This is a genomic window from Clostridium sp. AF32-12BH, from assembly GCF_003477935.1.
Classification (GTDB): Bacteria; Bacillota; Clostridia; order Lachnospirales; family Lachnospiraceae; genus Brotaphodocola.
On the sequence record NZ_QUEH01000012.1, the window covers coordinates 68,519 to 126,189 of the forward strand.

A 57,671-nucleotide genomic window follows, 5' to 3' on the forward strand; every position below is an offset into this window, starting at 1 on the left:
TACTGCTTAATTTATATTCTGCATTGTGGACTTTCATAGTTGAATATCCATAATCTGCCGTCGCCGCGTTATGATAATAAAGATATACATTATATCCACTAGTCGCCCCGAACGCGACTGTATTGGGTGTGTAAATCACTTTTTGATAAGTAGGAATAGACCCACTAATCAAAGAATCATAAGGATATAAATAATAATGTTTAAAGCTATCAATAGGTTTAATATTAAAATTAGAAGCATCAATATCAGTCAAGGAATATAACCGATAAAGTTGTCCCTCATATGCAAGCGCATTCATTGCATAAGCAAATGCGGCTTTATCTTTTTCTGTAAGACTAACTGAATAACCGCTTCCAGTTGATGAATTATCCAACTTATTTTTTAAAGAAACAAAATCCTGTTGAGTTAATTCGACTTCTTTTTTTGCGCTTCTATAAAGATAAGCAAATTTAACAGTAGAAAAGCTTGTTTTAAAAGTTTCAATCTGGTTTGTTATTACTTCTGCAAAACTTTCTGTAATATTAGAACCATAAATAGCCCATAAAATCATCATCGCGGCGCCCACGCAAGGAAGCACAGCACCTACAACATGCGCACTAACTTCACTGTCAGATTCCGTAATGACGTTTGCAAGGTTAGGGTCCTCTGGAACAGGTTCGGGATTGTATGCCGCTTCGACCTGTTCCGGGGTTAATGGCACAAGACTGTCTGGGTCGAAATCATCAATGCAGTTTGCGCCCGCACCAAGGATTGCGTCAATATCATCACTGTCAATTTTGATTTCATCCGGGATGGTGGATGTATCAACCACAGGGCGATAATAAGGATAGGTTGGTGTTGTACTGTCTATGCCGGGACCGTGGTCTGGGTCTTGATCGGGATTGGTTTCGAAATCTTCAACTCCGAAATCGGTATCAATATCGATGTTGGTATCTGTGCTTTCAATGCTTGCAGATGATTCTGGAATGTTACTGGGTGTTGCTTTTGTACTTGCATATGCTGAAAGGGGATTTTCTGTTAAAATACAAAAAACAAGCATGAGGGAGATAATCTGCTTGCTTTTTCTCTTTAAATGTTTGAATACGTTATCCATAGCATTTAGTTCCTTTCTGTAATTTTGTCCAGACGTATGGACATTTTTATTATGCCGTGTGAGCGTTGTCCACCACTACAGAGATGTACGCGGGTCGCAAGCGAGAGCCGACACCACAAGGCACTGTTTTTATCCAGACGTTTGGACATTTTAAGGAATGTTGATTTTCGGGTTCATTTTCTGCATGGATTTATTTCTTAATGGTTTTTCGGTTCATTTCTTAACACTGGGGCTTTTCTTTGCCAAAGGCAAAAGAAAAGCCCCCATGTGACCTCAAAAGAAAATGAAATCACAGATTTACAACTAATCCGTAATTGTCCCGGTAAAATTGCGATAGCTTATATTTCCAGTCTTTCATGCCCCAATCAAAGTCAAGCGGTATGAACTGCGTATCATAAAACACGTTCTCAAACAGCTTGTCATTGATTGGCACAGCATGAACAGAACTGGACATATCCGCAATATTTACTAACTTGTAGTAAAGATTCTTTTCGTTTTTCGATACGACCACAACTATCTGCGTCTGGTTTCTTAATCGGTTATAAACCATTTCGGCTTCAATCGTGGTGTAAACGAAAAGGCAGTTCTGCTTGCCTATGGTGTTGATGAAGATTGAGATTTCCTTTAGCTTCTTATAGTCTTGTGCGTCCAGTCCATTGTATATCTCGTCTATGAACAGGATTTTCGGGTTCAAGTCAAGCGGGAAATCTTCCAACGAGTTGATGTAATAGAAATCATCCCGAGGACTATAGATGTTTGTGTAAACTGGAACGTCAAAAACTTCGTGGAGCATCTTCACCAATTTATAAGCAAAGAGTGTTTTGCCGCTTCTCTGAGCGCCTAAACAGCCAATGATTGTTCCCGGCATTAATTACCACCGCCATTCTCATTGAGGGAAGTTACCTTAATGCCACGAACCAGTTCATTCTGCGTATATGCGGAGAGCAGTGCTTTCAAGTTCTGGGAACTAAAGAAATTGATGTTCTTGTTATGTTGTAACTGCACATCAATATCTTCAAATACCTTTCTCCATTCAGTGAGGTCATACTTCTCGATGAAGTACATAAGCTGAAACTTTAAGTGCATCTGCGTGGAATCCATGTAAGGGATAATGCCGTAAATGGATTTAATCGGGTCTCCAGTATCAACTGGGGCAGAAAAGCCGCTCATTAAAGACTGAAAGTCAACTTGCATTTCATCACCCCCCGATTCTTACGAACATAATGAACGTAAGGATAATGTTAATAATCATAAGGTTTCGTGGAAGTGAATCTTTCTTAAAGAAGTTTCCAAACATGATTGTGGAAAGCTTGCGCTTGTCCTGTACGAAATCAAGGTCTGCCGCCGTAAGGATAGCAATACTGTCACCACCAATCTGTTTAAATTCATCTTCTTCCATGAGACCATTCATGGAACGGTTAAGCATAGATAAGGTTTTTCCTATGTAAACATGGTTTTCTGTGATAGCAATATACATTTTCAATAATTCCTTTCTTAATCGTGAGCGCAAATATCTGCGACATGGAGCATCTGCAAAATAACATAGAGACCGATAATCAGTCCGAATACATAGTCATAGGGGAAATCCATTAGCGTTTCACCCCCCGACCGTCATTGATAGACTTATAGACTCTTACAAGTCCAGAAACAACAAAACCGCCAATATTGATAAAGGCACAGACAATAACAAAATAAGTAAAATACTGTAAGGTTTCCATAGACTACTCCTTTTTTAAGGTATGGAACAAAACGAGAATAGCGCAACAGGCTGTGATAATGGAGCAGGTAAGAATATTATCTAAACGATTGACAACAACCTCTTGATATGCACCGCTTGCGTTAGAATCACTGGCAAGCGTATAAACCTCTAAAGAACCGTCATAAGACTGACCGTGAATATCATCAGTAAGGTCAACTTCTTCCTCGTAGGCTTCGCCGTCCTCGTCTGTTTTGTCAACCGCTTCGCTTGTTTCCATTACGGCTTCGCTTTCCGCTTCGCTATTTGCAAGTTCCGTTTTAATAGCTTCAATTAGTTCAGTAAAAGCGGAAGATGATTCTTCCGAAGTGGTTTTTTCTGGAACAGTTTCTTCGGGTTCTGTTACCAGAACATTCTCCTCAGTTTCCGCTTCAAAGCTTTCATGGGGTGGAGCAGACTCCACAGAGTCCGCTTCGCTCTGGAATAACACGTTATCCTCATTCACGAATTACACCTCGCATTCTTCATTAGTAGCGAGAGTATCACGAACTAAAATCAGTTCGTTCTTCGCGAACTGCCACATTTCCACCTTATCTTTCTGTGCCGCACTTCTGCCACAAGTTTCGATAAGTACATCTAAATCGTGGATACGGGTTTCAATAACATTTAATACTTCTTCTTTCTTCATGCTCCATTTCTCCTTTCATTTTGTCCAGACATCTGGACATTTTGAGCGTTTTTACGCTTCATTACTTCTATATAAAAATTTGTCCACACGTTTGGACAAATTGACTTCGCTTTATGAATCTCTTGCCAAGGTTCAAAACCCCGGGTAAACAAGGCGGGTAGCGGAAAATCTGCTACCGCCCGGATAGCAGTGTGGGGCGCGTTCTCGCTTGTCAAGGGTAAACGCGGGGCGCGGAATAACCGCCCTTGACATACGGAACGCGCCACCTACTGCATACCGCCGCGCTATCATACCGCTAGGCTGAATCGGGCTAGGGGAAACCCGAAAACCGGGAAAACCCCGGACAAGCCGGAGATACCGGGATAGCCGGGGAACCGGGATAACCCGGGAAAATCGCACCCGGTCGGAACGGGGAGGGTAACCAGACCGGGCGCGTTTACTTGTCAATGTGCAAAATGATTACCGTAACGCATTAAGACGCGGGCACTTTAAACAGTTAAGGTGTTATGGCTCTTATGAGTTAAACGCAAAACAGGGGCGGGGAATAAATCCCGCGCCCCCGAACGAGTGCCCCATAATGGGAAAAGCCTACTTGAATGCGTTTTTGAGGGAATTGATGATAAGGAAACCAATTCCAAGACCTGCTGTGATGTAGACAACAGGCATCAGCGCTTCAATGATGATGTTTGCAAACTGAAACATCTGCTTGATATCGAAGTTGATAGCAATACCAGATGCGTCAGTCACGCCATCAGCCGCCCAAGCCGGAACTGCGCAAGCGGCAGACATTACAGCCACCATAGCGCCGGTTTTCGCCTTAGTGCTAAGACTTAAAGCCTTAGAGCGAACTTTCGTAACTAACTCTTTCATAGGTACGTCCTTTCCGTCTCAATGAGACTATTTTATTTATTTCAGCTACCACCCCGGGGAAATCCATTAAAACCCAGGTGTGGTAGGAGAAACCAGTTTAGATTTTCTCTTTCTTACGGTTCATTCTGTCTACCATATAGAGACAGGATGATACAAAGCTAAAGAGAATCATGGCAAGTAAAACAAGGCTCATTTTTACTCCTTTCTTTTGTCCAGACGTCTGGACAAATTCGGCTTGTCCGACTCCACATCTTCATCGAATTTGTGGAAGTACAGGCAGTAGCAGTAATCTAACAGGTCATACAGAATAAGAGCGCCGCCGAGAATGATACCGATAGCGGCAACCTCTTGACCGGGATTAAACATAGTCCTTTCCTTTCTTCGGGTTGACCCCGGCGGGAAAATGTACACGAAAACCGCCGGGGCGAATGTATGTCAAACGCAAACGCGTTATGACCTTATTTAGTTACCGGAGCAGTAGAACCCGGCTTCATGTTCTGGAACTGTTTCAGTTCCACGATACGGAAATCAGCGCGATCACCATACTCCGCATAGGTGCAGACGAAAGTAGCCACATCGCCGCGGCAAACTGCGTCATAGACGTTCTGCGGGCAACGGATTGTTGCTACATCAATACCGTCATTCTGTGCAACATTCAGTCTGAAAGACTTCATGTTCTGACCCTCAGAATTTTTCCAATCACGCGGCTCCGGCTTTCCAATTACTTCTAATTTTGCTTCAATATTTAACATAGTCGTTTCTCCTTTTCTTTGTCGCACCCCGGAATCCCCCGGGGCGGTAATAGTTTATGATTAATGGTACATTTTTCGCTTATAAGTTACATTGCGGATTCATCCGGGTAGATGATGTTAATTTCAATCTTATATTGCTTGCCGTCCTTAGCGCGGCGCTCATCATTCAGATAATGCTCACAGATTTTCTTAACTTTCTCGTTTACGACATCTTCCCAAGTGAGACCTGTTGCCATTCTAAGACGCATATCCGGGATATTAGTATCGCGGACATTCTTCTTTTCTTTCTTGTCCTTATCCTTTGTGGTCTCTGGTTCGCCACTTGCAGCATCTTCTTCGGTCGCAATTTCTTCGGCGGTCTGCGAAGTAGCAAGTTTCTTGATTTCTTTGATTGTGGAACTAGGGTCAACCTGCGCAATGGCTTCATCGTTCAATTTCAACATCGCAACCAACTGAGAACAGGTGAATTTCCGATAATCCTTTTTCAGAAGTTTGGTCGGGAGTCCGGCATCATCATGGATACTATACTTGTTGCACACGTTGATAAAGTTGTACGCTGAAGAACGGGAAAAGCCATACTGGCCTTTAACAAATTCCTCAAAAGTCTTAAAGCCTAACTCCTTATAGAGTTTCTTCTGCTGAAACTGAAGCAGTTCAAAACCGATTTTGACGAAATTCGTTGCAAGGTCTCTAACAAGACCATCAAGAATCTTAATGCGGTCAGTCGTTTCTTGCGAAACCACATCGACCTCTGTTTTTGTTGCCGGGGGATTCATTGCGGTGAAGCCCTCTGGAACTTCATTTGATTCTGTTGCGGATGCGTCAGCGCCGCCAACAAACTCGTTTTCTGCTTTCTTTAATTCTTTTTTATCCATAACATTTACCTCACTTGAACGGATTGTAAACCTCTTTGTTTTCGGCAGATTCTTCACAGAACTTTCTTGCTAATGTTTCAAAGTCGATAGCATTAAGCATTGCCGTTCTCATTTCAACATAAAGGGGATTTGCAGAACCCGTCATAAGGTTCATTGCGATATATCCCTTTAACAGATACGCATTTCCTTTCACGAACTCGTCCTTGCTAAAGCCCGCTTTGTTGGCTACGATAGCGTTGCCGGGAGCAAGGATTTCAGACGCGACTCCGTGTAACTCCGGGTCGCTTCCCATGTAAGTCCAGATAAGGCTTGCAAGGGTTTCTTCCAAAGGTTCTTTGATAACTTCCATAAACATTTTCCTTTCTGCTTTTTGTCCAGATGTTTGGACAATTTGCACAACCCATATAAAAAAATTAGTAGTATGAAGAACTGCTGTTCTTATACTACTAATTATAAAACTCACAAAGAGTAACAAAAATTCCACAGGCTCTTGCAAGCGGGACGGTTTAGTGTTAAAATAGAAAAGATGTTTTTTACGCGACGCGGAGAGCGTGCCTGCTTATCGCGTCGGCGAATGAGGACGAAAAGAGAAAAAGGATAAGGAGCTGTGATTTTATGTCAGGACATTCTAAATTTGCCAATATCAAGCACAAAAAAGAGAAAAATGATGCCGCAAAGGGAAAAATCTTTACCGTGATCGGTCGTGAGCTTGCCGTAGCAGTAAAAGAGGGTGGCCCGGATCCGGCAAACAACAGCAAGCTTCGCGATGTCATCGCAAAAGCAAAAGCAAACAACATGCCGAACGATACCATCGACCGTGGTATCAAGAAAGCAGCAGGTGATGCAAACTCTGTAAACTATGAAGTACTGACCTACGAGGGTTATGGTCCGAGCGGTGTTGCAGTGATCGTTGACACACTGACGGATAATAAGAACCGTACCGCTGCAAATGTCAGAAGTGCGTTCACCAAGGGCAACGGTAACATTGGTACCCAGGGAAGCGTATCTTTCATGTTCGACAAGAAAGGTCAGATCATCATCGATAAGGAAGAGTGCGATCTCGACGCAGACGAACTGATGATGATGGCATTAGACGCAGGTGCAGAGGATTTCTCCGAGGAGGAGGACAGCTTTGAGGTGATCACCGATCCGGATGATTTCAGTGCCGTACGTGAGTCTCTTGAGAAAGAGGGCATTCCGATGCTGGAAGCAGACGTAACCATGATCCCGCAGACCTGGGTTGAGCTGACGGACGAGAACGACATTAAGTACATGAACCGTCTGTTAGACCTTCTCGATGACGATGATGATGTACAGGCCGTATATCACAACTGGGATACCGACGAGAGATAAAAACAGAATCAGGAACATCGTAATGATAAATGATGTTAGAAAAGGCCCGGAGCATTTCGCTCCGGGCCTTTTCGCTGCATATCAGGGAGGCGCAGACGCGCCTTATGCGGATTTTATTTTACTGGTAAACTAAGTTTACATTTTTGAAGGTGACATCTGCGCTGCGTGCCACGAACATACCAACATACACATGGTCGGAATCGATTGCAGTCAGCGGGAAGTCAAAGCCTGCAGATACCGGGGCATTGTCGCCGAAGACGCAGGTGTATCCATCTGGTCCTTTCCGGATCTCAACGTGAACGGTTTCACCTGCTTTGTACACACGGGAAGCGGTGCCGCCGGAAGTGAGCTGCCCGTTCTTTCTTGCAAAACAGTTCCATGGGGATGCAGAGGAGAGCTGAAGCTGTCCGGCTGCAACATAGTCGCCCAGGGTATCGTTGACAACGGTGTCGAGGTAGATATCATCGCGAACCATCAGTCCGAACGAATTTAAAACAGAGGCATTGTAAGCGTTGATGGTAACATCGGCAGAGAGAATAAAGTTTGCGGAAGCCGGAACTTCACGGTAATACATCGCAATTCCATCGCTTCCCTGGTCAAGACCGCCAACCTGCTGCGTTCTGGTAGCGCCGGAGTTGGTTCCAACTGCCATATGAATGGAGTTGTCAGAGTTCCCCTGCAGACAGAAATACATGTTATTTAAGTACTCATAACCGTCGATATTACCGAATACGGTTGGCTTCCAGTCTCCAACCGTCGAAAAGATGCTGCTTACACCGGCAGGCACGGTAAAACTCTGTGCATGATAGTTCGCATTGATGGAATTGCTGTCATACTGCGGAACCTGCGGATTGGAAACAACATAATTTTTGAGTCCGGAGTTTGACTTTAACAGTTCATCGGCAATGAACCAGGCATTGCACTGGGCACCGTAGAGATTGGTGTGTGTGTTGTCGATGCTGACATCGCGGTTGGAAGTCTGTGCATGGCGGTTTTTGACCCCGTCTGCGCCGAGACGTTCATATACATCTTTGGTGCGGGCAGTCAGATCCAGAACCGGAACGCTTTTGCCTACACCCAACTGGCGGATTGCTTTTGCATAATCGCCGCCCTGGAAAGTACCTTCCTCATTCTTTTTACTGCTGGTGATGTGTCCGTCCTCGCCGGTGTAGTTGTTTGCGACATTGCGGCGTACGATCGGAGTTACCAGAATCGGATTAGCCTGTTTGTTTTTTACGGGTTTGATGTACTTTTCGTAGAGATTATACTGAAAAGAACCGCTGGTAGAGACCGATCCGGTCGGATTGGAGTAACGTCCCTGCTCGGTACGTTCATCGTTATGGCCGAAACCGATCAGTACATAGTCACCGGCCTGTACACCCTGAAGCAGCCGCTGATACTGCTCGGTATCGGAGTAGGATTTGGAACTGGTTCCGGATACGGCAAGGTTCTGAATGCTGACGCCCTGCAGATAAAGGCCAAGCTGGGTTCCCCAGCCATAGCGCGGAGAGTAGTAGGTGGTATCGTTAAATGCAGCTGCTGTAGAGTCGCCCACGATCCACACGGTTGGCGGTGCAGACGGCTTGTCTACTGAAACTCCGCCGGTCTGCTGCTCGGTATAGGTTCCGGGAGCGGCAGTGAGTGCTGGATCATTTGTGGCTGAAGAAGCGCCTGCAACAACCGTGGCGGCAGAGACCGGAACGGCAGACAGTGCTGTCGTTACTGCACAGATGCAGCCAAGAAGCAGGGCTTTTATACGTGATGCGTTTTTTTTCATGGGTCAGATTCTCCTAAGTTAAAAATTTGAGGGCCTTTCTGCAAGGCAGAAATGACCCGATGGTGTCCATTATAGACCATGAAAAAAAACTTGCCAATACTTTTGGGGGAAGATTTGGGAGATTGGAAGAATGTTGTAAGAGAATCTTAAAAAACGGGATGCCCGAAACCGGACACCCCGTGAAAAGACAGATATACGGTAATCAGTTGTTATGCCTGATTGCTGCAAATAAAAGAGAATGCCTGGCATATTACCGGGTCAATCTGGCAAGATCCTGATAAAATCCCGGGTAGGAGATATTCACACATTCTGCACCGAGAATTTCTGTTTCGCCCTCTGCCATACCGGCGGTCACGGCAAAGGTCATGGCAATGCGGTGATCCAGATGGCTGTCGATCACAGCGCCGTGGAGTGGTTTCCCACCGTGAATGATCATTCCGTCTTCGGTCTCCTCTACGTCAGCTCCCATTGCACGTAAGCTTTCTACCATAACGGCAATGCGGTTGGATTCTTTTACTTTCAGCTCTGCTGCGTCACGGATGATGGTATCGCCGCTGGCAAAGCATGCCATAGCTGCAATCATGGGAAGTTCATCGATCAGGGTTGGAATGATTTCCCCGTGAATATCCATGCCGTGTAAGGAAGAGGAGCGTACGAGAATATCAGCAACCGGTTCACCGGTCTCTTTCCGGTTTAAGAGGGTAAGGTCACCGTCCATGGCCTGGCATACACGGATCATGCCGTCGCGGGTCGGATTGATTCCGACATTTTTGATGAGAAGCTCCGATCCCGGAACGATCAATCCTGCAGCAAGGAAAAATGCTGCAGAAGAAATATCTCCAGGAACCTGGATCTCTTTTGCGAAAAGTTCTCTGGCGGGCTGAATGATGGCAGTTGTGCCTTCTGTCCGGACATCGGCTCCGAATTCGCTTAACATCAGTTCGGTATGGTTGCGGGAGAGCAAAGGCTCGGTCACCCTGGTTTCTCCGTCTGCGTAAAGGCCTGCAAGGAGAATGGAAGATTTGACCTGTGCGGAAGCAACCGGAGACTGATAGTGGATTCCGTGCAGCGGCTTTCCCTGGATGGCGAGCGGTGCACAGCCGTTTCCATGGATGCTTTTGATATCAGCACCCATCTGGCTTAAGGGATCCATGATCCGTTTCATAGGACGTTTCTGGATGGAGGCATCGCCGGTAAGTGTTACGGAAAAGTCCTGTGCGCAGAGAATGCCGGAGATCAGCCGGGTTGTGGTACCGCTGTTGCCGCAGTCGAGAACCTCATCTGGCTTTTTTAAACCGTGCAGTCCATTGCCGTGAACCAGAACGGTATCGCCGGTATTTTCGATGGAAACGCCCATCTTCTGGAAGCATGATATAGTGGACAGGCAGTCTGCACCCTGCAGAAAGCCGGTGATCTTTGTGGTACCTTTTGCAAGGGAGCCGAACATGACACTGCGGTGGGAGATGGATTTATCTCCCGGAATGGTCACTTCGCCCTTCAGACTATTACATCTTGAAAATTTCATAAGAGTTTCCCCATTTCCCTGATTGCAGCTTAGTGTTTCGGAATCAGTTCGTAATTATATTTTTTCAGCTGTTCCCACGCCCGATGCATGGATTCTTCATCGTAAAAGACAATCTTTAAGGCACCATCGCCCTGTTCCCGGTTGTGGTTGATGCCGATGTTACCGATGCTGATGCCGCGTGCACTTAAAATGCAGGATAAGGTGGAAATCGCACCTGGTTCATCCACAATATCCACGGTAAAGGAGTATTCCGGAGTGACAGAGCCGCGGCGTGTTTCCGAGATGGAATTGCGGTAAGTACGTGATGTGTCAAAGAGCTGGTAAATATCGTTCCCATTCCGGTTCTTTAAGGAAGCAAGAATCTGGTTTAAGGAAGCGATGTAATCTTCCAGCATGGTTATGATATTGCCGGTGTTCGTCATGCAGATCTGTTCCCACATTTCCGGGGAAGAGGATGCAATACGGGTAATGTCTTTAAATCCGCCTGCGGCAAGGCGTTTCATCAGTTCTTCTTTGTTGTCACAGTCGCGGACCAGGTTTACCAGGCTGGAAGCAACCAGATGCGGAAGATGGCTGATGGCAGCCACGATCCGGTCATGTTCATGATAGTCCAGTACGATCGGAATGGCATCGATCAGATTGGCCACTGCAACAATGCGGTCGGTATCCTCTTTGGAAGAATGTGCAGTTGGTGTTACGATATAGTAGGCATTTTCCAGAAGATGATCTGTAGAATTCTCATAGCCTGTTTTTTCGGAGCCTGCCATAGGATGCCCGCCGACAAAAACGTCCTCCATACCCAGTTTCGTGACAACCTGATGGATATCCTGTTTTGTGGAACCAACGTCGGAAATCAGAGCACCAGGCTTTAAGAATGGACGGATCAAAGACAGATACTGTGCATTGTATTCTACTGGTGTACACAGGAAAATGATGTCGCATTCCCTTAACGGTTCCCCTATGCCGTCGAGGATGACGTCCACGATGCCGTCGGCTTTCGCCTGCTCCAGTTTTGCGCGGGTACGCATGTATGCCATGATCCGGGCTGTCGGGCAGGCGCGTTTGATGCCTCTGGCGATCGAACCGCCAATCAGTCCCAGACCGATAAAGCCAAATGTTGTGTCTTTCATGTCGAAATCTCCTAATGGTATATTTGTGTATATCAGTTTCTAATAAGAACACTAATATAAATACTAAATGCTATTCTATGATAATCTGAAAATGTTGTCAATGCTTTATTGCTTTAAACTGCAATAGTAAAAAGCGAAAAGAACTTTGAACGATAGAGATGTATCAGACGATAAGAAAAAATTTTGAAAAATAATTTGTGCAAATCGTATATTCTACTTGAAATTTTCAAACTTTTTTAGTAGAATATCCTCATAGACTAAATTTGGTGTACAGGAGGGAATTATATGAACGTTTATGGTACAAAACAGATCCGAAACGTCGTTTTACTTGGTCACGGCGGGGCCGGCAAGACGACGGTTGCAGAAGCACTTGCCCTGGTAACCGGAGTCACCAAGCGCATGGGCAAGGTTGTTGACGGTAACACCATCAGCGACTACGACAAGGAAGAAATCAAACGTCAGTTTTCCATCTCCACGTCTCTGATCCCGATCGAGTATCAGGGCGATGAAGGCATGATGAAGATCAATATTCTGGATACCCCGGGTTATTTTGACTTTGTCGGCGAAGTAGAAGAAGCAGTCAGTGTGGCAGATGCGGCGATCATCGTTGTGAACTGCAAGGCTGGCATCGAGGTTGGTACGGAAAAAGCATGGGAGCTGTGCGATAAGCTCAAACTGCCTCGTATTATTTTTGTCACCAACATGGACGACGATCATGCAAGCTTCCGTGAACTTGTCCTGAAATTAGAGAGAAGGTTCGGCAGAAGCATTGCTCCGTTCCAGCTCCCGATCCGTGAAAATGAAAAGTTTGTCGGATATGTAAACGTTGTAAAAATGGCCGGCAGACGCTTTACCAATTTAAGTGATTACGAAGAATGCGAGATTCCTGATTACTCCCAGAAGAACCTCGGTATTGCCAGAGATGCGCTCTTAGAGGCAGTGGCAGAGACCAGTGAGGAGTATATGGAGCGCTACTTCTCCGGTGAAGAATTTACACTGGAAGAAATTCAGGGCGCCCTTCGGGAACATGTGATAGATGGCTCTATCGTTCCGGTGCTTATGGGTTCCGGCGTAAACTGCCAGGGATTTAAGACCCTCTTACAGGTCATTGACCGTTACCTTCCGACCCCGGACAAATTCGAGTGTATCGGTGTTGATGTTTCCACTGGTGAGCGTTTTACCGCAAAGTACAACGATCAGGTTTCTTTATCTGCAAGAGTATTTAAGACCATTGTAGACCCGTTCATCGGCAAATATTCCCTGATGAAAGTCTGTACCGGTATCTTAAAACCGGACAGCACGATTTACAATGTAAATAAGGATACCGAGGAAAAAGTCGGCAAGCTGTACCTGCTCCGTGGTAAAGACACTATTGAAGTTCCGGAGCTGCGCGCAGGTGATATCGGTGCCGTGGCAAAACTTGGTGTGACCCAGACCGGCGATACCATTGCTCTTCGCTCTGCACCGATCGTATATCACAAACCGCAGACTTCCACACCGTATACATATATGCGTTATAAGACCGTGACCAAGGGTGACGAGGACAAAGTTTCCAGCGCACTGGCAAAACTGATGGAAGAGGATCTGACCTTAAAGTCTGTGAACGATAAAGAAAACCGCCAGCTTCTTTTATACGGCATTGGTGATCAGCAGCTGGAAGTGGTTGTCAGCAAACTGTTAGGCCGCTACAAGGTTGAGATCGAACTGAGCAAGCCGAAATTTGCATTCCGCGAGACCTTAAGAAAGAAAGTCGAAGTTCAGGGCAAATATAAGAAACAGTCCGGCGGACATGGTCAGTATGGTGATGTTAAGATGATATTCGAGCCGTCCGGCGATCTGGAAAAGCCTTATGTATTTGAAGAGAAGGTCTTCGGCGGTGCAGTTCCGAAGAACTACTTCCCGGCAGTTGAAAAGGGTGTTGCAGAAAGCTGCGTAAAGGGACCTCTGGCTGCATACCCGGTAGTTGGTGTAAAGGCAACTCTGGTAGATGGTTCCTACCATCCGGTAGATTCTTCGGAGATGGCATTTAAGACCGCTGCCATGATGGCATTCAAGAAAGGCTTCATGGAGGCAAATCCGGTTCTCTTAGAGCCAATTGCATCCCTGAAAGTAACGGTTCCGGATAAATTCACCGGTGACGTTATGGGTGACTTAAACCGCAGAAGAGGACGTGTCCTTGGTATGAATTCCGATCACCACGGCAAACAGGTGATCGAGGCAGACATCCCGATGTCCGAACTGTTTGGCTATAACACAGACTTGCGCTCCATGACTGGCGGTATCGGCTTATATGAGTACGAATTCAGCCGTTATGAGCAGGCACCTGGCGACATCCAGAAGAAGGAAGTAGAAGCCAGAGCTGCAAAGGTCGACAAACTGGATGTATAATTCTATGAATACCAGAAGACAGATATCCAGAATATGCTGGATTTATACAGCATTTCTCGCGGTTTCTACAGCAGTGCAGCTCTTCCTTGGTGCGCTGCTGGAACCGTTTGTTCTGATCTTTGGACAGAGCCGTGCGTTTACGCGTGCGGCTCTTCTGGTGTCAGAATTTGCCATGTACGGAATTGGATTTCCGTTGTTTGCCTGGCTCATGGGAAGAATCCCGTCCTGTGAAATGCAAGAAAAAAAGAAGATCAGTCTGAGTCAGTTTTTGGGTTTGCTGGTGTTGTGTTATGGTTTTACGTATCTGGGAAACCTGCTTGGAGGCATTCTGATGGAAGCGGCAGGTACCCTGAGAGGCATGGATTACAGCAATCCTGTCGCTGATCTTGTAGATCAGATGGATCTGGAGATGCTTGTTCTCACGACGGTGATCATTGCTCCGGTTATGGAAGAACTGATGTTTCGAAAGTACCTGGTAGAGCGGCTGGTGCCTTATGGACAGAAAACAGCAGTATTGTTTTCAGGACTCCTATTTGGTCTGTTCCATGGAAACTTTTATCAGTTTTTTTATGCCGCAATCCTTGGTGCTGTTTTTGCGTGGATCTACAGCAGTACAGGAAGACTCCGTTATAATATCGCGCTTCATATGTGTATTAATTTCCTTGGAGGAGTGCTGCCCGTGGTTTTATCACGTGCAGCAGACAGCGGAAATCTGTTTGCATATCTGGGATATGGAGCTTTGAATCTATTTGCATATGTCGCCATGGTGATTGCAGTGATTCTGTTTGTCTCCCATTACAAACGGATTTCCTGGTTTTCCGGCTGGGTATATCAGGAAGAACCAATGGGCATCACTTGCCTGAAGTCGCCTGGATTCTGGGTATTTCTTGCAGGATGTATCTTGTTATTTTTGTTTGGATGATGGATGTAACCATACAGATGAAATTTTTAAAAGCTTAATTTCTTAAATTTTTTTGTTGACAAGTGAAACATAAGAGGGTATGATACAAAATAAGATTAAGTGATGAGAGCGAAGGCGTTCGGACAGAGGTTCGGGCGCCTTTTCTTTTTTTCAAGCTCACTTGTGGCTGTCTGGCAGTTTATCAGCTACGTTCATTTTATCAATGAGGAGGAGAAGAAACCATTATGGATGATATCGACAGAAAAATATTAAAAATTTTACAGGACAATGCCAGGGCTTCCCTGAAAACCATAGCAGAGAATACATTCCTTTCTTCACCGGCGGTATCTGCACGGATAGAAAAACTGGAAAAAGACGGTGTGATTGCCGGATATCATGCGATGGTAGATCCAATCCGGCTTGGATATCACATCATTGCGTTTATTAACCTGGATGTAACTCCGGAGGATAAACCCAAATTTTATTCCTATGCCGAGAGTATTCCAAATGTGCTGGAATGCAACTGTGTGACAGGGGAATATTCCATGCTGTTAAAAGTGGCATTTCAGAGTACGATGGAACTGGATATTTTTATTGGTCAACTCCAGAAATTTGGAAAAACCAGTACTCAGATCGTATTTTCCACGCATGTCGGACCACGGGGTGTGGACGTAGAAGAATAATGCTGAACCAGGAATCCTTTCTTTTCATATTGTAGTAAGAGGGCAATATGGAAAGGAAGGATTTATTTTGCAGGAAACAAAAAAAGTGATTTTGGATGCCGGTCATGGTGGGGCGGATCCAGGAGCTGTTTATCAGGGACGGCGGGAGAAAAACGATAATTTACGCATAGCGCTTGCGGTTGGCCAGATCTTAAGCGAAAATGGTGTGGATGTGGGGTATACGAGAGTGCAGGATGTCTATCAGAGTCCGCTTCAGAAAGCACAGATGGCGAATAACTGGGATGCAGATTATTTTGTGTCATTTCACCGGAATGCCATGCCGGTTCCCGGGACCGCGTCTGGAACGGAAGGTCTGGTTTTTGCAAAAGAAAGCGAGGCCGGGCGGCTGGCGGCAAACATCAACACCGAACTTCGGCAGTCTGGCTGGAATGACCTTGGAATCATAGAACGTCCGGGGCTGATCGTGCTCAGAAAAACGGAAATGCCGGCTGTTTTAGTGGAAGTTGGATTTTTAGACAATGAGGCGGATAACCAGCGCTTTGATGATCAGTTTGAGCGTACTGCTTCCGCCATTGCAAATGGAATCCTCATGACATTAAAGAGTCCGGAGGGGCAGCAGGAATATTATCAGATCCAGGTTGGTGCATATTCCGACAAGGATCTTGCGGACAGACTGCTGGGACAGCTGCAGGCAGCCGGATATCCGGCATTTCTGGTGGCTCAGAATGGTTTGTATAAGGTGCGGGTAGGAGCCTATCTCAATCTGGACAATGCTGCCTGGATGGAAAAAACACTAAGAACAGCCGGGTATCCTACGCTTTTGGTGCAGGAGCCGGCTGTTTACTAAAAGAGTGAAGAAAGCGGGAAAATGCAGAAAACGGGAGGAGTGCAAAAAACAGGAAATCTGGTAGCTGAGGATGCTTTTGGGGGTTATAAGCCTTCTAAGTCAAATGCGGGCGTATATTCTTCTTTGGCACTGCTTTTTTCCTGCATAAATCCCATGGTAAGACCAAGATCTAAAGCAGCGTCAACGACCTTCTGGTATTCGTAGCTGGTAATGCGCCGGTTTAGTTCCGGATACATGGAATTTTTTTCATAAGGTGTATACTGGCTCATGAGGCTGATGTAAAAACTGTCTTTGGGCAGATTTTGGGCGATCCAGTGGAGAATCCGGATGGAGTCATCTTTTTGCCCGGGGAGAACCAGGTGCCGGATGATGACACCACGGTCCATGACGGGACCGGATTCTCCTGGAATGCTGCAAACATGTGGTGCTCCGGTCTGCCGGATCATCTGCTGTATGGCTTTTGCAGCAGTCTGGAAATAGAACGGTGCCTGGGAATAGCGGGCAGACAATTCCGAATTTTCGTATTTGAAATCCGGAAGCCAGATATCCACATAATCTTTTAAAGCCAGAATGGTTTCGATGCGTTCATATCCGCCGCAGTTGTAAACAACGGGAATATGAAGCTGCTTTTTCGCCAGATCAAGTGCAGGAATGATCCAGGGAAGAAAATGGGTTGCTGTTACCAGACTGATATTGTTTGCGCCCTGTTCTTGGAGGCGCAGAAAAACATCAGCCAGTTCCGCTGTTGTCAGAGTTTTCCCGTACATCTCGCGGCTGATTTTATAGTTTTGGCAGAAACAGCAGCGCAGGGTGCAGCCACTGAAAAATACGGTACCGCTTCCGCGTGTTCCGCTGATGCATGGTTCTTCCCAGAAATGCAGGGCAGCACGGGCAGCAACAGCACCGGCAGGTGCCTGGCAAAATCCTGTTTGTGCAGTACGGTCGATGCTACACATCCGCGGACAGAGCTGGCAGTGATGAATCTGTTCCTGAAAATAAGATAAAGTCTGTTCAGACATGATGATACTCCAATCGGTCAGGCTGCAGGCAGCATGTTTGGTGACGCTTCATAAATGTCTGCAACGCTGTTTTTTTTCTTCGTTTTTCAGTATACAAAAACAAAGAAAGAAAAGCAAGACAGACAGCAGCGTAACGACAGATATGGAAATGGATCTGGAAAGTCGTGGATGTTTTGAAAAGGAACTTGAAAAAGAAGAGTACTTGTTGTATAATCAGTTCAGAGCAAACGAAGAAAGTAATTCCTGAAGTGTTCGACAACCTTACCCATTTTGAACCTACATTACTGACTAAGGGATTCCTATATCTGCAGGCGGATGTCAGGCCTCCACTGAGTGGAAGGCAGAAGCCGGCGTGCGGTTGCCCACCTAGCGTTGCTAGGCGTCAATAAGTAAGAACGGCACATTCGGGATTACAAAAGAGAAAAGAGCAGCGAGAGATCGCTGCTTTTATTTTATTTTATCTTAACTTTATCTTTACATCGTTGTGTGATACACTATAAACATTGGATAAGAAAGGAAAAATCGCATGAAGAATGAAAAGTATCGCACATATATATATTGGGGTGTCACAGCCCTGGTCGTGCTTTTGCTTCTGGTAGCTGCAATTTTTGTAGTGATCCGGTGGTCACTGGTGGCTGGTCTGGCAAAAAAAATCGCCAAGATCCTGGCGCCGGTTATTTACGGGGCAGTTTTTGCGTATCTTCTTACACCGGTTTACAACTGGGTTCAGAACGCAGTCATGAAATGGACAAAGAAGGTTATCCCATCAGAAAAAAGCAGAAAAAGTCTTGGCGCGTTTTTGGGGACTGCAGCCAGTCTGGTGCTTTTGGTAGCAGTCGTGGTCGGACTTATTTCCATGCTGATCCCGGAACTGATCAACAGCATCCGCGGGGTTTTGGAAACCATGCCATCCAGCATTGCCAATCTGGAAATCTGGCTGGAAAAAGTACTGGCAGACAACCCGGATCTGGAACAACAGGTCATGGAGCATTACGGAGCGGCTGCAGATTATCTTCAAAACTGGCTGACCAATGTGGTAGCACCGAATATCTACCGGATCATTGGCGGTGTGTCCAGCGGTGTGGTATTGATCGTAAATGCAGTCTTTGATGTTTTGATCGGGCTGATCGTTATGATCTATCTCCTGAATATGAAAGAAAAACTCCGCGCCCAGATCAAAATGATCATTTACGGGGTATTTCCATTAAAGATTGCGAATAAAGTGATAGAGGAAGCAAGGTATGTGAATCAGGTATTTGGCGGATTCATCATTGGAAAACTGCTGGATTCGCTGATCATTGGTCTGATCTGTTTTGTCCTTTTGGGATTTGCGAATATGCCATACGTCCTGTTAGTCAGTGTCATTGTCGGCGTAACCAATGTAGTTCCGTTTTTTGGTCCGTTTATCGGTGCGATCCCAAGTGCAGTCCTGATTCTTCTGGCAGATCCGATCAAGTGCATTTATTTCCTGATCTTTATCCTGCTTCTGCAGCAGTTTGACGGCAATATCCTGGGACCCAAGATCCTTGGCGATTCTACGGGACTTTCCAGTTTCTGGGTGCTGTTTTCCATTCTGCTATTTGGTGGCCTGATGGGATTTGTGGGAATGATCATTGCAGTGCCGACCTTTGCGGTCATTTACCGTCTGGTGACAGAATTCACGACATGGATGCTTCATAAAAAGACATTGTCCGGTGATATTACTGCATATGACGGGCTTGACCATATCGACGAAACCGAGCAGACTTATATTAAAAAATAAGAGGCATTTATGAAAAAACCTAACATGATCCGGTGGATTCTTGGAATTCCGGTGATCGTCCTGATCTTAATCCTGGTAATCTTAATTTGTGAACCGGAAAAATCAGGAATTACCAGGGCGGCGGCTGCAAAGTCAGTCGCCCTTGCTCTTTTATCACCGGAAGAGTTGGACGCATGGAAAAAAGAATACGGGGCATCGCATTTCCCGGCAGATGAAATAGGAGAATGGTATGTTCCTTATCTGGATTATCTGTATGAGAAAGGCTTCCTGAATGAAGAAGAAACTCCGGCAGACCAAAGTCATGCGGAAGGCATGCTGACTTATGGCGAGGCAGCACAGATCCTGGGCGGACTATCGGAAAACCGAAACAGACTGGTACCGGTAAATGGGCGTAACCGAAACAAAGCATATCCGGAGGAAAACTGGTGGCTTCTTTATGATTCTATTTTGCAAGAAGCCGATGCAAAAGGGGCAGTAAAGACAGAAAACCTAAAAATTTATGGGACACCGGAAAATATTCAGGGCTGTCCGGCCTGGACGGCATATACCAGTATGGGCACGATCACGTTTTATGGGGTGTCACTGGACTCTTATGTAGATCATGAACTGACCGTATATATACGGGACGGCGAACTGATTCATATCCAAAAAGACGAGGGACAGAATACAATTTATCGGAATGTCTGGATTCTGGATGGGGACAAAAATGGGTTGATGGTCTACATTGGAGACATTCAGCGAAAAATCCCATTCCGGAAAACTTATAAAAAATTTGAAGAACTGGCAGGCAATCTGGCAGATCTGAGCATGGAACATGGGAAAATAACAAAAGTATCCGTAAAAAAAGAGCGGATCAAAGGGAAAATTCTTTCGGTACAGGATGACACTGTCGAATTAGAAGGTTATGGAACGGTGCCGTTGGATGAAGAATACAAAGTGTTGAAAACCTATGGTGATGTGAAACGGCAGAAACTTTCGGATATCCTGGTGGGCAGTGAAAACCAGGAATTTGTGGTTGCAAAAGGAAAAATCTGTGCGATTGTCAAAGAACGGGAAGATGCGGCAGACAAGATCCGTGTCCTGATCATGAGCGATGGATTCCGGAGCCGGTATCATGATCAGATTGAAATTCATTGTCCGGGAACCGTAAAAGAGACTCAGGGAGATTCTGAGAAAACGCTGGAACCAGACACGGTAATATCCGTAACAAGCGGAGACGGAAGCTGCAGTGGACAGCGCCTGATCCTGGAGCCGGAGGAAGGAACCGAGCTGACTGTGACCAGTTTAAACCGGGCACAGGGACAGCCGTCGTATGCAGGAAGGCTGGAACTGATCGATACCGCAGAAGGTCTCGTTCTTGTCAATGAACTGTATCTGGAAGATTATTTAAAAAAAGTTGTTCCGAGCGAGATGCCGTCCAGTTATGAAAAAGAAGCATTGAAAGCACAGGCTGTCTGTGCCCGGACCTACGCATTTATGCAGATGAAGAGCAACAGCTATAGCAGCTATGGAGCGCAGATTGATGACAGCACACAGTTTCAAGTCTATAATAATACAGAACCAGACGAAAAAACGGCTCAGGCAGTACAGGAAACGTATGGGAAAATGCTGTATTATGACGGAAAACCGATCACAGCCTATTATTTTTCGACATCCTGCGGTACTACGACCAACACAGTCATCTGGGACAGTGATCCGGAAAAAACACCATATCTGCGCTGCTTAAGCCTTCAGACAGCCAGAAGCCGTCTGAATTTTGAAAATGAGGCAGAATTTGCTGCGTTCATAAAAAAGAACGAATTTCCATCTTATGATTCATCATATCCGCTTTACCGGTGGAATGTAAAAACGAACGGGAATATCATTGCTTCCCATGTAAGCGGAGTTGGAACGGTAACCGGCGTGACTGTAACAAGCCGCGGACCTGGCGGAGTCGCGATGCAGCTTCTGGTAAAAGGAACAGACGGAGAAACGACGATATCCGGGCAGAATGCGATTCGCAGTGCCCTCGGCGATTCCTCACTGAGCATCAACCGCAGCGATGGGAAAACTTCAGAGGGCTGGGAACTGCTGCCCAGTGGATTTCTGATTGTGGAAGATGCCGGAACGGATGAAAACGGCGTCGCGCAGTTTCGTATTTATGGCGGTGGGTACGGACATGGAGTCGGCATGAGCCAGAATGGCGCGCAGGCTATGGCGAAGACCGGAATGGACTATGAAGAAATCCTGAACTATTTTTATGATGGGGTAACGATCGAAGAAAAAGAATCGACGGATGCGTCGTAGGCGACTTCCGCGATAGGTTGCGATAGATAACGCAATAAAATTTTTTATGGAATGTATAAAGAAGGAAGAGGAGGACATAATAGGAGTAGTACCAAAGAAAAGAGAAATACTTATCCTCCCCTTTTTATTAAGCTCCGGCATATTGGATGTGCCGGGGCTTAATTTTTGGCTTAAAGCTTGATATTGTTATCTTTTCTCTTGAAATGACTGTGAAATGACCGTATAATAAGAAAATACGTAAAATACCAGAAACTAGTTACAGATTAAGACGAAAACGAGGACAGAAATGAAAAATCTATTAGTTGGACAGTCTGGCGGTCCCACCGCTGTGATCAATGCAAGTCTTTACGGAGTTGTGAAGGAAGCGTTAAAAGCACCGGAGATTGCTCATGTTTATGGCATGATCAATGGAATCGAAGGATTGCTTAAGGATCATTATATGGATCTTGGTGCAGAACTTTCTGAGGAAGAACTGGAACTTTTGAAACTGACACCGGCAGCTTTTTTAGGTTCATGCCGCTATAAACTGCCAGAAAACCTGACCGATGCATTTTATGAAACGATTTTTGAAAAATTCCGCCAGATGGAGATCGGATATTTCCTTTATATTGGAGGGAATGATTCCATGGATACGGTCAGCAAGCTTTCCCGCTATGCAAAACATCATGGAAGTGATATCCGTTTTATTGGCATTCCCAAAACAATCGACAATGACCTGATCCAGACAGATCATACGCCGGGATACGGCAGCGCAGCCAAGTATGTAGCTGCATCCGTGCGGGAGATCGTGCTGGATGCTTCTGTCTACCAGCAGAAGGCAGTTACCATTATCGAGCTGATGGGACGTCATGCCGGATGGCTGACTGCGGCGAGTGCCCTCGCACGGAAATTTGAGGGCGATAACCCGGTCCTGATTTATCTGCCGGAAGCAGATTTTGAGTTAGAACAGTTTGCAAAGGATCTGAACGCAGCACTGGAGAAACAAAACAGTGTCGTTGTGTGTGTATCAGAGGGAATTTCCGATGCGTCCGGAACGTTTGTCTGCGAGTATGGGGACGAAGCTATGGTGGACAATTTTGGACATAAAATGTTGACTGGCTGCGGTAAGGTTTTGGAAAATTTTGTGCGGCATCGGTTTGGAGTAAAGGTTCGCTCTGTGGAATTGAATGTCAGCCAGCGCTGCAGCGGTATGATTGCATCTGAAACCGATATTGCAGAGGCAGCACAGGCTGGAAAAGAGGGCGTACGTGCTGCAGTTTCTGGAAAAACAGGAAGCATGGTTGCTTTTGAACGGGTGCAGCAGAGTCCATATAAGATGGAATGCAGACTGGTGGATGTGAATGAGGTCTGCAACCAGGAAAAGAAGGTTCCGCTTTCCTGGATTACCCGAAATGGAAGTGATATGGGACAGGAATTTCTGGATTATGCTTTGCCGCTGATCCAGGGAGAGCCAGATCGCCCTATGGAGCATGGAATTCCAAAATATCTTTACCGAAATGTGTGAAAGTGTTTATTGTGCACAGGAATCGATTCTTTAAACGGAAAAGAGATAAAAAATTCTGAAAATTCTGAACTGAAAATTCTGCATAAATGATTTGCAAAATACAGAGAAATGTTATATACTTATCGAGAATATGCACGTTGTCCTTAGCGTGCGAACAGGATTATCATAGAAAAAGGAAGGATATACAATATGGCAACCTTATTAGAAAACTGGAGAAACCTTGCCTATGGCAATGGTCTGGACGATAAACAGAGAGAGCAGCTGTGGACCGGTTATTTCACCATTGAGAAAGGCATTTACGAGCAGATCTTAAGCAACCCGGCAGAGGTTGTAGAGGGAACCGTAAAAGAACTGGCTGATAAGTATCAGACCGAGGTTTTGATCATGACTGGTTTCTTAGACGGTATTAACGAGAGCTTAAAGGGTTACGAGAACCCGATCGAGACCATGGATGAGAACACCCAGGTTAAGATTGAGATCGATCCGGAGAAGCTTTATTACAACATGGTAGAGGCAAAAGCAGAATGGCTGTATACTCTGCCGCAGTGGAACTCCATCTTAAGCGAAGAGAAGAGAAAAGAGCTCTATAAGCAGCAGAAGGCTTCCGGAACCATCCGCAAGGAGAAGAAAATTTTCCCGAACGATCCGTGTCCATGTGGAAGCGGCAAGAAGTACAAAAAGTGCTGCGGTAAGAACGCATAAGGAAACGATGAACGGTAAGCAGGAGTGTCTTTGGGACGTTCCTGCTTTTCTTTGCATTGGATATCAGGAAAGGAGGCACAGGAATGGAAGCATATACAGGTTTTGCGTCCGTGTATGATCTTTTCATGGACAATATTCCTTACGAAGACTGGTGTACTTACGTGACCGGGCTTCTGAAAGAGTATGGAGTAGAAGATGGTCTGCTTCTGGATCTTGGCTGTGGTACCGGAAAGCTGACGCGGCTTCTTGCTGAGGAAGGCTATGATATGATTGGTGTGGATCTTTCGGAGGAAATGCTGGAAGTGGCGCTCGAACATGAGATGGAAGATCCAAAGCAGATCTTATATCTGCAGCAGGATATGCGGGAATTTGAACTTTATGGTACGGTGCGTGCCATCGTCAGCATTTGTGATTCCATGAATTATCTTATGGAATATGAGGATCTGGTGCAGGTCTTGAAGCTTGCCAATAATTATCTGGATCCCAAGGGTGTATTTATTTTCGATATGAATACGGTTTACAAGTACCGGACACAGCTTGGCGAGCAGACCATTGCAGAAAACCGGGAAGAGAGCAGCTTTATCTGGGAAAACTATTTCGATGAAGAAGAAATGGTGAATGAATACGATCTGACCCTCTTTATCCGCGATGAGGACGGGCGTTACTCCAGGTATGAAGAGACGCATTATCAGAAAGCATTTGAAATCGAAGAAGTGCTGCAGGCCGTAAAAGAAGCCGGTATGGAACTGGTGGCTGTTTACGATGCTTTTACCAGAAAGCCGCCAAGAAAAGACAGTGACCGTGTGTATTTTGTTGTGCGGGAATGCGGGAAATAGAAACCGGGATGATATCAAACAGCTACACAGCAGAAGATAGAAGGAGAATTTGAATCATGTCAGATTATATGATCAGAGCAACTGCAGCAGAAGGACAAATCCGTGCCTTTGCTGCAACAACAAGAGAGTTGACAGAATTTGCGCGTCAGGCGCACAATACCAGTCCGGTAGCAACTGCAGCATTGGGACGTCTTCTGACTGCAGGCGCTATGATGGGCGTTATGATGAAAGGTGCAGACGATATTCTTACCATTAAGATCGAAGGAGATGGTCCGATCGGCGGACTGACCGTAACAGCGGATTCCAAAGGCGATGTAAAAGGATATGCGTACAACCCGGAGGTTATGCTGCCGCCAAACGAAAAAGGTAAGCTGGATGTGGGCGGTGCATTGGGGATCGGCGTTTTGAGCGTGATCAAAGATATCGGTTTAAAGGAGCCATATGTCGGACAGACCATTCTGGTGACAAGCGAGATTGCAGAGGACCTGACTTATTATTTTGCAACCTCCGAGCAGACGCCTTCCAGTGTGGCACTTGGTGTGCTGATGAATAAAGACAATACGGTGCGTCAGGCGGGCGGATTTATTCTGCAGCTGCTCCCGGGTGCTTCCGAGGAAGTGATTTCGACTCTGGAAAACCGTTTAAAAGAGATTACCTCTATCACATCCCTGCTGGATGCCGGCAATACGCCGGAGATGATCTTAGAGCATATTTTGGGAGATTTTGGACTGGAAATTCTCGATAAGATCCCAACCCAGTTTGCCTGCAACTGTTCCAGGGAACGCATCGAAAAGGCACTGATCAGCATCGGAAAAAAAGAACTTCAGGAAATGATCGATGAGGGAAAAACCATTGAGATGAACTGTCATTTCTGCAATAAGCATTATCCGGTAACGGTAGACGAACTGAAGGGATTGCTGGAAAAGGCAGTACGGTAAGCACAACGATTGTGTGGAGATAAAAAGGGTTACAGAGTTAGGAGGCAACGCGAAATGAAGCATAAAGCCTGGCATCATTTTCTTACGATCACCCGGCATAAGCTGCTGGTCATGGAGAATTGTTTTAAAGTAGGTCTTTTTAAGCAGGGGCTGCTTCACGACCTTTCGAAGTACAGTCCGGCGGAATTTCTCACAGGTGTTCATTATTACCAGGGAGACCGCAGTCCCAATGCCGCAGAGCGCGATGAAAAGGGATATTCTTCTGCCTGGCTTCATCATAAAGGCCGCAACAAACATCATTTTGAATACTGGATTGATTTTTCCAAAACCAGCCAGGGAATTGCCGGGGCTAAAATGCCGGTAAATTATCTGGTGGAGATGGTTATGGACCGCATTGCGGCATGCAAGGTATACCGTGGAAAAGATTACACCGATGCGTCTGCATGGGAATATTATCAGAGAGAACGCCCTTATCTGGACAGTGCGATGCACTCCCAGACAAAGGCAGAACTGGAAAAAATCCTTATGATCCTGAAACTGCGCGGAGAAAAAGCTGCGTTTTCCTATTTGAGAAAGTTATTGAAAAAAGGCTCCTATTAACCGTGAAATGCATCTGCCGGATAATGGTACACTTCCGCATAGGATTCGAGAACATCCTGGGAATCGGTTCCTGCCGGAATCAGGCCGGTGCAGTCTGTGACGGATGCAGCGCGGACATCGAAAACATCCGGGTCATCGGTCCCGTAAGGATCCTGTACCGGATGTTTGTCAGGGCGGTCAGTGCCCTGTTCCCGGATTCGCACGATTTCAAGATTTTGTAATACGTCATCTTTCATGAACATCATCTCCTTTGCGGACAGTATGCGTTGTTTGGGGGAAATTATGCGGTTTTATGTGAAAAGAAATGTGACTGGGAACAATTGGATTTGGACAGCCAGCGGTATGACAGATCAGAAAACAAATCAAAAAAAGCACTGAATTTTGGATGAAAATCGGAAATTCAGTGCTTTTTTCTGTTCGCATTGCATATCGCGGAGATGCCAGTGGCGACTCTGATGATTTTGTTATAATATAGAAAAAACGACAGATAAATTTTAAAACTTAGTTTCTGGAAGAACCAGCTACAATTACGTTCTGTTTGCCATTTTCTGCATCTGCATTGCTTTCCTGGGAAGCCTGCTGGTTCTGCTGGGAATTGCTGCTGCTCTCAGTTCCAGTGGTATGGGACGGAATACCGGACAGAGTAGTGGTGCAGGTTCCGTCTGCGTTAAAGGTATAGCTTACACCGCTGATGGTCTTTGTGGTACCTGCTACCATAACGCCGTTAGCCGGATCAAAGTAGTAGGTTGCACCATTTACATTGTGGAAGCCGGTCTGCATTTTACCGTCTTCACCAAACAGGAACCAGTTGCCATCGATCGGCATAGCGATATTCAGTGCGCATTTTCCGGAAGTCGGATCAAAGTAATATTTGGATCCGCTGATGGTTTTCCAACCGGTGCCAAGGGAACCATCGTCTTCCATATGATAATAGCTTCCGTCTAAGTTAAGCCAGCCGATGACAAGCGTACCATCGGACTGACCATAATAGTATTTGTCAGATGCCGCATCATGGATCAGACCAGTCTGCATGATGCCGTTGGAGCCGAAATAGTATAATTTATCGTTGATCTTTTTTAAACCGGTAGTCATTACACCAGTGGAAAGATCCATATAGTAGTAACCGTCGTTGGTCTGAACCCAGCCTTTGTGTAAGGTGCCGTTCTCATCATAATATACATAGGAATTTCCGTTCTGCACCCAGCCAGTGGCAGCCAGAGCAGTGATGCCGGTAGCAAGACTTACGGTACTTAATACACCTGCAGCCATAGCTGCAGCTACATAGCGCTTTATTTTCATAATCAACAAGTCCTTTCTTTGGTTATTGTGTAATTTTATTCTTTTTCATAAGCCAGTATAACCTTGGGAAAACATGGATTCAAGTGTTTTCCCGTATTTTTCAGAAAAATGTAAGATACCGTGGAGCTGTGTATCGATTCCTGTAATCAAAACAATGCCGCAGGGATCCGATCTGACCTCTGCGGCATAAGATTTAGTTCTGTGTTTCCTGATACTTTAAGGAAGCTTCGATGAAGCCCTTGAACAGCGGATGCGGGCGGTTCGGTCTGGATTTTAACTCCGGGTGTGCCTGGGTAGCTACAAACCATGGGTGATCCGGAAGTTCGATCATCTCGACAATACGGCCGTCCGGGGAAATACCGGAGAGCATCATGCCATGTTCCTGGAGCACGTTGCGGTAATCGTTGTTGACTTCATAACGATGCCGGTGACGTTCGTGAATGGTTTCCGTGCCATAGAGTGCATAGGCTTTGGAGTCTTTGTTCAGAACACACGGATAGGAACCGAGACGTAAGGTACCGCCGATGTCTTCGATGCCATCCTGATCCGGCATCAGGTGGATGACCGGATGAACGGTAGAAGGATCCAGTTCTGCACTGTGCGCATCGGTGTAGCCGATCACGTCACGGGCAAATTCCACGATGGAAAGCTGCATGCCAAGGCAGAGACCAAGGAATGGGACCTGATGCTCGCGTGCGTATTTGATGGCAAGGATTTTTCCTTCGATACCGCGGGAGCCAAAGCCGCCCGGTACCAGGATGCCGCTGACATCACCAAGAAGTTCGTCTACATTTTCCGGTGTGACGGTCTCCGAGTCGATCCATTTGATGTTGACACTGGTACGATTTGCCACGCCGCCGTGTTTTAAGGATTCCACAACGGAAATGTAGGCATCGTGAAGCTGGATATATTTGCCGACCAGGGCAACCGTAACTTCCTTTTCCGGGTGCTTCCAGGCATCGATCATGGCACGCCACTCAGCCAGATCCGGTTCTGGACATGGCAGATTTAAGCACTGGCAGGCAACTTCAGCCAGATGTTCTTCTTCCATGGCAAGAGGTGCTTCGTAGAGCACTTCCACGTCGAGGTTCTGGAGCACATGAGTTTTCGGTACATTGCAGAAGAGGGCAATTTTGCTGCGCAGACTGTCGTCAAGCGGATGCTCGCTGCGGCATACCAGAATGTCCGGCCAGATTCCCATGGCCTGCAGATCTTTGACACTGGCCTGGGTCGGCTTGGTTTTTAATTCACCGGAAGCTTTTAAATAAGGAATGAGGGTAACGTGGATCAGAATGGCATTTTCATGACCAACCTCATGCTGGAACTGACGGATTGCTTCCAAAAACGGTTGGCTTTCAATGTCTCCGACGGTACCGCCGACCTCGATGATGGCAATTTCTGTTTCTGTGGTTGAGAAGTTGCGGTGGAAGCGGCTTTTGATCTCGTTGGTAATGTGGGGAATTACCTGAACCGTGCCTCCTCCGAAATCACCGCGGCGCTCTTTCTGAAGAACACTCCAGTATACTTTACCGGTGGTGACGTTCGAGTTTTTGGTGAGGCTTTCATCGATGAAACGCTCATAATGACCTAAGTCCAGGTCTGTTTCAGCACCGTCATCGGTGACAAATACTTCACCGTGCTGGACCGGGTTCATGGTACCCGGATCAATGTTGATGTAAGGATCGAATTTCTGCATGGTTACTTTGTAACCACGTGCTTTCAGCAGGCGTCCTAAGGATGCTGCGGTGATACCTTTACCGAGGCCGGAAACAACGCCGCCGGTAACGAAGACATACTTTACTGGCATGGTAAAACCTCCTTATATATGTGGGATTATGAGGAATGTGTAACGCTTTCTCGAAAAAATAACTTCATCATTATACAACGTCAATATCTTAAAATCTAGGTGTTTTTGTAAAACTTTATTTTTTTAAGTGGAGTTTTCTTGATTTATGTGAAAACTACCTTTATAATGGTTCGTAAATGCAAAATGGCATTTTATTGCTTAAATAAAGAAACAGGAGAATGACCGTTTATGGATAATCAGCAGAATAAACAGCCGCAAAACGGCGACAACGGAAATAATGGCGGTAATGGCAAATTTCCAAAAAACCAGCTTCTCATTGTCCTGATCGCGGCTTTTATTACGTTTGCGATCGCAGGTTTTATGAGAGGGTATATGGCAGACAAGAGCCAGAAAGAAATCACGTACGACGAATTCATATCAGAAGTGGAGCATGGAGACGTCAAAGCCGTCACGATCAAAAACACCCAGATTGACATTCAGTATAAGGAAGATTCCAAGCAGTTCAATCCGATTTTAAAAACTTATACCGTGCCAGTTGAGCGGGATTACAGACTGGCAGACCGGTTGCTTGAAAGTGGGGTAGAAATCCGCAGGGAACGTCAGGACAGCATGGCGATGATGGAATCTCTGCTTAGTTTTGTGCTTCCATTTGTGCTGATCGTCATCATGATGAATTTCATGATGAAGCGTATGGGCGGTGTCGGAAAGAGTACCGCGAAAATGTATATGCAGAAAGAAACAGGTGTCACTTTTGCGGATGTAGCCGGAGAAGATGAGGCGAAAGAGTCCCTGGTGGAACTGGTCGACTTTCTTCACAATCCGGGCAAGTATACGCATATCGGTGCGAAACTGCCAAAGGGTGCGTTGCTTGTGGGACCTCCCGGAACCGGTAAAACCTTATTGGCGAAAGCTGTGGCGGGCGAGGCAGAAGTTCCGTTCTTCTTCCTTTCTGGTTCTGACTTTATGGAGATGTATGTTGGTGTCGGAGCGTCCCGTGTCCGCAGCCTGTTCAAACAGGCTCAGCAGAACTCCCCGTGCATTATCTTTATCGATGAGATTGATTCTATCGGCCGGAGCCGAAGCGGCGGAAGCGGCGGCGGAGAGTCGGAGCAGCAGCAGACTTTAAACCAGCTTCTTTCCGAGATGGATGGTATGGATACCTCGAAGGGACTTCTGATTCTGGCGGCAACCAACCGTCCGGAGGTTCTGGATCCGGCGCTTTTAAGACCGGGACGTTTTGACCGCCGTGTCATTGTGGACCGCCCGGATTTGAAAGGCCGTGTGGAGATTTTAAAGGTGCATGCCAAGAATGTGGCGCTGGATGAAACAGTAGATCTGCATGCGATTGCACTGGCAACTGCGGGTGCGGTAGGTTCTGATCTGGCGAACATGATCAATGAGGCAGCAATTCTGGCAGTCAAGAATGGCAGGTCAGCGGTATGCCAGAAAGATTTGTTTGAGGCAGTGGAAGTTGTCCTTGTGGGAAAAGAAAAGAAAGACCGGGTACTCAGCAAAGAGGAACGGAGTATTGTTTCCTATCATGAAGTTGGTCATGCTCTGGTCAGTGCTTTGCAGAAAGACGCAGAGCCGGTACAGAAGATCACTATTGTGCCGAGGACCATGGGAGCACTTGGCTATGTGCTGAATGTTCCGGAGGAAGAGAAGTATTTAAACAGCAAGAAAGAACTGCAGGCGCAGATCGTAGTATTTCTGGCAGGCCGTGCTGCAGAGGAAATCGTATTCCAGTCCGTGACAACCGGTGCCGCGAATGATATTGAGAAAGCAACCAGTATCGCGCGTGCCATGGTGACCCAGTACGGAATGTCCGAGAAATTTGGATTAATGGGAATCGCAAAACAGCAGGACCGTTATCTTTCCGGCCGTGCGGTTATGGACTGCGGCGAGGCAACCGCTGCAGCAGTTGATGATGAGGTAATGCGGATCTTAAAAGATTCTTATGAAGAAGCCAAGCGGCTGCTTCTGGAAAACCGTGAAGTACTGGATCAGATCGCAGCATTCCTGATCGAGAAAGAAACCATTACTGGAAAAGAGTTTATGCAGATTTTCCGTAAGTGCAAGGGAATTCCGGAGCCGGAAGAAAGCGCGGCAGAAGGAAGTATGGCAGAAACTTCGGAAGCGCATGCAGAAAGCAAAACGGAAGAAAGCGCGGCAGAAGCTTGCGAAGTGAATGCAGAAAGCAAAACGGAAGAAAGTACGGCAGAAGCTTGCGAAGTGAATGCGGAAAGCAAGACAGAAGAAAGTACAGCAGAAGTTTCGGAAGCGAATGCGGAAAACGAAGCAGAAGAAAATACGGACGCGAAAAACGAATAAAAGTCCGGTAAAGAAAACAGCGGACGTGTCATTGGCGTTTTCTGAAAGGGTATAAAAGCTGAGTACAGAGAGACCAGGTTCCTGGTCAGTCTCTGCACTCAGCTTTTTTCAGCGCCTTTTTTATGGTATTTAAAAGAACCTGGGAGGTGTAGCGGTTTTCTTCCGGGTAAGACAGGTTTTCCAAAGACTGGGATTCCAGAATCTGGCCGGTCAGATTGCTTAAGGACGGCTGCATCAGCGGATACATGGTTGTGACAGCCTCACTTAATGGTATCATGGTGATGGATGTGATCTGGTCTTTGTCGACAGCTACTTCGACATTGATTTCCTGTGATCCGAGTATAAGGGCAGAAGTGTAAACACCAGGTATGTACGGTGCACTTGCAGATGCCGGTGCAGTTTCTTTTTTCGGGCGGAACATGACGAGGAGCAGCAGGATCAGAAGGATCCCGAGGCCAATGAAAATCGCAGTGTAGATGATTTCCTTCATTCTCAGGACAACGATTTTGGTTTTGGAACTCATGGGAGACCTCCGGGAGTGTTTGGTATAATCTATTCTCATAGATTCGCTTTTATGATAGAATGGAGGAAACGTTATGGTATATGGCAGGAAATTTCTGAACGGAACTTCTGCACAATACAGTTGTTATAACAGGAAAGGATACACAACATGGCATTGCAGTTGATTTTGGGCGGTTCCGGATCCGGAAAAACCACCTATTTATATGATGAAATAATCCGTATGTCTATGGAGCATCCCGGGCAGCAGTTCTTTCTGATCGTGCCGGAGCAGTTCACCATGCAGACACAGAAGGATATTGTGACCAGACATCCAAACCATGGCACCATGAATATAGATATTGTCAGTTTTGCAAGACTGGCTTACCGGATTTTTGAAGAACTGGCAGTCGAAAATCTTTCTGTGCTGGATGACATGGGAAAATCCATGGTGCTTCGGAAAGTTGCGGCGGCGCAGAAACGGCAGCTGATCCTGTTTGGCGGGCAGTTAAACAAATCTGGTTTTGTGGGACAGTTAAAGTCCATGCTGTCGGAGTTTTACCAGTATGGAATTGCGCCGGATGCTTTGCGTGAGATGGCACCATCTGCAAAATCTCCGCTTTTAAGACAGAAGCTGGAAGACCTCGCACTGGTAGAGCAGAGCTTTCAGGAATATATTGAGGGGCATTACATTACCACGGAACAGGTTCTGGATGTGCTTTGCCGACTGTTACCGGAATCAAAACTGATCCGAAACAGTGTGATCGCGCTGGATGGTTATACCGGTTTTACCCCGGTCCAGTACCGTATCATGGAATTATTCCTGGTGTATGCAAAGCAGGTATTTGTAACGGTGACTGCAGATGAGCACGCAGCGGTTTATGGAAATGTTGGAATTCAGAATCTGTTTTATATGAGCCGCCAGATGGCGGTACGCTTATCGGAACTTGCGGAAAAAAATCAGATTTCCAAGCTGCCGGATATCGTGTTAAAAGAGCAAAAAAAAAGGCGTTTTGCAAAAAGTCCGGAGCTTGGTTGGATGGAAGAGCATCTGTTCCGGTATGGGAAAGAAAAACGGTATGAACCTTCTGTATGCAGACCGGAGAAAGAAGACAAAACCCCTTCTGGACAGACTGCCGGGAGCCTTTCGTTTTTTCAGGCATCCAATCCATCGGGAGAAGTCAGCCGGATCGTGCATCAGATCCAGAAACTGGTGCAGGAAGGCAGGGCACGTTACCGTGAGATAGCCGTGATCACGGGCGACCTTGCCGGATATGGAAAAGAGATTGCCCACCAGTTTACGCAAAACCAGATTCCACATTTCCTGGATGATAAAAAGAACGTTCTCGATAACAGTCTGGTTGAGCTGATCCGCGCGTCACTGGAAGCAGTACGGCAGGATTTTTCTTATGAGAGTGTCATGCGCTTTCTTCGCACGGGTCTGGTGAGCCAGGACCGCACGCGGATGGACCGGCTGGAAAACTATATTCTTGCGATGGGGATCCGGGGAGGAAAACGGTACCGGGAAACCTGGGAACAGACGTACCGTGGTTCCGGGGAATTGAATATTGTGGATTTAAATGCATATAAAGAGCAGGTACTCCTGCCGCTTTTTTCGATGCAGGATACATTCCGTCAGGAAAAGCTCAGTATTGCCGGCATGACGGAAGCGGTGCTTCAGCTTCTTGAAGACTGTCATGCAGAAGAAAAGTTAAAACGTTATCAGGAGTATTTTACGAAGATTGGAGAAGACCGGCTGGCGAAAGAATACAGTCAGGTTTATGGACTGGTAACCGATATGCTCAGGCGACTTTCGGATCTGCTTGGAGAAGAAATCGTGAGCCGGAAGGACTATCTGGAGATTCTGGATGCAGGATTTGCAGAACTGAAGGTGGGCGTGATCCCGGCAGTCGCAGACCGGGTTGTGGTAGGTGACATTACCAGAACACGTCTGGCCCATATTAAGGTATTGTTTTTTGCCGGTGTGAATGACGGAATTGTTCCATCCAGAAAAGAAAGCGGAAGCCTGCTTTCGGACCGGGACCGCGAATTTTTGGGGGCGCACCATATGGAACTGGCGCCGACTGCAAGAGAAGAGAGTTTTCAGCAGAGATTTTATCTGTATCTGATGATGACAAAGCCGTCGGACCAGCTGGTTGTGTCCTGGTCGCGGACGGGTGCGGATGGAAAGAGCCGACGCCCTTCATTTCTGGTAGGAGAACTGAGAAACATGTTCCCGGATGCGCTATGGGAAGATCAGGAGACGGCCAAAGACCAGGAAATTTATTCGGTTGCGGAGGCAAAACGAAAACTGGCAGATGGTCTGGCAGCGTACCGCGACAGGAGGTTTTGCGGGACGGGTCAGAACGAAGAAGCACAGAATTCGGAAGAGCAGCGACTGGAAAAGCAGCGACTGGAAAAGCAGAATGTGGAAGCACAGGATCAGGATGGAACAGCATCGTTTTCTGAATTTCTGGAGTTGTACCGCTGGTTTGCGGGTTCCGAAATTTATAAAGAAACTTTGCAGCATCTCATGGATGCGGCATTTTTCGTATATGAGAAACAGGGAATATCCCATGCGGTTGCAAAGGCTCTGTATGGGGAAATTTTAAATGGCAGTGTGACCCGTCTGGAACAATATGCGGCCTGTGCCTACGGTCATTTCCTCAAATATGGTCTGGAACTTTTGGAACGCAAGCGTTATGAACTGGCTTCCTCTGACATCGGAACGTTGTTCCACGAATCCATTGATCTGTGTTTTTGCCAGGCAAAAGAAAGAGGCTATGACTGGCACACCATGAGTGATGAAACGCGGGATGCGCTGGTAGAAGAATGTGTGTCTGTGGTTGCAGGTAATTATGGAAACACGGTTCTGAAAAGTTCTGCCCGGAATGAATATCTGATCCGGCGTGTCGGACAGATCACCCGGCGTACGGTGTGGGCGCTGCAGCAGCAGATCCAGAAGGGCGATTTTGTCCCGGCAGGATTTGAAGTGAGCTTTTCCGCTGCGGATAATTTGAAGGCGATGAAGATCGCCCTTTCCAGCCAGGAGGCACTTCACCTCCGTGGCCGGATCGACCGCATGGATGTCTGTGAAGACGGGGAAAAGGTATATGTCAAGATTATTGACTATAAGTCCGGCAGTACGTCCTTTGACCTTCTGGCGCTGTACTATGGTTTGCAGTTACAGCTGGTTGTTTATATGGATGCGGTGACAGAGCTGGCAGAAAAACGGTATCCGGGAAAAGAAATTGTTCCGGCGGGAATTCTCTATTATAATATTGCGGATCCGCTGGTCGATAAAAAAGGAGAACCGGATCCGGAACAGATTGATGCGGAAATCTTAAAGAAGCTTCGTATGAATGGTCTGGTGAACAGCGAACTGGAGGCCGTGCAGCATCTGGATCATACGATTCAGAAAGAGTCGGATGTGATTCCGGTCGTGTTAAAGGATGGGGAAATTCAAACATCCAAGTCATCCGTGGCAGATCGGAAACGTTTTGCACGACTGAGTCAGTTTGTACATCGGAAACTAAAAGAAGCCGGGAGGGAAATCCTGGATGGAGAAATCGGTGTGGAACCTTATAAGAACGGGCAGAGAACGGCCTGTGATTATTGTCCATACCATGCGGTATGCGGCTTTGACCGGAAAACATCCGGCTATGAATTTCATAAATGGAAAAATCGGAAAACAGAAGAAATCTGGGAGGAAATATGCAGGGAGCAGGAGTAAACTGGACCAGGGAGCAGAGTCAGGTTATAGAGTGTCGCGGCAGAAACCTGTTAGTCAGCGCGGCGGCCGGGAGCGGAAAAACGGCTGTGCTGGTAGAGCGTATCATACGCATGGTGACGGAAGGGGAAAACCCGCCGGATATTGATGAACTTCTGGTTATGACTTTCACCAATGCGGCTGCAGCAGAGATGCGGGAGAGAATTGCAGCGGCAATCGATGAAAAACTAAAAGAACATCCGGAAAATGAGCATCTCCAGATGCAGGCGACACTGGTTCATCACGCTCAGATCACCACGATCGACAGCTTTTGTCTGAATGTGATCCGGGAACATTTTAATCTGCTGGATCTAGATCCGGCATTCCGGATTGGGGATGAGGGAGAACTGCTTCTGATGCGCGCCGATGTGATGGAAACGCTTCTGGAGGATGCCTATGCTTCTGGTGACAGCCGGTTTGAACGGTTTGTAGAAACCTTTGCGCAGGGAAAGACCGATGCGGGGATTGAAGATTATATCATGCAGGTTTATAACTTTTCCCAGAGTAATCCATATCCCGAACAGTGGATCGCAGACTGCAGAAAAGAACTGGTCGATGAAGAATCCGGCAGGTGGATGGAATTTTTGATTGCCGATCTGAAACGTCAGGCTCTGGAACTGAAGGTTCAGATGGAAGATGCCCGTGACATTTGTCTGGAAGATGAATTTTTATGCGCCTATGAACCGGCATTTTCGGAAGACATTGCACTTTTGAAGCGGCTTTCTGAGACGGAAACATTTGCAGAAATGCATGAAAGCCTTTCCGGCGCTTCGTTTGGACGTCTGGCTACGGTGCGCAGCAAGGAGGTGGATCCGGAGAAAAAAGCTTATGTTACCGGATGCCGGGACCGCGTGAAAACCGCCGTGAAAAAGATGAAAGAGTTATACTGCTTTGCGCCGCTAAAGCTCATGTTTGCGGACCTGGATGGGACCAGGGAAGCAACTGGTGTGCTGCTGGATTTGGCAGAACTGTTTGCGAAGCGGTTTCAGGAGAAAAAACGGGATAAAAACCTGGTAGATTTCAATGATCTGGAGCATGAAGCACTAAAAGTCCTGATCCAAATCGAAGATGGAAAGAAGGTTTATACCGATGCAGCCAATGAACTGAGCATGCAGTACCGGGAAGTTCTGGTGGACGAATATCAGGACAGTAACCTGGTTCAGGAAGAACTGTTAAAGGCAGTCTCCAGGGAGCGTTTTGGCGAACATAATGTCTTTATGGTTGGCGATGTCAAGCAGAGTATTTACCGTTTCCGCCTGGCAAGACCGGAACTGTTTCTGGAAAAGTACAGTGCCTATCCACTGGAACCGGAAGAAGACGGACCAGACCAGAAAATTGAACTGCATCAGAATTTCCGGAGCCGGGAAACCGTCCTTACCGGAATCAATGACATCTTTTTTAAGATCATGACGCAAAACCTGGGAAACATCCGCTATACGGAGGAAACGGCCTTAAACCCCGGTGTTGTTTTTGCAGAAGCAGACGAACCACAACGGATCGGAACCATTCCGGAACTGCTTATGATCAATACAGGCTCAGAAGCTCTGTTGGAGCTGGATGAGGAGGCAGCGGATTATACGGCAAAGGAACTGGAGGCAAAACTGATTGCCTCAAAAATCCGGGAAATGACAGACCCGGAGCATGGTCTTCTTGTATGGGATAAAAAATTGTCCGGAAATGGCGGTTACCGCACGGCGCAGTACCGCGATATCGTAATTTTGCTGCGCAGTACGACCGGATGGACGGAAACGTTTTTGCAGGTTCTGATGAATGAAGGCATCCCGGCGTACGCGGAATCCCGCATGGGCTATTTTAATACGCTGGAAGTGGAGACCGTACTCAGTTTGCTGGCCGTGATCGACAACCCCATGCAGGACATTCCACTGGCAGCTGTATTAAAATCCCCGGTTGTGGGAATGGGAGATGAAGAACTTGCCCAAATGATGGCAGCGTATCAAAACAGTGCCGATAAGGGGGAAGACCGCGGCATTTATGCTGCAGCCATCCGGTGGGAAAATCTGACCACATTTTTTGAAAAACTGGAGCGCTTCCGTTTCCTGGCATCCTATCTTCCAATCCATGAACTGATCTATCAGATTTATGAGGAAACCGGATATTACGATTATGTATCGGCGATGCCTGCAGGAACGACCAGATGCGCCAATCTGGACATGCTGGTAGAAAAGGCAGCGGAATATGAGAAAACGAGCTATAAAGGTCTGTTCCATTTTATCCGTTATATTGAAAACTTAAAGAAATATAATTCAGATTTCGGGGAAGCTTCCACGATGGGAGAAGAAGACAATACCGTCCGGATCATGAGCATTCACAAAAGCAAGGGACTGGAATTTCCAGTTGTATTTCTTGCGGGAATGGGAAAGAAATTTAACCGGCAGGATGTATACGGAAAAGTACTGATTGACCCGGAACTTGGAATCGCGGCAGATTATCTGGATGTCGAGAACCGGGTAAAAACACATACCATCAAGAAAAATGTCCTGCGCAGAAAAATGGAATTAGACAGCCTCGGGGAAGAACTGCGCGTTCTTTATGTAGCGATGACCCGCGCAAAAGAACAGCTGATCATGACAGGTACGGACCGGTACCTGGAAAAAACACTGGAAAAATATGGTCAGGTACCACTGGCTGATGGACAAATTCCCTATACCATTCTTTCCGGGGCCGGGTCATATCTGGACTGGATCCTGATGTGTACTGGGCGCTATGGAAATGGCCTCAGAATCAATGTGAAAGAAGTTCCTCTTTCCGAATTCATTGGAGAAGAACTGAAACAGCAGATTCTGAAAAAAGACGCAAAGCAGCAGCTTTTGGAACTGGATCTGGAACAAACCTACGACGCAGGTTTTGGCAGACGTCTCGGATCGCATTTGGATTTTTCATACCCGTATGCCGCAGATGTGAAGCTTCATGTGAAGATGTCTGTGTCAGAACTCAAAAAAATGGGGCAGATGACGGATGAAGAGGAGACAGAGCAGCTTTTTACCCCTGCTTGCCTGTGGGATGAGGGCGATTTTTGTGAATCTGGAAAACCAGACAGAGAAAATGACGGGGAACAGTGGACTACAGAACAGAAAATACGAAAAGAACAGGAAACAGCTGCAGACGGGGCATCGCGCGGAACCGCATACCACCGGGCCCTGGAACTGCTTCCGTTCGATAAGATCAGCAGTCTGACGGATGTAGAAACCTGGCTTGACCGGTTTGTGTCGGAAAAACAGTATACACAGGAAAACAGAAACCGGATTGATGGTTCGGTGATCTGGAGATTTTTGCAGTCGGAAACAGGAAAGCGCATGGCGAAAGCGCAGGCAGAAGGTACCCTTCACAAGGAGCAGCAGTTTGTTATGGGAGTTCCTGCACGGGAGATCGGACCGGTAGACAGCGATGAACTTGTGGTGATCCAGGGAATCATAGATGCTTATTTTGAGGAAGACGGCAGGCTGGTCCTGGTTGATTACAAGACAGATCACACAAGAAGCCAAAAAATCCTTCTGGACCATTATAAGCGTCAGCTGGATTATTACGAACGTGCGCTGACCCAGATGACCGGGAAAACCGTGGGGGAAAAGTGGATCTATTCCCTGACCCTGCAGCAGGCAATTCCCTGTTAGACATGGGAACAAATGTTTAGCATGCATGCGCGTACCGTTATGGATTTGAAACGAGGATGATAAATGGGAAAAATCCGGATTGCATAATTTAGAAAAAAGTGGTAGCATTTTTAGGATGCGGAAATCTGTCTGTACAGCGAAGATATGCCGCAAAAGATTCTAAAGAATGTGAGGAACTTGAATTATGATGAAAGATCTGACAGAAGGGAATCCACAAAGTCTGCTATGGCGTTTTACGATTCCCATGTTTATCAGTGTGATTTTTCAGCAGCTCTACAATATCGCGGACAGTGTGATCGCAGGCCGTTTTGCCGGTGAGGATGCGCTGGCGGCAGTTGGGGCTTCTTATCCGATCACCATGATCTTTATGGCGATCGCAGTAGGCAGCAACATTGGATGTTCCGTAGTTATATCCCAGTTTTTCGGAGCAAAGCGGTATGAGCAGATGAAAACATCGGTATATACAACCCTGATCTCTGCTACCGTGCTTTCTGTCGTTCTGACGGTATTGGGACTTCTTGGTAGCCGTGCACTGATGCGCATGATCCAGACGCCGGAAAACATTTTCAGCCTTGGTGATCTGTATCTGCGGATTTATATTGGCGGTTTTGCATTTTTGTTTTTGTACAACGTGGCAACTGGCATCTTTACTTCCCTGGGAGATTCCAAAACTCCGCTTTATTTTCTGATTGGATCCTCTCTTGGAAACATTGTTCTGGATTACTGGTTTGTAGCCGGTCTGCACTGGGGCGTAGCCGGTGTGGCGTGGGCAACTTTTATTGCGCAGGGGATTGCCTGTGTTCTTGCGCTGTTTACGATGGCAGCCAGACTGAAACAGATTCAGACCGAAAAGAAGGCAGCTTACTTTTCTGCTGATATGTTAAAGCGGATTGCCCGGATTGCGGTTCCGAGTATCCTGCAGCAGAGCTTTGTGTCCGTTGGAAATATCTTTGTGCAGGGACTGATCAATTCCTTTGGTTCTTCTGTCATTGCCGGTTATTCCGCGGCAATTAAGTTAAATACCTTTACCATCACCAGTTTTACGACGCTTGGAAATGGCATTTCCAGTTTTACTGCCCAGAATATTGGAGCGGGCAAGGTTGACCGTGTGAAACAAGGCATGCGCGGCGGTGTCAGAATGGGACTTCTTCTGGCGGTTCCGTTTATTGTTGCGTTCTTTGGTTTTGGGCGTCTGATGATGTCTCTGTTTATGCAGGAAGACAGCGCAGTGGCCATGGAAACCGGTATTCAGTTTTTGCGGATCGTATCACCGTTTTATCTGGTGATTGCTTTAAAACTGGCATCAGATGGTATGCTCCGCGGGGCAGGCGCTATGAAAGAGTTTATGCTGGCTACGTTTTCAGATCTGATCCTCCGGGTAGTCCTTTCGTTCGTATTTGCCTCCTTCCTTGGCGTAACAGGGGTATGGCTTTCCTGGCCGTTTGGATGGAGCGTAGGAAGCATTTTGTCATTGTGGTGCAACCGCAGTGTAACAAAACGCATGGAAAAAAGTTTTGCAGGTTATTCTGGAAAGCCGGTGGGAAAGGAATAAACAAATATGAAAAAAAAGAAACAGCAGGGAAGCTGCGAAAGCTGTATGTATTATGAGTATGATGAAGATTACGAGTGTTACGTGTGCGAGGTGAATCTGGACGAAGATGAGATGGCACGTTTTATGGAGGATAAGTTTTATGACTGCCCGTATTACCGCCTTGGAGATGAGTATATGATCGTGCGCAAACAGATGTGATCGTGATTGCCTGGAACATAGGATAAAGGGGGACATACAATGAAAAACAAAAATTTATGGATTTTACTTTTGCTGCTTTTGGCTGGCATTGTACTTGGTGGCTTTTTAGGGGAAGCAACCAAGTCCATCAGCCTGCTTTCCTGGATGAATTTCGGACAATCCTTTGGGTTGGATACACCGTTGGTTTTAAATCTCGGGGTGCTGGTGATTACCTTTGGACTGACGATCCGCATTACGATGGCCAGTATCATTGGTGTAGCGATCGCACTTTTGATTTACCGTTACCTGTAAAACGGATTTGCAATATTGTATATTGAGGCGGCATCTGTGGCGTATATGCCGTTTGTATGAGAAAATTGGAGAAGAATGATGGAAGAGGAAGCAAAAAAGACGGGGAAAACCTATGAAATGGATATGTGCAGCGGATCGCTTTTCCCAAAGATCATCACATTTGCGGTGCCGCTGATCCTTTCCGGTATCCTGCAGCTGTTGTTCAATGCGGCAGATATTATTGTGGTGGGACATTTTGCAGGAAGGGAGTCTCTGGCAGCAGTTGGTTCGACAACAGCGCTGATCAATCTGCTGATCAATGTGTTTGTAGGGCTTTCCATAGGTGCCAATGTGTTGGTGGCCCAGTATTCCGGAGCACAAAAGTTCAAAGATCTGGAGGAAACCGTACATACGGCTATGATGATTGCCCTGGCAGGCGGAATCCTGCTGATTTTTGTTGGGGTGTGCTTTTCTGGTCCGATGCTGACACTGATGGGAACACCGGACGATGTGCTTATGCTTGCAGCCCTGTATTTAAAGATTTATTTTATCGGTATGCCGGCAAATCTGGTCTATAACTTTGGCAGTGCGATTTTAAGGGCAGTGGGGGATACAAAAAGACCGCTTTATTTTCTGTTGTTTGCAGGCGCGGTCAATGTGGTTTTAAATCTCTTTTTTGTGATTGCCTTATCGATGGGCGTGGCAGGAGTTGCGACAGCAACCGTTGTTTCAGAATGTATTTCTGCAGTGCTGATCGTGCGGTGCCTGGCGCATTCGGATGCTGCATACCGTCTTTCACGCAGCAAAATGAAACTGACCGAATCGAAAGTAAAACTGATCATGAAGATCGGGCTGCCCGCTGGTTTCCAGGGTGCAATTTTTTCCGTATCGAATGTACTTATTCAGTCTTCGATCAATTCGTTTGGTTCCATTGCCATGGCAGGAAGCACTGCATCGGCAAATGTAGAAGGTTTTGTATACAATGCCATGAATGCGGTTTACCAGACTGCGCTTAGTTTCACCAGTCAGAACTATGGTGCCGGAAAGATGAAACGCGTGACAAAAATCCTGTTGTATTGCCTTGGGGTAGTGATCGTGGTAGGAGTGGTAATGGGCGGAGGAGCCGTAATGATCGGACCGAAACTTCTGCAGATTTATTCCTCAGATCCGGAAGTGATTTCCTATGGAATGATGCGCATGCGGATCATCAACGGAACTTATTTCCTGTGTGGAATCATGGATACGATGGTAGGCGGTTTAAGAGGGCTCGGTTATTCCGTGATTCCTATGTTTGTGTCGCTGACCGGTGCCTGCCTGTTTCGGGTGTTCTGGATCTTTACGATATTTGCCATGCACCGGACACTGACAACACTCTATATCTCGTATCCGGTCAGCTGGATCATCACATTTACCGCACATATTATCTGTTATATCGTAATTCGCAGAAGGATGGCGGCAAAGCGAAAAAATCAGTAAGCATAGGACCAGTTATTCGTCGGCTGCTCTTGACAGAAACCAATGAGATAATCTGCGAAATATCAGGTGCAGTAAGGCAGCGCCGATGCAGATTGTGACCAGGTAAAGAAAATTGGCAGGCAGAATGCCGATATGCAAAGCAATCTCATGAAAAATCGGCTGAGTGCTGGGATAATACGGAGAAATGTAGAACATATCGGCCTGTCCATGACCCGGAGCCAGAATATTGATCAAAAAAGCAAGCACACAGCTTGCAAAAAAGATCGGAAGTGTCCGGGCATATCCTTTCCAGCTTAAATCAGAGCGGCCAATGATAAAAACAAAAATACCGATGCATACTAAAAGAAGATGCCATACGTAGCCGTGCAGCGTCAGGGTCCAGTGGATGCCGCGAAAACCTTCTGACACGATTAAAGCAGCCAGTCCGCCAAGCAGGTTAAAATCCTGCAGAAAGGTACAGATGGCTGTTTTTTTCGACCCTTTTTTCAAAAAAGGCAAAACCAGGCACAGATACATAGGAAGACTGCAGAGCTGGAAGGGAAAATACCACCAGTCGTAATGTCTGTGATCAATCATAAAATACAAAAAGAGTTGTTTGTACGCTTCTGTCAGAAGAAGAAAAAGACCGCAGAAACATAAAATCCGGTCATATGTCCTGTCCGAAAGAGCGTGAAAATGATATAATCGTTTCATAACAGGATTTAGTATAGCACGTTGGGGGAGAAAGAACAAGAATGGAGCAAAAACAGATGGCAGACCAGATGGCAGATACTGTCATGGCAGAGCGCTGGGAGCCAGAAACAGGAAAATTCAGAAAAACGGAAAACCTGCTTTCGGCATTTGGGTTTTCAGAATGGGAAACAATGCCGCGGGTCATTTCTTTTGTTGGGGCAGGCGGAAAGACCAGCACCATGTATGATCTGGCAAGGGAACTTGCAGCAAATGGTGCGCGGGTTCTGGTCACGACCAGTACCCATATTTTCAAGCCGGAACGGTATAACGTGGAAGTAGTTTCAAAACTTGCAGATCTTCCTGGGGAAAAATCCGGGTATTTTGGAGCAGACGCAGAGTCGGAATTGAAAAAAACAGAAATGACACGGCATGAATCAGAAAATCATGCAGCAGTTGGTAAAATCCTGGTTGCGGGAAAACAGGCGCAGGGAGCGGGAATGGAGGAAAAGCTTACCATGCCAGAGGACCTGGGAGATGAGTCTGTGATGAAACGTCTGCTGAGTCATTTTGATGTGATCCTGATCGAGGCAGATGGTTCCAAGCGGCTGCCATTTAAAATTCCATCGGAAACGGAGCCAGTTTTGATCCCGCAGACAGGTATGGTTGTGGCATGTGCCGGATTGAAAGCAGGAGGCAAAACGTTTGCGGATGTCTGCTTCCGTTTTGCTTCCCATGGAGCATGGCTGAAGCGAAAGGAAACCGATATTGTGACAGCAGAAGATATCGCCCTGGTTTTCATGGATGAGCGTGGAAGCCGAAAAGGTCTGGATGGGAGGTATTACCGAATCCTGTTGAACCAGTCCGATGGTGAAGCGGAGAAAAAGCTTTCCGAATCCATTGTTGCTGTTTTGCCGGAAAATCTGCAGAGAGTCTGCATTCGGACAACACGGATGGCGCAAGAAGAATAAAAACAGGTGTTATGAGGGGTTGTGCATGACCTGCACAAATTTGAAAGAATCATACAAGGAGAAGGAAATAAGATGAATACAATGAAAAAAACAGAAACGGCTGCAGAAACGACGAGAACTGCAGGCATGAGGAGGGTTCTGATCAAAGGTTCCGGCGATCTGGCCAGCGGCATTGCGCTGCGCCTTTACCGTGCCGGATTCCAGATCCTTATGACCGAGATTGCCGTGCCGACAACGGTGCGCCGCACAGTCGCTTTTTCTCCGGCTGTGTATCTGGGACGGATGCAGGTGGAAGATGTCACCGGAGTGCTGTGTGATTCGGTGGACATGGCAGAAAAAGAAATCGGGAATGGAAATATCGCAGTCATGGTAGATGAGCATGCAGACTGTATCCGGGAGTTTCAGCCGGATGTGCTGGTCGATGCCATTCTGGCAAAGCGAAATCTTGGAACGCACATGACAGATGCACCATTTGTGATCGGAGTAGGTCCTGGATTTACGGCTGGAGAGGACTGTCACTGCGTCGTAGAGACGAAGCGCGGGCACTACCTGGGGCGGTGCATCTGGTCTGGCAGTGCCATTCCCAATACCGGGATTCCGGGCCTGATCGGCGGATACGGGCTGGAGCGTCTGATCAAAGCACCTGCAGACGGAACATTCCGTGGATGCGTCGAAATTGGCGCAGAAGTGAAAGCTGGAGACATTGTCGGATATGTGGATGAAACACCGGTAAAGGTTCAGATCGACGGTGTGGTACGAGGATTATTGCAGGACGGAGTGAACGTGACGACCGGTATGAAATCTGGCGATGTCGATCCGCGGTGTGAAGTGAAGCATTGCTTTACCGTGTCCGACAAAGCCTCCGCAATCGGAGGCGGTGTGCTGGAGGCAATTTTGAACCATCAGTATCAGCCTTATGCGCATATGCCGGTTGCCATGGTGCTGCTTGCCGCAGGAGACAGCCGGAGATTTGGGGATGGAGATAACAAGCTTCTTACCATGGTGGGAGATAAACCGATGTACCGTCATGTGGCAGACGAGGTAAATATGGTCACGCCAGACTGTTTTGCAAAGAAAATCGTAGTCAGCCAGTATGATGAAATTTTACAAGATCTGAAACAGGACGGGTTTGAGGCAGTGAAAAATACCGAAAGCATTCTTGGAATTTCGCATTCCATCCATCTTGCGCTGGAGCAGATTCCGGAACATTATGCAGTCTGTTTCTCGGTCTGCGACCAGCCGTGGCTGACAGGGGAAACGATAAAGGGGCTGGTATCCGCGTTTCGCAAAAACAGAAAAGGCATTGCCTGTGTGACGTGGCAAGAACAAGACGGAAATCCGGTCTTGTTTGCACCGGAGTACCGGAATGAATTGTTAAAGCTGACGGGAGATGTGGGTGGTAAGAGGATCCTTCTGGTTCATCTGGAAGACGTGATCCGCTACCCGGCAAATAACAGCCGGGAACTGGCAGATGTTGACGAGAAATCCCAGCTTTGTTATAATCAAGAACGATTGAGTTGAAACCATAAGGAAGGAATAGAGAATGATTAAATTAGAACGTACCAGCGTCATGAATCTGGAAAATGCCATGCGTGGGGCACGCAATCCCATGAACAGCTGGGACCGGATGGACAGCTTCTATGACGAAGACGGAAATTATGTGCTGGGACCAAATGATCTGGGCTTGGCAAAGCGTCTGCGCCGTGCCGGAAGCGACCATCGCAAATATATTCGTCAGGTGTTCGTTTCGGTAGATATTACGGCACCGATGTACTGGTGGAAAGAGTACGATACTTATAAAGTGGCCACAGTAGCAAACTCGACCAGCACCATGCATAAGATCCACAGCAAGCCATTCGAACTGGATGATTTCAGCCACGATCATCTGACACCGGAGAGTGAAGCCTATATGCAGACCATCGTGGATCATCTGGAAACCATCCGTTTAAAGTATGTGGAAACAAAGGACAAGGCGTACTGGTATGATATGATCCAGCTTCTGCCGTCCAGCTATAACCAGATGCGGACCTGCACTTTAAACTATGAGACACTGATCAACATTTATTTTGCCAGAAAGAACCATAAACTGGATGAATGGCACACCTTCTGTGACTGGATCAGGACACTGCCTTACGCAAAAGAACTGATCCTGGCAGAGGAAGAGGAGGCTTAAGTGAAACTGATTGCAGCGGTAGATAAAAACTGGGCGATCGGAAATAAGGGGCAGCTCCTTGTATCCATTCCCCAGGATCAGAAAATGTTCCGGGATCAGACACTCGGAAAGGTCATCGTGATGGGGCGCAAAACCCTGGAAAGCCTGCCTGGCGGACAGCCGCTTTATGGCCGGACCAACATTGTGCTGAGCACAGATCCGGCATATCAGGTAAAAGGGGCAACGGTCTGTCATAGCCTTGAGGAAGTGCAGGACCTGCTTACAGCGTATCATTCTGACGATGTTTATATCATCGGTGGAGAAAGCATTTACCGTCAGTTCCTGCCTTTTTGCGAGGAAGCGCAGATCACCTGGATTGACTTTGCTTATGCGGCAGACACGCACTTCCCGAACTTAGATCAGGATAATTCGTGGGAACTGGCGGAGGAGAGCGACGAACAGACATATTTTGACCTTTGTTACGAATATCGACTGTACAAAAGGAAATAAATCTGTATAATATATGTTATGTTATTAACAATAATGTATTGCTATTCAAAACCAGACGTGCTAAAATACTTTTAGCACGTCTGAAAATAAGTTATATTCATGGATGGCATACAGAATTTGCAGATTGCAAAACAGGAGGAAGGAAATGTATAAGATTTTAAAAGCAGAAAAGCTTGCGGAGAAGATTTTCCTGATGGATGTGGAAGCTCCGAGAGTGGCAAGATCCTGTCAGCCGGGAGAATTTGTCATTGTAAAAATGGATGAGAAGGGAGAGCGTATCCCGCTTACCATTTGCGATTTCGACCGCGAGAAGGGCACCGTTACCATCGTGTTCCAGATCGTAGGTGCATCTACCTTAAAAATGTCTGAGTTAAAAGCAGGCGATGCATTCCAGGACTTTGTCGGACCGCTTGGTCAGCCGTCTGAGTTTGTCAAGGAAGATTTGGAAGAGGTAAAGAAACGCAAATACTTATTCGTTGCAGGCGGCGTTGGTACCGCACCGGTTTATCCGCAGGTAAAGTGGATGAAGCAGCACGGCATCGATGTCGATGTAATCGTAGGTGCAAAGAACAAAGATCTTCTGATCCTGGAAGACATGATGAAGGAGCAGGCTGGAAATCTTTACATTACCACCGATGACGGTTCCTATGTGCGCAAGGGCATGGTAACCGAAGTGATCAAAGACCTGGTAGAGAACCAGGGCAAGCAGTACGATGTATGCGTAGCCATCGGACCGATGATCATGATGAAATTCGTATGCAAACTGACCAAAGAACTGAATATCCCGACCATCGTCAGCATGAACCCGATCATGGTAGACGGAACCGGTATGTGCGGAGCATGCCGCTTAACCGTAGGTGATGAGGTGAAGTTCGCATGTGTAGACGGACCGGAGTTTGACGGTCATCTCGTGAACTTTGACGAGGCGATGAAGCGTCAGCAGATGTACAAGACCGAAGAGGGCAGAGCGATGTTAAAGGCTGTCGAGGGTGACACCCATCATGGCGGCTGCGGACAGTGCAACGGCTAATAGAAAAACGCTGAAAGCCGGAATAAGATACTGTTCACGCGTTGCGCAAACAGTGACGAAAAAGTCTGCAAACAGCTGCGGACAGGCCAAAGCAGATTCGGATTCATTAGGCAAGGCAGCAAAAAGCTGTCTGCGATCGGAGGATAAGAAATGGACGTATTAAAGAAAACTCCTGTCAGAGAGCAGGACGCAAAAGTGCGCGCTACCAACTTTGAGGAAGTGTGCTATGGATATAACAAAGAAGAGGCGATGGAAGAAGCTTCCAGATGCTTAAAGTGTAAGAACAACGCAAAGTGCATGGGCGGCTGCCCGGTTTCCATCAACATTCCTGGATTCATCAAAGAAGTAGAGGCTGGAAACTTCGAGGCTGCAGCGAATGTCATCGCTGAGTCTTCTGCACTTCCGGCAGTCTGCGGCCGTGTATGCCCGCAGGAAAGCCAGTGTGAGGGACAGTGCATCCGCGGCATCAAGGGCGAGCCGATCTCCATCGGTAAGCTGGAGCGTTTCGTGGCAGACTGGTCCAGAGAGAACGGCTTCGTTCCGAAAGCATCTGACGTAAAGAACGGCAAGAAGGTTGCAGTTGTTGGCTCCGGTCCTGCAGGTCTGACCTGTGCAGGGGATCTGGCAAAGCTTGGCTATGATGTTACGATCTTCGAGGCACTTCATGAGCCGGGCGGAGTATTGACCTATGGTATTCCGGAGTTCCGTCTCCCGAAAGAGACGGTTGTCCGCTCTGAGATTGAAAACGTAAAGAAGCTGGGCGTTAAGATCGAGACTGATGTCATCATCGGTAAGTCCGTTACCATCGACGAGCTGATGGATGAAGAGGGCTTTGAGGCAGTCTTCATTGGTTCTGGTGCAGGTCTTCCGAAATTCATGGGTATCCCAGGCGAGAACGCAAACGGCGTATTCTCCGCAAATGAGTACTTAACCAGAAACAACCTGATGAAAGCATTCCGTGAGGATTATGATACCCCGATCGTTGCAGGCAAGAAAGTAGCCGTTGTCGGCGGCGGAAACGTAGCCATGGATGCTGCAAGAACCGCACTGCGTCTCGGCGCTGAGGTACATATCGTATACCGCCGCAGCGAGGCAGAGCTTCCGGCGCGTGTAGAGGAAGTACACCATGCAAAAGAAGAGGGCGTTATTTTCGACCTGCTGACCAACCCGGTAGAGATTCTGACCGATGAGAACGACTGGGTAAAGGGCATCAAGGTTGTGAAAATGGAGCTTGGCGAGCCGGATGCATCCGGAAGACGCCGCCCGGTAGAAATCCCGGGTTCCGAGTATGTGATGGACGTTGATACCGTCATCATGTCTCTTGGTACCTCCCCGAACCCGCTCATTTCCTCCACCACCGAAGGACTTGAGATCAACAAGCGTAAATGTATCGTGGCGGAAGCTGCAAACGGACAGACCTCCCGTGAGGGTGTATTCGCAGGCGGCGATGCTGTAACCGGCGCAGCAACCGTAATCCTGGCTATGGAAGCAGGAAAGCACGGTGCAAAGGGCATTCACGAGTATTTAAGCAACAAATAAAAATAGAAATTCTGTGGCGTATAGGACAGGATAGCAAAGACAGGGGCATGTGAAAAAATTGTTTTTTCCATGCCCTTTTTGTGCGGAGATGGGAACGCTTTGCATGTATTCTGCAAAAAAATGGCAGACTGGATAAAAGTTGGGTGATTCTCTCATCAAATTTCTACAAAAAAATACTGGACTATTTGTCACTTTTATGAGAAAATATCATCAAGTATGGTGTGATGTTTTTGACAATCTCACAGAGCTGCCGGGTACAGGGCAGCAGCAGATTTTTGGAAACATCGTCTAGCACGTACTTTCAGGACATTACATAGTTGAAAGGAGTTTTAACATGATTTATTCACATGAAGTAGAAGAGATGTGCACAGTTGCACAGGGCGTTCATCATGGCGCTGCTCCGATCCCGGAAGAAGCAAAATGGGTACAGTCCAAACAGGTTTCCGATATTTCCGGTTTGACCCATGGTGTGGGCTGGTGTGCTCCGCAGCAGGGTGCCTGCAAGCTGACCCTGAACGTAAAAGAGGGTATTATCCAGGAGGCTCTGGTAGAGACCATTGGATGCTCCGGTATGACCCACTCCGCTGCAATGGCAGCTGAGATTCTTCCTGGCTTAACTGTTCTGGAAGCTCTGAACACCGACCTGGTATGTGACGCAATCAACACCGCTATGAGAGAGCTGTTCTTACAGATCGCATACGGCAGAACCCAGAGTGCATTCTCTGAGGATGGTCTGCCGATCGGCGCTGGCCTGGAGGACTTAGGTAAAGGTCTTCGTTCCCAGGTTGGTACCATGTACGGAACCTTAAAGAAAGGTCCTCGTTACCTGGAGATGGCTGAGGGCTATGTAACCGGTATCGCTCTGGATGCAGACGATCAGATCATTGGTTATCAGTTCGTAAGCCTTGGCAAGATGACTGACTTCATCAAGAAAGGTGACGATCCGAACACCGCTTGGGAAAAGGCAAAAGGTCAGTATGGCCGTGTTGCTGATGCAGTTAAGATCATCGACCCGAGACAGGCGTAAAGAAGGAGGACTATAATCATGGCATTATTTGAATCATATGAGAGACGTATCAAACAGATCAATGAAGCATTAAACAGCTATGGCATCGCTTCCATTGAAGAGGCAGAGAAGATCACCAAAGACGCAGGTCTTGACGTATACAAAATGATCGAGGGCATTCAGCCAATCTGCTTCGAGAACGCAAAATGGGCTTACACCGTAGGCGCAGCAATCGCAATCAAGAAAGGATGCAGAAAAGCATCTGAGGCAGCAGCAGCAATCGGCGAGGGCCTTCAGGCATTCTGTATCCCGGGTTCCGTTGCAGATACCCGTAAAGTAGGTCTTGGCCATGGTAACCTGGGCAAGATGCTTCTGGAAGAGGAGACCGAGTGCTTCGCATTCCTGGCAGGCCACGAGTCCTTCGCAGCAGCAGAGGGTGCAATCGGTATTGCTGAGAAAGCAAACAAAGTTCGTCAGAAACCGCTTCGCGTTATCTTAAACGGTCTTGGAAAAGATGCAGCTCAGATCATCGCACGTATCAACGGCTTCACCTACATCGAGACTGAGTACAACCCATACACCAACGAGGTTAAGGAAGTATTCCGTAAATCCTACTCCGAAGGTCTTCGTGCAAAAGTAAACTGCTACGGCGCAAACAGCGTTCCGGAAGGTGTTGCAATCATGTGGAAAGAGAATGTAGACGTTTCCATCACCGGTAACTCTACCAACCCGACCCGTTTCCAGCATCCGGTAGCAGGTACCTACAAGAAGGAGAGACTGGAAGCAGGCAAGAAGTACTTCTCCGTAGCTTCTGGTGGTGGTACCGGACGTACCCTGCATCCGGACAACATGGCAGCAGGCCCGGCTTCCTACGGTATGACTGATACCCTTGGTCGTATGCATTCCGATGCACAGTTCGCAGGTTCTTCTTCCGTGCCTGCTCACGTTGAGATGATGGGTCTGATCGGCGCTGGTAACAACCCGATGGTCGGCATGACCGTTGCTGTTGCAGTTGCCGTAGAGGAAGCAGCTACCGCTGGTAAATTCTAATTGAAAATGGCTTAAAATAAAGGTTTGTGAGGCTTCTTGGATTTTTCCGGGAAGCCTCTTTTTTGATTTCAAGTATGTCCAAAAATCAAAAAATCGTGTATAAATTGGCATAAGTCTACGAGAGGTCTACGAAAAATCTCAATGTAGACTTGGAAAACGTGTAGACTTTGTAGACTTGAATGTGATATTATGAATTCAAGCATATTATTAACAAGAAAGAAAGGGCGATAATATGGGCGAAGTTATAGTCAAACAAAGATTGCATAAGTCTACTGGTAAAATAGTATATGAATACGCTTTTGAGGTTGCATCTATTGATGGCAAAAGAAAACGTAAAACAAAAAGTGGATTCAAAACCAAGAAAGAAGCAAGAGAAGCTGGAAAATTAGCACAACAAGCCTACGAGAAAGTTGGAGTTCCAATAGAACCTTCTACAATGTCATATTCTGATTTTCTCGATGAGTGGATAGAAAAATCTTGTAAACTCACATGTAAAGATGTAACCGTCAAGGGATACGAAAAGAAAATAAGACTTTATGTAAAACCTAGAATTGGACAATACAGAGTCAAATCTATTACAAAGAAGATATTGCAAGATGTATTAATTGATCTATTTAATGAGGGATTTTCACAGAACACTTTATCGTCAATTCGTGCTGTGTTTACAAAATCTTTTGAATACGCTGAAGACAATCATTATATCCAAACAACGCCAGCTGTTAAACTTACTATTCCAACCGCAATGCAACCAAAGGTACAAACGAGAACCAAAAAACATATTTACATTCCAGAAGATAAAAGAAAAATGATTTTTGATCGTTTCCCAGAAGGAACGACAACTTATATCCCAATGCAAATAGCATACAGAACAGGATTACGTCTTGGAGAGGTATACGGACTTGTCTGGGAAGATATTGATTTTGAGCACAAAACACTATCAGTAAATCGACAAGTACAATGGTTCACTCCACCTCCAAAACCAGGCGAAAAAAGAACCGTTGGAGGTAAAAGAGATTCAGACGGATATTGGTATTTTTCGACTCCAAAATGGTCATCATATCGAACCATAGATATTGATGATGAATTAATCGAAATTTTGCTTAAAGAGAAACAGAAACAGAATAAAGGGGAAGCATATTACGCTGAATATTTTACTCGTTATTATTGTCAACAACATCTTTCGTTTAATGGCAAGAAACCTCAATTTTCTGTAATGCCAATGAATGAAATCCAAACAGATAAAACACCTTACGAAATACATTTTGTAACAAGAAGAGATAACGGCACTTACGTTACGACAGGGACGACCAAACATTCAGCCCATATCATTCATCATCAATTGAATTATCCAGAATATGATTTTCATAGTTGGAGACACACACATGGCACAATGCTACTTGAGAATGGCGCGGATCTTACATTTATCCAAAGAAGATTAGGGCATAAAAATTTGGATACAACTCTCAACATATATACAAACCATTTAACGCAAACCATCCACGACAGAAGTTTACAGAAGCTCAATGGTATGTTTCAGCCCGACAATTGACAAGCAAAATTTGCCCCTAAAATCGGTTTTGATCATTCAGACGATAACTTCTTCGCCTAAGCAATAAAAAGCCAAAATCGGGCAAATAAACGCCTTACACAGAAATGGATAATATGAAAGACATATACGACAGACCTATGAATCGTCAACCGTGTGCCTGTTTATCCTGGACAACCGCAAGCGGTGAACTCACGCCGATCCAGATAAAGGTAAAAGATGAATCTGGTGAAATCCAGACCATAAAGAATATCGAAGTCCTTTCAACTGAGAAGAAATCGACCTTTCATTGCAATGTGTGGATATTCCATTGTGTAGCACCAATCAATGATCTCAGGCACAGATTCATGTTGTCTTACCAGTCTGATAAAGGCACTTGGGATATTGTGAAAGAGTAGTCGCGTGATAAGAACAAATGTGCTACAATCAAGTTGTCTCTCTTTTAGAAAGGCAAAGAGTATCGGGATGCGCCTAGCTGAGAAGCTGGGCGTTTTCATTTTGTCGAATTTTGCGGTTCATAAAACTTGCCAAAATCTAACAAATAGCTTATTCTATAATTGTTCTTTTTGCAGAACGTCATTAAACCTCGAAGAAGCCTTAACTTTTCCCACGAAGTTAGGGTTTTCTTTTTTTTTGGAATCGTAAAAATGGGACATCAGATTTTACTCCAATGTCCCATTAAATTTATAATATACATCTTCCAATAATTTCAGATTGCAACAACGACTCTTGACACGAAGATCATGCTGTGATAGCGATTCGTCATCAGTCAATACCAGTTGTCTCAGCTTCGTAGCAGTAGAAGTGATTCCAATAATATCATTATTTATTGCTTCATATTGGTTCTGCAATAAGATGCGATACTTCATATCTAATTCTTTGGCAAAATCTATACCGATTAGTGCAGAATCCGGCACAGGAATCATATTGTTGAAGTTAATGGCTCCATATTCGCCGCCCTTAATTTTACGGAAATCTTTTCCATTTTTCATTTGGCGATGTTTTGCTTTTGGTGATGTGAGAGGAGCGTAGTATTTAATATCCTCGATCTGCAAGACGACTCCAATATAAGGTCTGGAATTCTGTTTATTTTCTTCTACCGAATTATCATACTGGCGCAAAAATTTAATATAATCATCTGTGATGTGATAGAATCGCATATTTCTCCTTTGCATCGTAAAAAATAGGGAACGATTTCTCGCTCCCTAGGCTTTTTTAATCCTCTTTTATTTGGTGGAGGGACACCGCTGATTTAGTTCCTACTTACTGGTGAGGAAACACCGCTGATTTAACTCTCACTTATTGGTAGAGAAACACCGCTTTTGTATTTATATTATATGACATCTCCAAAATTATGTCAACACGTATTTTATAGAACAAAAAAGAGCCGGATAATTCCAACTCTTTCCTGCATTGCTTTAGGTCTTTAAATTAACCTACATAATGGTTTCAATCCTCAGTCAACATTTTTACGAAGTCTGGCAGTCTGTGAAGCATTACAATAAGGCATGTTGATTTCGCTTCGACCTTATTGTTGTAATACTTACGTATTAATAAATATTAACATTTCAATCCATAGGATTACTCCTGATGCCATATTATCTATGACACTTATAATGTATCACACAATTTACCATAATGCAAGCATAAAGTGAAACTATTTTATCTGGTTATTATGTTGCCGCCACAACATTGCAAGCCTTTCACTTGCCCGGCATTGTACGGGTGCTTCCGAGAGGGCGGTTGATAACGCTGCCAGTACAGCGCTGTGCGCACCTTACACAGATGTCTTGCTGTTCAGCAAGGAAAGAATTACTTCTTCCGGCGAAATAGTTTTCCAGCTTTCCGGCACGCTGCTAAGAACTTATCGGTAACTACATTCTCGTTGAATCGCTTCAAAAATTCCTTGGAATCCCATGCCTTAATAACTGGAACACTAGGAAAGAATGTCTCCAAATTACTTCGTCTATAATGTTTCGGATTTTCTGGATGACTCACCTAAATCACAACCTTTCCCTCTGGATTTTCGCTGTCTTTCTCCTCAATATATTCTCCGTTTTCATTGAGCCAATAATACATATTAGAGCATACAGATTTCACCCAACAGTTATTAGCCATTCTGCCGTTATCGGCAAGATAATAGAATTTTCCATCATCCTGTTGCACCCATTTTGACCGATAAGCCGCGCCAGTAGAAGAGAAGTACATCCATTCTCCTTCGTATTTATACCAAGCATTGCATACCATTTTATTTGAGTCGTCTAAGAAATAATATAACTGACCACCAATCTCATGTAAGCCTTTTACCGCCTTACCAGACTGCTCCAAATAATACCAACTATCGTCTATTTGCAACCAACCAGTATGCATTGCACCGCCTTTATCCAGATAATACCAACCATCAAAATGATATACCCAGTCACCGGAAACCATATCTCCATTTGGATTATGTAAGTAGTACCACTGACCATTTTTATCCTGATACCAACCAGTAATCATGTAGGAATCTTTGCCGAAAACGTACCACCTGTCATTGATATATTTCCAAGCATCAATCACATAACTACCGTCAGAATTGCGATATTTCCAACCAGTAGCATTATGCTCCCAGCCGGATTTATCCGTACCATAATTCGGGCGCAAGAACTTATGTCCTGCCTTTTTAGCGGCTGAAATACTATATGTTTTAGGGCAGACACAGCCACCACCATTACGAGCAATCGTAGTCACATTTGTGGTCGTATTTGCCCCGAAAGTCTGAAATGTAGAAGCGGTAACTTTGGTTACTAACTCGGCATGGTGGAAGCGTGATCCATTCCAAAATACGATAATATCACCAAACTTTGGTGAGTCGTATACTTGTCCCTTTCGCTTAAAAAGAGAATAAGTTTCCTGGCAGTTAATCATAAATTTCTGTAAGCAAAGTTCCTGTGCAACGGCTAATCCGTATACCTTTACAAAGCCCCAAAAGATAGTAGCAATACAGTAATATGAGCCTTGATAATTTGCTAATCCAGCATCGGCTAAGTCCTGCCAGAACATAGTCCAGTTGTCTGATCCGACGTAATTCCCGGTCATTTCGTATAGGTTTTTCTTTGGCGTATTCTTTCTTTTTTCCACGTATCCATTATATTTTTTGAGGAAGTTTACGAGTTTTTGCGGGTCGTAAAATGCCATAATGAATGCTCCTTTCTGAGTAAAAAATACCCACATAAATCCAGAAATGCCAACACGCAAAATTATCAATTATATCATTTTGCGTGCAATGCTTTCCTAGTTTCTATGTGGGCTTGCGATATAATTTGTTGATAATCTTATTGAGTAACTGACTACTTTTCTTCTGACTTAATCAAAGTATTAATTGTTTCTTGAAGATGATGTTCGTCTTTGAACACAAAAATAGTGCTACTAAAATTCAAGTCTCCATGAATAGTACGACCAGGTTTTAAGTCGATAATCCGATACCCCATTTTTACTAATCTTCTTGCGATACTAGCTTTGTAAACATAGATTCCGTACATAAAATATTATTCCTTTCAAAAGTTGCGAAAAACGCAATTATTTTCCAAAAAAGTTGCGAAAAACGCAACTCCAAATGTAGCAAATAGCCAGTATTTTCCTACGTTTTTGACGTATTGTACTATCTTTTATCTTACACTTAACATACTTCATTTAATGTAGAAAGCTCATTCATGAATTCTTTCCAACCACTGTTATCAAAGTATTTACAAAGTTCTTTTTCTGGGTTCTTGCCATTTATATAAATATAAGGATTGGCAATATAAAATTTCTCTATATTTTTTGTCTTACAATTACCAACTTGCATGATTCCAAAAACTCCATGTTTAATTAGTGAATTCATTAATCTGGTCATGCGAGAATAATCAGTTTGCATCACATCTGCAATTTCATGTAAGTCCATATTATGTTTTCTCTTTCCAATTCCAATCTTCAACACATTGTCTTCGTAAGAAACAAATTTGGATAACCCAATGGCAATCTGATATTCTTTTGGCGGTAATTTTAATGAGAGAGCATACGCCATTTCTGTGAACATCTTTACAAACCCCTCTCCTTTATTAAAATTTAAAACATGTGTGTCAACATAATCTTTATGTTTCTTTTCGCTTTCAGTTAAGGT

54 protein-coding genes and 1 other RNA gene (2 of these 55 running past the window's edge) are annotated in these 57,671 nt (G+C 45.9%); 30 read left to right on the forward strand and 25 right to left on the reverse strand.

Features of this window, described 5'->3' with window-relative positions:
• The 12 genes from DWZ40_RS19595 to DWZ40_RS12830 all read right to left on the reverse strand — a co-directional run.
• Positions 1 to 1,093 carry the 5' end (the start) of a hypothetical protein gene (locus DWZ40_RS19595; RefSeq protein ID WP_182431737.1) on the reverse strand. 1,520 nt of this gene lie to the left of the window's left edge, so the window shows 1,093 of its 2,613 coding nt (coding positions 1-1,093); the start codon lies at positions 1,091 to 1,093; its stop codon lies beyond the left edge, outside the window.
• A gap of 289 nt (positions 1,094 to 1,382) precedes the next feature.
• A complete protein-coding gene (locus DWZ40_RS12790) occupies positions 1,383 to 1,886 on the reverse strand; it encodes a hypothetical protein (RefSeq protein WP_147354193.1) in 504 nt (167 codons plus the stop codon).
• Between the two features lie 74 nt (positions 1,887 to 1,960).
• Entirely contained in the window at positions 1,961 to 2,287 is a 327-nt protein-coding gene (locus tag DWZ40_RS12795) for a hypothetical protein (protein ID WP_118543398.1), read from the reverse strand.
• Positions 2,288 to 2,291: 4 nt separating this feature from the next.
• Positions 2,292 to 2,570, reverse strand: a complete 279-nt coding sequence (locus DWZ40_RS12800; RefSeq protein WP_118543399.1) for a hypothetical protein — start codon at positions 2,568 to 2,570, stop codon at positions 2,292 to 2,294.
• A 112-nt stretch (positions 2,571 to 2,682) separates the two neighbouring features.
• A complete protein-coding gene (locus tag DWZ40_RS20345; protein ID WP_279220671.1) occupies positions 2,683 to 2,811 on the reverse strand; it encodes a hypothetical protein in 129 nt (42 codons plus the stop codon).
• Positions 2,812 to 2,814: 3 nt separating this feature from the next.
• Complete coding sequence (locus DWZ40_RS12805; protein WP_147354194.1) at positions 2,815 to 3,294, reverse strand: hypothetical protein; 480 nt, start codon at positions 3,292 to 3,294, stop codon at positions 2,815 to 2,817.
• A gap of 3 nt (positions 3,295 to 3,297) precedes the next feature.
• Complete coding sequence (locus tag DWZ40_RS12810; RefSeq protein WP_118543401.1) at positions 3,298 to 3,477, reverse strand: hypothetical protein; 180 nt, start codon at positions 3,475 to 3,477, stop codon at positions 3,298 to 3,300.
• 588 nt (positions 3,478 to 4,065) lie between these two features.
• Positions 4,066 to 4,347 (reverse strand): hypothetical protein, encoded by a 282-nt coding sequence (locus tag DWZ40_RS12815; RefSeq protein WP_147354195.1) that lies wholly within the window; start codon positions 4,345 to 4,347, stop codon positions 4,066 to 4,068.
• A gap of 195 nt (positions 4,348 to 4,542) precedes the next feature.
• A complete protein-coding gene (locus DWZ40_RS19600) occupies positions 4,543 to 4,713 on the reverse strand; it encodes a hypothetical protein (protein ID WP_182431738.1) in 171 nt (56 codons plus the stop codon).
• A gap of 92 nt (positions 4,714 to 4,805) precedes the next feature.
• Complete coding sequence (locus tag DWZ40_RS12820) at positions 4,806 to 5,099, reverse strand: hypothetical protein (RefSeq protein WP_118543403.1); 294 nt, start codon at positions 5,097 to 5,099, stop codon at positions 4,806 to 4,808.
• Positions 5,100 to 5,185: 86 nt separating this feature from the next.
• Positions 5,186 to 5,974, reverse strand: a complete 789-nt coding sequence (locus tag DWZ40_RS12825) for a hypothetical protein (RefSeq protein ID WP_118543404.1) — start codon at positions 5,972 to 5,974, stop codon at positions 5,186 to 5,188.
• A gap of 10 nt (positions 5,975 to 5,984) precedes the next feature.
• Positions 5,985 to 6,323, reverse strand: a complete 339-nt coding sequence (locus tag DWZ40_RS12830) for a hypothetical protein (protein ID WP_118543405.1) — start codon at positions 6,321 to 6,323, stop codon at positions 5,985 to 5,987.
• Between the two features lie 266 nt (positions 6,324 to 6,589).
• Here DWZ40_RS12830 and DWZ40_RS12835 point away from each other — a divergent pair, with 266 nt between their 5' ends.
• Positions 6,590 to 7,327, forward strand: coding sequence for a YebC/PmpR family DNA-binding transcriptional regulator (locus tag DWZ40_RS12835; protein ID WP_118543406.1), 738 nt, complete (start codon positions 6,590 to 6,592; stop codon positions 7,325 to 7,327).
• Positions 7,328 to 7,445: 118 nt separating this feature from the next.
• Here the strand turns inward: DWZ40_RS12835 and DWZ40_RS12840 are convergent, their stop codons facing one another.
• The 3 genes from DWZ40_RS12840 to DWZ40_RS12850 form a co-directional block, all read right to left on the reverse strand.
• Positions 7,446 to 9,104, reverse strand: a complete 1,659-nt coding sequence (locus DWZ40_RS12840; protein WP_118543407.1) for a GDSL-type esterase/lipase family protein — start codon at positions 9,102 to 9,104, stop codon at positions 7,446 to 7,448.
• A 250-nt stretch (positions 9,105 to 9,354) separates the two neighbouring features.
• Positions 9,355 to 10,629, reverse strand: a complete 1,275-nt coding sequence (gene aroA, locus DWZ40_RS12845; RefSeq protein ID WP_118543408.1) for a 3-phosphoshikimate 1-carboxyvinyltransferase — start codon at positions 10,627 to 10,629, stop codon at positions 9,355 to 9,357.
• A 29-nt stretch (positions 10,630 to 10,658) separates the two neighbouring features.
• Positions 10,659 to 11,759, reverse strand: coding sequence for a prephenate dehydrogenase (locus DWZ40_RS12850; RefSeq protein WP_118543409.1), 1,101 nt, complete (start codon positions 11,757 to 11,759; stop codon positions 10,659 to 10,661).
• A 285-nt stretch (positions 11,760 to 12,044) separates the two neighbouring features.
• On the opposite strand from DWZ40_RS12850, the gene DWZ40_RS12855 reads away from it, so the two are divergent.
• The 4 genes from DWZ40_RS12855 (at position 12,045) to DWZ40_RS12870 (ending at position 16,578) form a co-directional block, all read left to right on the forward strand.
• Positions 12,045 to 14,147 (forward strand): elongation factor G, encoded by a 2,103-nt coding sequence (locus DWZ40_RS12855; protein ID WP_118543410.1) that lies wholly within the window; start codon positions 12,045 to 12,047, stop codon positions 14,145 to 14,147.
• Between the two features lie 4 nt (positions 14,148 to 14,151).
• Positions 14,152 to 15,069: a type II CAAX endopeptidase family protein gene (locus DWZ40_RS12860; RefSeq protein ID WP_182430521.1), complete on the forward strand. Its 918-nt coding sequence runs from the start codon at positions 14,152 to 14,154 to the stop codon at positions 15,067 to 15,069.
• 224 nt (positions 15,070 to 15,293) lie between these two features.
• A complete protein-coding gene (locus DWZ40_RS12865) occupies positions 15,294 to 15,731 on the forward strand; it encodes an Lrp/AsnC family transcriptional regulator (RefSeq protein ID WP_118543412.1) in 438 nt (145 codons plus the stop codon).
• A gap of 67 nt (positions 15,732 to 15,798) precedes the next feature.
• A complete protein-coding gene (locus tag DWZ40_RS12870) occupies positions 15,799 to 16,578 on the forward strand; it encodes an N-acetylmuramoyl-L-alanine amidase (RefSeq protein WP_118543413.1) in 780 nt (259 codons plus the stop codon).
• An 83-nt stretch (positions 16,579 to 16,661) separates the two neighbouring features.
• Here the strand turns inward: DWZ40_RS12870 and DWZ40_RS12875 are convergent, their stop codons facing one another.
• On the reverse strand, positions 16,662 to 17,597 hold the full coding sequence (locus DWZ40_RS12875; protein WP_118543414.1) for a radical SAM protein: 936 nt from the start codon (positions 17,595 to 17,597) through the stop codon (positions 16,662 to 16,664).
• Between DWZ40_RS12875 and DWZ40_RS19845 the strand changes: the two genes are divergently transcribed.
• From DWZ40_RS19845 to DWZ40_RS12920, 9 genes are all read left to right on the forward strand, one after another.
• Positions 17,596 to 17,844 carry a hypothetical protein gene (locus DWZ40_RS19845; protein WP_147354196.1) on the forward strand — a complete coding sequence of 83 codons (249 nt, stop codon included), beginning with the start codon at positions 17,596 to 17,598 and terminating at the stop codon, positions 17,842 to 17,844. The genes DWZ40_RS12875 and DWZ40_RS19845 overlap by 2 nt on opposite strands.
• A non-coding RNA gene (gene ssrS / locus DWZ40_RS12885) (6S RNA) lies at positions 17,835 to 18,012 on the forward strand. The genes DWZ40_RS19845 and ssrS overlap by 10 nt, the downstream gene beginning before the upstream one ends.
• 111 nt (positions 18,013 to 18,123) lie before the next feature.
• Complete coding sequence (locus tag DWZ40_RS12890) at positions 18,124 to 19,359, forward strand: AI-2E family transporter (protein WP_118543416.1); 1,236 nt, start codon at positions 18,124 to 18,126, stop codon at positions 19,357 to 19,359.
• A 9-nt stretch (positions 19,360 to 19,368) separates the two neighbouring features.
• Complete coding sequence (locus tag DWZ40_RS12895; RefSeq protein WP_118543417.1) at positions 19,369 to 21,645, forward strand: SpoIID/LytB domain-containing protein; 2,277 nt, start codon at positions 19,369 to 19,371, stop codon at positions 21,643 to 21,645.
• A gap of 286 nt (positions 21,646 to 21,931) precedes the next feature.
• Entirely contained in the window at positions 21,932 to 23,149 is a 1,218-nt protein-coding gene (locus DWZ40_RS12900) for a 6-phosphofructokinase (protein WP_118543418.1), read from the forward strand.
• A 189-nt stretch (positions 23,150 to 23,338) separates the two neighbouring features.
• Entirely contained in the window at positions 23,339 to 23,851 is a 513-nt protein-coding gene (locus tag DWZ40_RS12905; RefSeq protein ID WP_118543419.1) for an SEC-C metal-binding domain-containing protein, read from the forward strand.
• Between the two features lie 83 nt (positions 23,852 to 23,934).
• Positions 23,935 to 24,687, forward strand: a complete 753-nt coding sequence (locus DWZ40_RS12910) for a class I SAM-dependent methyltransferase (protein WP_118543420.1) — start codon at positions 23,935 to 23,937, stop codon at positions 24,685 to 24,687.
• A gap of 56 nt (positions 24,688 to 24,743) precedes the next feature.
• Entirely contained in the window at positions 24,744 to 25,625 is an 882-nt protein-coding gene (gene hslO / locus DWZ40_RS12915; protein WP_118543421.1) for an Hsp33 family molecular chaperone HslO, read from the forward strand.
• Between the two features lie 54 nt (positions 25,626 to 25,679).
• The gene (locus tag DWZ40_RS12920) at positions 25,680 to 26,225 is read left to right on the forward strand and encodes a DUF5662 family protein (RefSeq protein ID WP_118543422.1); all 546 of its coding nucleotides are present in this window, start codon (positions 25,680 to 25,682) and stop codon (positions 26,223 to 26,225) included.
• On the opposite strand, the gene DWZ40_RS12925 is transcribed toward DWZ40_RS12920, so the two are convergent.
• From DWZ40_RS12925 to DWZ40_RS12935, 3 genes are all read right to left on the reverse strand, one after another.
• Positions 26,222 to 26,461, reverse strand: coding sequence for a hypothetical protein (locus DWZ40_RS12925; protein ID WP_118543423.1), 240 nt, complete (start codon positions 26,459 to 26,461; stop codon positions 26,222 to 26,224). The two genes, DWZ40_RS12920 and DWZ40_RS12925, sit on opposite strands and share 4 nt — an antisense overlap.
• 265 nt (positions 26,462 to 26,726) lie before the next feature.
• Positions 26,727 to 27,524: a hypothetical protein gene (locus tag DWZ40_RS12930; protein ID WP_118543424.1), complete on the reverse strand. Its 798-nt coding sequence runs from the start codon at positions 27,522 to 27,524 to the stop codon at positions 26,727 to 26,729.
• Positions 27,525 to 27,717: 193 nt separating this feature from the next.
• The gene (locus DWZ40_RS12935) at positions 27,718 to 29,331 is read right to left on the reverse strand and encodes a CTP synthase (RefSeq protein ID WP_118543425.1); all 1,614 of its coding nucleotides are present in this window, start codon (positions 29,329 to 29,331) and stop codon (positions 27,718 to 27,720) included.
• Positions 29,332 to 29,559: 228 nt separating this feature from the next.
• Between DWZ40_RS12935 and ftsH the strand changes: the two genes are divergently transcribed.
• The gene (gene ftsH / locus DWZ40_RS12940; protein WP_118543426.1) at positions 29,560 to 31,662 is read left to right on the forward strand and encodes an ATP-dependent zinc metalloprotease FtsH; all 2,103 of its coding nucleotides are present in this window, start codon (positions 29,560 to 29,562) and stop codon (positions 31,660 to 31,662) included.
• Positions 31,663 to 31,747: 85 nt separating this feature from the next.
• Here the strand turns inward: ftsH and DWZ40_RS12945 are convergent, their stop codons facing one another.
• The gene (locus DWZ40_RS12945; protein ID WP_118543427.1) at positions 31,748 to 32,185 is read right to left on the reverse strand and encodes a hypothetical protein; all 438 of its coding nucleotides are present in this window, start codon (positions 32,183 to 32,185) and stop codon (positions 31,748 to 31,750) included.
• A 147-nt stretch (positions 32,186 to 32,332) separates the two neighbouring features.
• On the opposite strand from DWZ40_RS12945, the gene addB reads away from it, so the two are divergent.
• The 6 genes from addB (at position 32,333) to DWZ40_RS12975 (ending at position 43,057) form a co-directional block, all read left to right on the forward strand.
• Positions 32,333 to 35,893, forward strand: coding sequence for a helicase-exonuclease AddAB subunit AddB (addB, locus tag DWZ40_RS12950; protein ID WP_118543428.1), 3,561 nt, complete (start codon positions 32,333 to 32,335; stop codon positions 35,891 to 35,893).
• On the forward strand, positions 35,875 to 39,561 hold the full coding sequence (addA, locus tag DWZ40_RS12955; protein WP_118543457.1) for a helicase-exonuclease AddAB subunit AddA: 3,687 nt from the start codon (positions 35,875 to 35,877) through the stop codon (positions 39,559 to 39,561). Before addB ends, addA begins: the two co-directional genes overlap by 19 nt.
• 184 nt (positions 39,562 to 39,745) lie before the next feature.
• The gene (locus DWZ40_RS12960; RefSeq protein ID WP_118543429.1) at positions 39,746 to 41,113 is read left to right on the forward strand and encodes an MATE family efflux transporter; all 1,368 of its coding nucleotides are present in this window, start codon (positions 39,746 to 39,748) and stop codon (positions 41,111 to 41,113) included.
• 6 nt (positions 41,114 to 41,119) lie between these two features.
• Complete coding sequence (locus DWZ40_RS12965) at positions 41,120 to 41,311, forward strand: DUF6472 family protein (RefSeq protein ID WP_118543430.1); 192 nt, start codon at positions 41,120 to 41,122, stop codon at positions 41,309 to 41,311.
• 39 nt (positions 41,312 to 41,350) lie between these two features.
• Entirely contained in the window at positions 41,351 to 41,602 is a 252-nt protein-coding gene (locus tag DWZ40_RS12970; RefSeq protein WP_118543431.1) for a DUF4321 domain-containing protein, read from the forward strand.
• 78 nt (positions 41,603 to 41,680) lie between these two features.
• Entirely contained in the window at positions 41,681 to 43,057 is a 1,377-nt protein-coding gene (locus tag DWZ40_RS12975) for an MATE family efflux transporter (protein ID WP_118543432.1), read from the forward strand.
• Between the two features lie 12 nt (positions 43,058 to 43,069).
• Here DWZ40_RS12975 and DWZ40_RS12980 read toward each other — a convergent pair whose 3' ends face one another.
• Positions 43,070 to 43,633 (reverse strand): hypothetical protein, encoded by a 564-nt coding sequence (locus tag DWZ40_RS12980; protein ID WP_347560085.1) that lies wholly within the window; start codon positions 43,631 to 43,633, stop codon positions 43,070 to 43,072.
• A 158-nt stretch (positions 43,634 to 43,791) separates the two neighbouring features.
• Here DWZ40_RS12980 and yqeC point away from each other — a divergent pair, with 158 nt between their 5' ends.
• The 9 genes from yqeC (at position 43,792) to DWZ40_RS13030 (ending at position 53,533) form a co-directional block, all read left to right on the forward strand.
• Positions 43,792 to 44,697, forward strand: coding sequence for a selenium cofactor biosynthesis protein YqeC (gene yqeC / locus DWZ40_RS12985; protein ID WP_118543434.1), 906 nt, complete (start codon positions 43,792 to 43,794; stop codon positions 44,695 to 44,697).
• A 72-nt stretch (positions 44,698 to 44,769) separates the two neighbouring features.
• Complete coding sequence (yqeB, locus tag DWZ40_RS12990) at positions 44,770 to 46,218, forward strand: selenium-dependent molybdenum cofactor biosynthesis protein YqeB (protein WP_243035332.1); 1,449 nt, start codon at positions 44,770 to 44,772, stop codon at positions 46,216 to 46,218.
• Positions 46,219 to 46,240: 22 nt separating this feature from the next.
• Entirely contained in the window at positions 46,241 to 46,870 is a 630-nt protein-coding gene (locus DWZ40_RS12995; protein ID WP_118543435.1) for a hypothetical protein, read from the forward strand.
• Positions 46,871 to 47,359 (forward strand): dihydrofolate reductase, encoded by a 489-nt coding sequence (locus tag DWZ40_RS13000; RefSeq protein WP_118543436.1) that lies wholly within the window; start codon positions 46,871 to 46,873, stop codon positions 47,357 to 47,359.
• A 145-nt stretch (positions 47,360 to 47,504) separates the two neighbouring features.
• Positions 47,505 to 48,389 (forward strand): sulfide/dihydroorotate dehydrogenase-like FAD/NAD-binding protein, encoded by an 885-nt coding sequence (locus DWZ40_RS13005; RefSeq protein ID WP_118543437.1) that lies wholly within the window; start codon positions 47,505 to 47,507, stop codon positions 48,387 to 48,389.
• A gap of 150 nt (positions 48,390 to 48,539) precedes the next feature.
• Positions 48,540 to 49,928, forward strand: coding sequence for an NADPH-dependent glutamate synthase (gene gltA, locus DWZ40_RS13015; protein WP_118543439.1), 1,389 nt, complete (start codon positions 48,540 to 48,542; stop codon positions 49,926 to 49,928).
• A 334-nt stretch (positions 49,929 to 50,262) separates the two neighbouring features.
• The gene (locus DWZ40_RS13020; RefSeq protein ID WP_118530060.1) at positions 50,263 to 50,955 is read left to right on the forward strand and encodes a hypothetical protein; all 693 of its coding nucleotides are present in this window, start codon (positions 50,263 to 50,265) and stop codon (positions 50,953 to 50,955) included.
• An 18-nt stretch (positions 50,956 to 50,973) separates the two neighbouring features.
• Complete coding sequence (locus tag DWZ40_RS13025) at positions 50,974 to 51,984, forward strand: GGGtGRT protein (protein ID WP_118543440.1); 1,011 nt, start codon at positions 50,974 to 50,976, stop codon at positions 51,982 to 51,984.
• A 232-nt stretch (positions 51,985 to 52,216) separates the two neighbouring features.
• Positions 52,217 to 53,533 carry a tyrosine-type recombinase/integrase gene (locus tag DWZ40_RS13030; RefSeq protein ID WP_118543441.1) on the forward strand — a complete coding sequence of 439 codons (1,317 nt, stop codon included), beginning with the start codon at positions 52,217 to 52,219 and terminating at the stop codon, positions 53,531 to 53,533.
• A 659-nt stretch (positions 53,534 to 54,192) separates the two neighbouring features.
• On the opposite strand, the gene DWZ40_RS13040 is transcribed toward DWZ40_RS13030, so the two are convergent.
• From DWZ40_RS13040 to DWZ40_RS13055, 4 genes are all read right to left on the reverse strand, one after another.
• Positions 54,193 to 54,690: a type III toxin-antitoxin system ToxN/AbiQ family toxin gene (locus tag DWZ40_RS13040; protein WP_118543443.1), complete on the reverse strand. Its 498-nt coding sequence runs from the start codon at positions 54,688 to 54,690 to the stop codon at positions 54,193 to 54,195.
• 838 nt (positions 54,691 to 55,528) lie between these two features.
• Positions 55,529 to 56,707, reverse strand: a complete 1,179-nt coding sequence (locus tag DWZ40_RS13045; RefSeq protein ID WP_182431739.1) for an N-acetylmuramoyl-L-alanine amidase family protein — start codon at positions 56,705 to 56,707, stop codon at positions 55,529 to 55,531.
• Between the two features lie 152 nt (positions 56,708 to 56,859).
• Complete coding sequence (locus DWZ40_RS13050; protein WP_118543445.1) at positions 56,860 to 57,051, reverse strand: hypothetical protein; 192 nt, start codon at positions 57,049 to 57,051, stop codon at positions 56,860 to 56,862.
• 137 nt (positions 57,052 to 57,188) lie between these two features.
• Positions 57,189 to 57,671, reverse strand: the 3' portion of a protein-coding gene (locus DWZ40_RS13055) for a hypothetical protein (RefSeq protein WP_118543446.1). The gene runs 99 nt beyond the window's last position; the window shows 483 of its 582 coding nt (coding positions 100-582); its start codon lies beyond the right edge, outside the window; its stop codon occupies positions 57,189 to 57,191.

Excerpts from the sequence above, each read along its gene's own strand:
- DWZ40_RS20345 (WP_279220671.1), bottom strand. The coding sequence starts at position 2,811 with ATGGAAACCTTACAGTATTTTACTTATTTTGTTATTGTCTGTGCCTTT.
- DWZ40_RS13020 (WP_118530060.1), top strand. The coding sequence starts at position 50,263 with ATGATTTATTCACATGAAGTAGAAGAGATGTGCACAGTTGCACAGGGC.
- DWZ40_RS12900 (WP_118543418.1), top strand. The coding sequence starts at position 21,932 with ATGAAAAATCTATTAGTTGGACAGTCTGGCGGTCCCACCGCTGTGATC.
- DWZ40_RS12820 (WP_118543403.1), bottom strand. The coding sequence starts at position 5,099 with ATGTTAAATATTGAAGCAAAATTAGAAGTAATTGGAAAGCCGGAGCCG.
- DWZ40_RS12930 (WP_118543424.1), bottom strand. The coding sequence starts at position 27,524 with ATGAAAATAAAGCGCTATGTAGCTGCAGCTATGGCTGCAGGTGTATTA.
- DWZ40_RS12975 (WP_118543432.1), top strand. The coding sequence starts at position 41,681 with ATGGAAGAGGAAGCAAAAAAGACGGGGAAAACCTATGAAATGGATATG.
- DWZ40_RS12945 (WP_118543427.1), bottom strand. The coding sequence starts at position 32,185 with ATGAGTTCCAAAACCAAAATCGTTGTCCTGAGAATGAAGGAAATCATC.
- DWZ40_RS12965 (WP_118543430.1), top strand. The coding sequence starts at position 41,120 with ATGAAAAAAAAGAAACAGCAGGGAAGCTGCGAAAGCTGTATGTATTAT.
- DWZ40_RS13030 (WP_118543441.1), top strand. The coding sequence starts at position 52,217 with ATGGGCGAAGTTATAGTCAAACAAAGATTGCATAAGTCTACTGGTAAA.
- DWZ40_RS12830 (WP_118543405.1), bottom strand. The coding sequence starts at position 6,323 with ATGGAAGTTATCAAAGAACCTTTGGAAGAAACCCTTGCAAGCCTTATC.
- DWZ40_RS12795 (WP_118543398.1), bottom strand. The coding sequence starts at position 2,287 with ATGCAAGTTGACTTTCAGTCTTTAATGAGCGGCTTTTCTGCCCCAGTT.
- DWZ40_RS19600 (WP_182431738.1), bottom strand. The coding sequence starts at position 4,713 with ATGTTTAATCCCGGTCAAGAGGTTGCCGCTATCGGTATCATTCTCGGC.
- DWZ40_RS12865 (WP_118543412.1), top strand. The coding sequence starts at position 15,294 with ATGGATGATATCGACAGAAAAATATTAAAAATTTTACAGGACAATGCC.
- DWZ40_RS12960 (WP_118543429.1), top strand. The coding sequence starts at position 39,746 with ATGATGAAAGATCTGACAGAAGGGAATCCACAAAGTCTGCTATGGCGT.
- gltA (WP_118543439.1), top strand. The coding sequence starts at position 48,540 with ATGGACGTATTAAAGAAAACTCCTGTCAGAGAGCAGGACGCAAAAGTG.
- DWZ40_RS12970 (WP_118543431.1), top strand. The coding sequence starts at position 41,351 with ATGAAAAACAAAAATTTATGGATTTTACTTTTGCTGCTTTTGGCTGGC.
- DWZ40_RS12810 (WP_118543401.1), bottom strand. The coding sequence starts at position 3,477 with ATGAAGAAAGAAGAAGTATTAAATGTTATTGAAACCCGTATCCACGAT.
- DWZ40_RS12905 (WP_118543419.1), top strand. The coding sequence starts at position 23,339 with ATGGCAACCTTATTAGAAAACTGGAGAAACCTTGCCTATGGCAATGGT.
- DWZ40_RS12895 (WP_118543417.1), top strand. The coding sequence starts at position 19,369 with ATGAAAAAACCTAACATGATCCGGTGGATTCTTGGAATTCCGGTGATC.
- DWZ40_RS12855 (WP_118543410.1), top strand. The coding sequence starts at position 12,045 with ATGAACGTTTATGGTACAAAACAGATCCGAAACGTCGTTTTACTTGGT.
- DWZ40_RS12815 (WP_147354195.1), bottom strand. The coding sequence starts at position 4,347 with ATGAAAGAGTTAGTTACGAAAGTTCGCTCTAAGGCTTTAAGTCTTAGC.
- DWZ40_RS12890 (WP_118543416.1), top strand. The coding sequence starts at position 18,124 with ATGAAGAATGAAAAGTATCGCACATATATATATTGGGGTGTCACAGCC.
- DWZ40_RS13005 (WP_118543437.1), top strand. The coding sequence starts at position 47,505 with ATGTATAAGATTTTAAAAGCAGAAAAGCTTGCGGAGAAGATTTTCCTG.
- DWZ40_RS12920 (WP_118543422.1), top strand. The coding sequence starts at position 25,680 with ATGAAGCATAAAGCCTGGCATCATTTTCTTACGATCACCCGGCATAAG.
- DWZ40_RS12995 (WP_118543435.1), top strand. The coding sequence starts at position 46,241 with ATGATTAAATTAGAACGTACCAGCGTCATGAATCTGGAAAATGCCATG.
- DWZ40_RS13050 (WP_118543445.1), bottom strand. The coding sequence starts at position 57,051 with ATGTACGGAATCTATGTTTACAAAGCTAGTATCGCAAGAAGATTAGTA.
- DWZ40_RS12925 (WP_118543423.1), bottom strand. The coding sequence starts at position 26,461 with ATGAAAGATGACGTATTACAAAATCTTGAAATCGTGCGAATCCGGGAA.
- DWZ40_RS13025 (WP_118543440.1), top strand. The coding sequence starts at position 50,974 with ATGGCATTATTTGAATCATATGAGAGACGTATCAAACAGATCAATGAA.
- DWZ40_RS12910 (WP_118543420.1), top strand. The coding sequence starts at position 23,935 with ATGGAAGCATATACAGGTTTTGCGTCCGTGTATGATCTTTTCATGGAC.
- DWZ40_RS12875 (WP_118543414.1), bottom strand. The coding sequence starts at position 17,597 with ATGTCTGAACAGACTTTATCTTATTTTCAGGAACAGATTCATCACTGC.
- addA (WP_118543457.1), top strand. The coding sequence starts at position 35,875 with ATGCAGGGAGCAGGAGTAAACTGGACCAGGGAGCAGAGTCAGGTTATA.
- DWZ40_RS13045 (WP_182431739.1), bottom strand. The coding sequence starts at position 56,707 with ATGGCATTTTACGACCCGCAAAAACTCGTAAACTTCCTCAAAAAATAT.
- DWZ40_RS12790 (WP_147354193.1), bottom strand. The coding sequence starts at position 1,886 with ATGCTCCACGAAGTTTTTGACGTTCCAGTTTACACAAACATCTATAGT.
- addB (WP_118543428.1), top strand. The coding sequence starts at position 32,333 with ATGGCATTGCAGTTGATTTTGGGCGGTTCCGGATCCGGAAAAACCACC.
- ftsH (WP_118543426.1), top strand. The coding sequence starts at position 29,560 with ATGGATAATCAGCAGAATAAACAGCCGCAAAACGGCGACAACGGAAAT.
- DWZ40_RS13040 (WP_118543443.1), bottom strand. The coding sequence starts at position 54,690 with ATGCGATTCTATCACATCACAGATGATTATATTAAATTTTTGCGCCAG.
- DWZ40_RS12850 (WP_118543409.1), bottom strand. The coding sequence starts at position 11,759 with ATGAAAGACACAACATTTGGCTTTATCGGTCTGGGACTGATTGGCGGT.
- yqeC (WP_118543434.1), top strand. The coding sequence starts at position 43,792 with ATGGAGCAAAAACAGATGGCAGACCAGATGGCAGATACTGTCATGGCA.
- DWZ40_RS19845 (WP_147354196.1), top strand. The coding sequence starts at position 17,596 with ATGATGATACTCCAATCGGTCAGGCTGCAGGCAGCATGTTTGGTGACG.
- yqeB (WP_243035332.1), top strand. The coding sequence starts at position 44,770 with ATGAATACAATGAAAAAAACAGAAACGGCTGCAGAAACGACGAGAACT.
- DWZ40_RS12835 (WP_118543406.1), top strand. The coding sequence starts at position 6,590 with ATGTCAGGACATTCTAAATTTGCCAATATCAAGCACAAAAAAGAGAAA.
- aroA (WP_118543408.1), bottom strand. The coding sequence starts at position 10,629 with ATGAAATTTTCAAGATGTAATAGTCTGAAGGGCGAAGTGACCATTCCG.
- DWZ40_RS12800 (WP_118543399.1), bottom strand. The coding sequence starts at position 2,570 with ATGTATATTGCTATCACAGAAAACCATGTTTACATAGGAAAAACCTTA.
- hslO (WP_118543421.1), top strand. The coding sequence starts at position 24,744 with ATGTCAGATTATATGATCAGAGCAACTGCAGCAGAAGGACAAATCCGT.
- DWZ40_RS12935 (WP_118543425.1), bottom strand. The coding sequence starts at position 29,331 with ATGCCAGTAAAGTATGTCTTCGTTACCGGCGGCGTTGTTTCCGGCCTC.
- DWZ40_RS12860 (WP_182430521.1), top strand. The coding sequence starts at position 14,152 with ATGAATACCAGAAGACAGATATCCAGAATATGCTGGATTTATACAGCA.
- DWZ40_RS12840 (WP_118543407.1), bottom strand. The coding sequence starts at position 9,104 with ATGAAAAAAAACGCATCACGTATAAAAGCCCTGCTTCTTGGCTGCATC.
- DWZ40_RS12980 (WP_347560085.1), bottom strand. The coding sequence starts at position 43,633 with ATGATTGATCACAGACATTACGACTGGTGGTATTTTCCCTTCCAGCTC.
- DWZ40_RS12825 (WP_118543404.1), bottom strand. The coding sequence starts at position 5,974 with ATGGATAAAAAAGAATTAAAGAAAGCAGAAAACGAGTTTGTTGGCGGC.